This window comes from Acidovorax sp. GW821-FHT09A11, from assembly GCF_059418365.1.
This window is the reverse complement of sequence record NZ_JBWKPS010000010.1, coordinates 113,711-165,690: the sequence shown is the minus strand read 5'-3', so window position 1 is coordinate 165,690 and position 51,980 is coordinate 113,711. Positions and strand designations below refer to the sequence as shown.

49 protein-coding genes and 1 riboswitch (1 of these 50 cut by a window edge) are annotated in these 51,980 nt (G+C 69.0%); of the genes, 18 read left to right on the top strand and 31 right to left on the bottom strand.

The annotated features are described in order from the left end of the window. Window positions 1-976: extracellular catalytic domain type 1 short-chain-length polyhydroxyalkanoate depolymerase (locus AC07PV_RS21455; protein WP_494631265.1), on the top strand; the 976-nt coding region annotated here is incomplete at its 5' end. 129 nt (window positions 977-1,105) lie between these two features. Here AC07PV_RS21455 and AC07PV_RS21450 read toward each other — a convergent pair. From AC07PV_RS21450 to AC07PV_RS21435, 4 genes are all read right to left on the bottom strand, one after another. Next, complete coding sequence (locus tag AC07PV_RS21450; protein WP_218293687.1) at window positions 1,106-2,710, bottom strand: methyl-accepting chemotaxis protein; 1,605 nt, start codon at window positions 2,708-2,710, stop codon at window positions 1,106-1,108. Between the two features lie 217 nt (window positions 2,711-2,927). Beyond that, complete coding sequence (locus AC07PV_RS21445) at window positions 2,928-4,034, bottom strand: AI-2E family transporter (protein WP_255591842.1); 1,107 nt, start codon at window positions 4,032-4,034, stop codon at window positions 2,928-2,930. Window positions 4,035-4,074: 40 nt separating this feature from the next. Continuing rightward, window positions 4,075-5,118 carry a phosphoribosylformylglycinamidine cyclo-ligase gene (purM, locus tag AC07PV_RS21440; protein ID WP_218293688.1) on the bottom strand — a complete coding sequence of 348 codons (1,044 nt, stop codon included), beginning with the start codon at window positions 5,116-5,118 and terminating at the stop codon, window positions 4,075-4,077. A gap of 77 nt (window positions 5,119-5,195) precedes the next feature. After that, window positions 5,196-6,416, bottom strand: a complete 1,221-nt coding sequence (locus AC07PV_RS21435; protein ID WP_218341715.1) for an MFS transporter — start codon at window positions 6,414-6,416, stop codon at window positions 5,196-5,198. Between the two features lie 269 nt (window positions 6,417-6,685). On the opposite strand from AC07PV_RS21435, the gene hda reads away from it, so the two are divergent. From hda to folK, 4 genes are all read left to right on the top strand, one after another. After that, window positions 6,686-7,384: a DnaA regulatory inactivator Hda gene (gene hda / locus AC07PV_RS21430; protein ID WP_218293690.1), complete on the top strand. Its 699-nt coding sequence runs from the start codon at window positions 6,686-6,688 to the stop codon at window positions 7,382-7,384. Between the two features lie 38 nt (window positions 7,385-7,422). Continuing rightward, on the top strand, window positions 7,423-8,133 hold the full coding sequence (locus AC07PV_RS21425; protein WP_218341714.1) for a histidinol-phosphatase: 711 nt from the start codon (window positions 7,423-7,425) through the stop codon (window positions 8,131-8,133). Between the two features lie 42 nt (window positions 8,134-8,175). Continuing rightward, window positions 8,176-9,783 carry a polynucleotide adenylyltransferase PcnB gene (gene pcnB / locus AC07PV_RS21420; protein ID WP_218293692.1) on the top strand — a complete coding sequence of 536 codons (1,608 nt, stop codon included), beginning with the start codon at window positions 8,176-8,178 and terminating at the stop codon, window positions 9,781-9,783. 75 nt (window positions 9,784-9,858) lie between these two features. Continuing rightward, window positions 9,859-10,389, top strand: coding sequence for a 2-amino-4-hydroxy-6-hydroxymethyldihydropteridine diphosphokinase (gene folK, locus AC07PV_RS21415; protein ID WP_218341713.1), 531 nt, complete (start codon window positions 9,859-9,861; stop codon window positions 10,387-10,389). A 111-nt stretch (window positions 10,390-10,500) separates the two neighbouring features. Here the strand turns inward: folK and AC07PV_RS21410 are convergent, their stop codons facing one another. Next, window positions 10,501-11,139, bottom strand: a complete 639-nt coding sequence (locus AC07PV_RS21410) for a cysteine hydrolase family protein (protein ID WP_492254790.1) — start codon at window positions 11,137-11,139, stop codon at window positions 10,501-10,503. Between the two features lie 122 nt (window positions 11,140-11,261). Between AC07PV_RS21410 and AC07PV_RS21405 the strand changes: the two genes are divergently transcribed. Further along, window positions 11,262-12,263, top strand: a complete 1,002-nt coding sequence (locus AC07PV_RS21405) for a GlxA family transcriptional regulator (protein WP_494631263.1) — start codon at window positions 11,262-11,264, stop codon at window positions 12,261-12,263. A 130-nt stretch (window positions 12,264-12,393) separates the two neighbouring features. Here AC07PV_RS21405 and AC07PV_RS21400 read toward each other — a convergent pair whose 3' ends face one another. Then, window positions 12,394-13,215 (bottom strand): ankyrin repeat domain-containing protein, encoded by an 822-nt coding sequence (locus tag AC07PV_RS21400; RefSeq protein ID WP_492245808.1) that lies wholly within the window; start codon window positions 13,213-13,215, stop codon window positions 12,394-12,396. A 314-nt stretch (window positions 13,216-13,529) separates the two neighbouring features. On the opposite strand from AC07PV_RS21400, the gene AC07PV_RS21395 reads away from it, so the two are divergent. Further along, the gene (locus AC07PV_RS21395; RefSeq protein ID WP_494631261.1) at window positions 13,530-14,912 is read left to right on the top strand and encodes a hypothetical protein; all 1,383 of its coding nucleotides are present in this window, start codon (window positions 13,530-13,532) and stop codon (window positions 14,910-14,912) included. 40 nt (window positions 14,913-14,952) lie between these two features. Continuing rightward, window positions 14,953-16,098: a hypothetical protein gene (locus AC07PV_RS21390; RefSeq protein WP_494631260.1), complete on the top strand. Its 1,146-nt coding sequence runs from the start codon at window positions 14,953-14,955 to the stop codon at window positions 16,096-16,098. Window positions 16,099-16,229: 131 nt separating this feature from the next. On the opposite strand, the gene AC07PV_RS21385 is transcribed toward AC07PV_RS21390, so the two are convergent. From AC07PV_RS21385 to AC07PV_RS21370, 4 genes are all read right to left on the bottom strand, one after another. Then, on the bottom strand, window positions 16,230-17,207 hold the full coding sequence (locus AC07PV_RS21385) for a Bug family tripartite tricarboxylate transporter substrate binding protein (protein WP_218293696.1): 978 nt from the start codon (window positions 17,205-17,207) through the stop codon (window positions 16,230-16,232). Between the two features lie 58 nt (window positions 17,208-17,265). Next, window positions 17,266-17,949, bottom strand: a complete 684-nt coding sequence (locus tag AC07PV_RS21380; RefSeq protein ID WP_494631259.1) for a response regulator transcription factor — start codon at window positions 17,947-17,949, stop codon at window positions 17,266-17,268. Continuing rightward, window positions 17,946-20,066 carry an ATP-binding protein gene (locus tag AC07PV_RS21375; RefSeq protein ID WP_492255362.1) on the bottom strand — a complete coding sequence of 707 codons (2,121 nt, stop codon included), beginning with the start codon at window positions 20,064-20,066 and terminating at the stop codon, window positions 17,946-17,948. The genes AC07PV_RS21380 and AC07PV_RS21375 overlap by 4 nt, the downstream gene beginning before the upstream one ends. A gap of 121 nt (window positions 20,067-20,187) precedes the next feature. After that, a complete protein-coding gene (locus AC07PV_RS21370; RefSeq protein ID WP_494631257.1) occupies window positions 20,188-21,252 on the bottom strand; it encodes a CDP-6-deoxy-delta-3,4-glucoseen reductase in 1,065 nt (354 codons plus the stop codon). Between the two features lie 101 nt (window positions 21,253-21,353). On the opposite strand from AC07PV_RS21370, the gene AC07PV_RS21365 reads away from it, so the two are divergent. Further along, a complete protein-coding gene (locus AC07PV_RS21365) occupies window positions 21,354-22,313 on the top strand; it encodes an SDR family oxidoreductase (RefSeq protein WP_218293699.1) in 960 nt (319 codons plus the stop codon). 40 nt (window positions 22,314-22,353) lie between these two features. Here the strand turns inward: AC07PV_RS21365 and AC07PV_RS21360 are convergent, their stop codons facing one another. The 7 genes from AC07PV_RS21360 to AC07PV_RS21330 form a co-directional block, all read right to left on the bottom strand. Next, window positions 22,354-23,079, bottom strand: a complete 726-nt coding sequence (locus AC07PV_RS21360) for a DUF4124 domain-containing protein (RefSeq protein WP_492808623.1) — start codon at window positions 23,077-23,079, stop codon at window positions 22,354-22,356. A gap of 53 nt (window positions 23,080-23,132) precedes the next feature. Then, window positions 23,133-23,669 (bottom strand): hypothetical protein, encoded by a 537-nt coding sequence (locus AC07PV_RS21355; protein ID WP_255594515.1) that lies wholly within the window; start codon window positions 23,667-23,669, stop codon window positions 23,133-23,135. A gap of 326 nt (window positions 23,670-23,995) precedes the next feature. Continuing rightward, window positions 23,996-24,955: a chemotaxis protein gene (locus tag AC07PV_RS21350; RefSeq protein WP_218293700.1), complete on the bottom strand. Its 960-nt coding sequence runs from the start codon at window positions 24,953-24,955 to the stop codon at window positions 23,996-23,998. A gap of 156 nt (window positions 24,956-25,111) precedes the next feature. Continuing rightward, window positions 25,112-25,417, bottom strand: coding sequence for an antibiotic biosynthesis monooxygenase family protein (locus AC07PV_RS21345; RefSeq protein WP_218293702.1), 306 nt, complete (start codon window positions 25,415-25,417; stop codon window positions 25,112-25,114). Window positions 25,418-25,490: 73 nt separating this feature from the next. Next, window positions 25,491-26,357 carry a LysR family transcriptional regulator gene (locus AC07PV_RS21340; RefSeq protein ID WP_494631255.1) on the bottom strand — a complete coding sequence of 289 codons (867 nt, stop codon included), beginning with the start codon at window positions 26,355-26,357 and terminating at the stop codon, window positions 25,491-25,493. 26 nt (window positions 26,358-26,383) lie between these two features. Continuing rightward, a complete protein-coding gene (locus tag AC07PV_RS21335) occupies window positions 26,384-26,788 on the bottom strand; it encodes a nuclear transport factor 2-like protein (RefSeq protein WP_218341706.1) in 405 nt (134 codons plus the stop codon). 294 nt (window positions 26,789-27,082) lie between these two features. Then, window positions 27,083-27,985 (bottom strand): LysR family transcriptional regulator, encoded by a 903-nt coding sequence (locus AC07PV_RS21330; RefSeq protein ID WP_218293705.1) that lies wholly within the window; start codon window positions 27,983-27,985, stop codon window positions 27,083-27,085. Window positions 27,986-28,105: 120 nt separating this feature from the next. On the opposite strand from AC07PV_RS21330, the gene AC07PV_RS21325 reads away from it, so the two are divergent. Continuing rightward, entirely contained in the window at window positions 28,106-28,747 is a 642-nt protein-coding gene (locus AC07PV_RS21325; protein WP_494631254.1) for an NAD(P)-dependent oxidoreductase, read from the top strand. A gap of 334 nt (window positions 28,748-29,081) precedes the next feature. After that, window positions 29,082-29,621 (top strand): acyloxyacyl hydrolase, encoded by a 540-nt coding sequence (locus AC07PV_RS21320; protein WP_494631252.1) that lies wholly within the window; start codon window positions 29,082-29,084, stop codon window positions 29,619-29,621. 159 nt (window positions 29,622-29,780) lie between these two features. On the opposite strand, the gene AC07PV_RS21315 is transcribed toward AC07PV_RS21320, so the two are convergent. The 7 genes from AC07PV_RS21315 to AC07PV_RS21285 form a co-directional block, all read right to left on the bottom strand. Then, complete coding sequence (locus tag AC07PV_RS21315; RefSeq protein WP_494631251.1) at window positions 29,781-30,644, bottom strand: fumarylacetoacetate hydrolase family protein; 864 nt, start codon at window positions 30,642-30,644, stop codon at window positions 29,781-29,783. Window positions 30,645-30,703: 59 nt separating this feature from the next. Next, a complete protein-coding gene (locus tag AC07PV_RS21310; RefSeq protein WP_494631250.1) occupies window positions 30,704-31,459 on the bottom strand; it encodes an SDR family oxidoreductase in 756 nt (251 codons plus the stop codon). Between the two features lie 55 nt (window positions 31,460-31,514). Then, complete coding sequence (locus tag AC07PV_RS21305) at window positions 31,515-32,795, bottom strand: TRAP transporter large permease subunit (protein WP_494631249.1); 1,281 nt, start codon at window positions 32,793-32,795, stop codon at window positions 31,515-31,517. A gap of 44 nt (window positions 32,796-32,839) precedes the next feature. Next, window positions 32,840-33,439 (bottom strand): TRAP transporter small permease, encoded by a 600-nt coding sequence (locus tag AC07PV_RS21300; protein ID WP_494631248.1) that lies wholly within the window; start codon window positions 33,437-33,439, stop codon window positions 32,840-32,842. A gap of 49 nt (window positions 33,440-33,488) precedes the next feature. Then, window positions 33,489-34,712 carry a fumarylacetoacetate hydrolase family protein gene (locus AC07PV_RS21295; protein WP_494631247.1) on the bottom strand — a complete coding sequence of 408 codons (1,224 nt, stop codon included), beginning with the start codon at window positions 34,710-34,712 and terminating at the stop codon, window positions 33,489-33,491. A gap of 57 nt (window positions 34,713-34,769) precedes the next feature. Then, window positions 34,770-36,551, bottom strand: a complete 1,782-nt coding sequence (locus AC07PV_RS21290) for an IlvD/Edd family dehydratase (RefSeq protein ID WP_492254797.1) — start codon at window positions 36,549-36,551, stop codon at window positions 34,770-34,772. 148 nt (window positions 36,552-36,699) lie between these two features. Further along, window positions 36,700-37,707, bottom strand: coding sequence for a TRAP transporter substrate-binding protein (locus AC07PV_RS21285; RefSeq protein ID WP_218293717.1), 1,008 nt, complete (start codon window positions 37,705-37,707; stop codon window positions 36,700-36,702). Between the two features lie 214 nt (window positions 37,708-37,921). On the opposite strand from AC07PV_RS21285, the gene AC07PV_RS21280 reads away from it, so the two are divergent. The 3 genes from AC07PV_RS21280 to AC07PV_RS21270 all read left to right on the top strand — a co-directional run bounded on the left by AC07PV_RS21280 (window position 37,922) and on the right by AC07PV_RS21270 (window position 40,459). Continuing rightward, the gene (locus tag AC07PV_RS21280; protein ID WP_218294425.1) at window positions 37,922-38,854 is read left to right on the top strand and encodes a LysR family transcriptional regulator; all 933 of its coding nucleotides are present in this window, start codon (window positions 37,922-37,924) and stop codon (window positions 38,852-38,854) included. Window positions 38,855-38,976: 122 nt separating this feature from the next. Then, on the top strand, window positions 38,977-39,459 hold the full coding sequence (locus AC07PV_RS21275) for a hypothetical protein (RefSeq protein ID WP_492254798.1): 483 nt from the start codon (window positions 38,977-38,979) through the stop codon (window positions 39,457-39,459). 87 nt (window positions 39,460-39,546) lie between these two features. Continuing rightward, a riboswitch (FMN riboswitch) is annotated at window positions 39,547-39,727 on the top strand. Window positions 39,728-39,928: 201 nt separating this feature from the next. Continuing rightward, a complete protein-coding gene (locus AC07PV_RS21270; RefSeq protein ID WP_492254799.1) occupies window positions 39,929-40,459 on the top strand; it encodes a 6,7-dimethyl-8-ribityllumazine synthase in 531 nt (176 codons plus the stop codon). A gap of 159 nt (window positions 40,460-40,618) precedes the next feature. On the opposite strand, the gene AC07PV_RS21265 is transcribed toward AC07PV_RS21270, so the two are convergent. After that, the gene (locus tag AC07PV_RS21265) at window positions 40,619-42,196 is read right to left on the bottom strand and encodes a methyl-accepting chemotaxis protein (protein WP_218293721.1); all 1,578 of its coding nucleotides are present in this window, start codon (window positions 42,194-42,196) and stop codon (window positions 40,619-40,621) included. A 352-nt stretch (window positions 42,197-42,548) separates the two neighbouring features. Between AC07PV_RS21265 and AC07PV_RS21260 the strand changes: the two genes are divergently transcribed. Further along, window positions 42,549-44,216: an ankyrin repeat domain-containing protein gene (locus AC07PV_RS21260; protein WP_494631245.1), complete on the top strand. Its 1,668-nt coding sequence runs from the start codon at window positions 42,549-42,551 to the stop codon at window positions 44,214-44,216. A gap of 77 nt (window positions 44,217-44,293) precedes the next feature. On the opposite strand, the gene AC07PV_RS21255 is transcribed toward AC07PV_RS21260, so the two are convergent. Beyond that, complete coding sequence (locus AC07PV_RS21255) at window positions 44,294-45,562, bottom strand: CaiB/BaiF CoA transferase family protein (RefSeq protein ID WP_218341694.1); 1,269 nt, start codon at window positions 45,560-45,562, stop codon at window positions 44,294-44,296. Between the two features lie 177 nt (window positions 45,563-45,739). Continuing rightward, window positions 45,740-46,945, bottom strand: coding sequence for an acyl-CoA dehydrogenase (locus AC07PV_RS21250; RefSeq protein ID WP_492254801.1), 1,206 nt, complete (start codon window positions 46,943-46,945; stop codon window positions 45,740-45,742). 181 nt (window positions 46,946-47,126) lie between these two features. Here AC07PV_RS21250 and AC07PV_RS21245 point away from each other — a divergent pair, with 181 nt between their 5' ends. Together AC07PV_RS21245 and AC07PV_RS21240 are read left to right on the top strand one after the other, a co-directional pair. Next, the gene (locus AC07PV_RS21245; RefSeq protein WP_494631244.1) at window positions 47,127-48,059 is read left to right on the top strand and encodes a LysR family transcriptional regulator; all 933 of its coding nucleotides are present in this window, start codon (window positions 47,127-47,129) and stop codon (window positions 48,057-48,059) included. 174 nt (window positions 48,060-48,233) lie between these two features. Further along, window positions 48,234-48,455, top strand: a complete 222-nt coding sequence (locus AC07PV_RS21240; RefSeq protein WP_218293727.1) for a hypothetical protein — start codon at window positions 48,234-48,236, stop codon at window positions 48,453-48,455. Window positions 48,456-48,606: 151 nt separating this feature from the next. Here the strand turns inward: AC07PV_RS21240 and AC07PV_RS21235 are convergent, their stop codons facing one another. The 3 genes from AC07PV_RS21235 to AC07PV_RS21225 form a co-directional block, all read right to left on the bottom strand. After that, window positions 48,607-49,575 (bottom strand): tripartite tricarboxylate transporter substrate-binding protein, encoded by a 969-nt coding sequence (locus AC07PV_RS21235; protein WP_494631243.1) that lies wholly within the window; start codon window positions 49,573-49,575, stop codon window positions 48,607-48,609. A gap of 115 nt (window positions 49,576-49,690) precedes the next feature. Then, complete coding sequence (locus AC07PV_RS21230) at window positions 49,691-50,554, bottom strand: NAD(P)-dependent oxidoreductase (protein ID WP_494631241.1); 864 nt, start codon at window positions 50,552-50,554, stop codon at window positions 49,691-49,693. A gap of 14 nt (window positions 50,555-50,568) precedes the next feature. Then, a complete protein-coding gene (locus tag AC07PV_RS21225; protein WP_218293731.1) occupies window positions 50,569-50,967 on the bottom strand; it encodes a carboxymuconolactone decarboxylase family protein in 399 nt (132 codons plus the stop codon). Between the two features lie 186 nt (window positions 50,968-51,153). Here AC07PV_RS21225 and AC07PV_RS21220 point away from each other — a divergent pair, with 186 nt between their 5' ends. Continuing rightward, window positions 51,154-51,843: a GntR family transcriptional regulator gene (locus AC07PV_RS21220; RefSeq protein WP_369641823.1), complete on the top strand. Its 690-nt coding sequence runs from the start codon at window positions 51,154-51,156 to the stop codon at window positions 51,841-51,843. A 24-nt stretch (window positions 51,844-51,867) separates the two neighbouring features. On the opposite strand, the gene AC07PV_RS21215 is transcribed toward AC07PV_RS21220, so the two are convergent. Next, window positions 51,868-51,980, bottom strand: partial view of a GNAT family N-acetyltransferase gene (locus AC07PV_RS21215; RefSeq protein WP_494631240.1) — the 3' end only. The gene runs 175 nt beyond the window's last position; 113 of the gene's 288 nt are visible here — the last part of the coding sequence; its start codon lies beyond the right edge, outside the window — the gene reads right to left on this strand; it ends in the stop codon at window positions 51,868-51,870.

Here is a 51,980-nt window from a genome sequence, read left to right as displayed (position 1 = left end):
GGCTGGAGCGGCGGCACCCGGCGCGCGCGCGCCGCGCAGCGCCGCCGTGCGGGGCGAATGGCTGGCGGGGGTGGCGCCGGGGCCCGCGGGGGCGCGGTGTTACCACCTCTACATCCCGCCGGGGCTGGCGCCCAGGCCGGGTGAGCGTTTTCCGCTGCTGGTCATGCTGCACGGCTGCGGCCAGACGGGGCGCGATCTGGCCATCGCATCGCGCATGAACCGGCTGGCCGCGCGCGAGCGGTTTCTGGTGCTGTACCCCGAGCAGGAGCGCGTGGCCAACGCGCACGGCTGCTGGAACTGGTTCGAGCGCCGCAGCGGCAAGGCACAGGCCGAAGCCGCCACGCTGCTGGCCGCCGTGGACAAGGTCGCGCGCCGCCAGCCCGTGGACCTTGCCCGCGTGGCGGTGGCGGGCCTCTCGGCCGGCGCGAGCATGGCGGTGCTGATGGCCGCGCTGTATCCCCACCGGTTCTGCGCCGTGGCCATGCACTCGGGCGTGGCGCCGGGCACGGCCGAGTCCGCGGCCACCGCCATCGCGGCGATGCACGGGCGGCGCGAGGCGCAGCTGCCCGAGCCCCTGCTGCGGCGCGTGGCCAAGGCGCCGGCCATCGTGGCCGGTGGTGCGGCGCCCATCCCCGCGCTGCAGCCCGTGCTGCCTTCGCTGCTGGTGCTGCATGGGGACGCGGACGGCGTGGTGTCGGTGCGCAACGCCGCGGCCACGGCGGTGCTGTGGGCCCAGGCGCTGGGCGCGCGCGCCGGAGCGGTGCGCACCCTGCAGCGTGGCCAGCGGCACGCCATGCAGGTCACGGAATACAAGGCCCGGGGCCGCACGGTGGTGGCGCTGCGCGAGGTGGTGGGCCTGGCCCATGCGTGGAGCGGCGGCGCGGCCCACCAGCCGTACAGCGATCCGGCGGGGCCTGATGCCTCGGCCCTGGTCTGGGCCTTCGTGGCGCGGCAGTTCGATCGCAGGCGGGTTTGAATGAAATGGCGTCCGGGCGCTTGCTGGATAAGCGCTGAATGCTATTGATTATGTAGCAAAAGAGTCGCGCGGCGTGCCATGGCCGGGCGGTGCGCGAGAAGGACGCGCGCGCGGTGCGAAGCCCCGCCGTCAGCGCAGCTGGCGCGGCGCCGCGGCCGCGGGCAGGGAGGGCGCCGCGTGGCCGGCGCCATGCGCGCCGTTCAGGTGAAAGGCCGCGACCACCTGCTTGAGCTCGTGCGCCTGCTGCTGCAGCGCGGCGGCGGCGGCGGTGGCCTGCTCGACCAGCGCCGCGTTCTGCTGTGTGCCCTGGTCCATCTGCGCGATGGCCTCGTTGATCTGCTCGATGCCGTCGGTCTGCTCGCGGCTGGCCTGGCTGATCTCCTCGATCACGGCCGACACGCGCAGCACGCTGTCCACCACGTCCTGCATGGTGGCACCGGCCTCCTGGGCGAGCTGGGCGCCGGCTTTCACCTGCTCGGCGGAGTTCCCGATCAGGGCCTTGATTTCCTTGGCGGCTTCGGACGAGCGCTGCGCCAGGCTGCGCACCTCAGTGGCCACCACCGCGAAGCCCCGGCCCTGTTCCCCGGCGCGCGCCGCTTCCACGGCGGCATTGAGGGCCAGGATGTTGGTCTGGAACGCGATGCCTTCGATCACACCGGTGATGTCGGACACCTTGCGCGACGAGGCGTCGATGGACCCCATGGTCTGCACCACCTTCTCCACCACCGCGCCGCCCTTGCGCGCCACGTCGGAGGCGGACTGCGCCAGCACGCTGGCCTGGTGGGCGTTGTCGGCGTTCTGCTTGACGTTGGAGGTCATCTCCTCCATCGACGCCGCCGTCTGCTCGAGCGCGCTGGCCTGCGATTCGGTGCGCGCGGAGAGGTCCTGGTTGCCGGACGCGATCTGCTGCGAGGCGCTCGCGATGTGCTCGGTGCCGTCGCGCACGCGCTGCACGATGCGGTGCAGGCTGCCCTGCATGCCCTGCATGTCCAGCAGCAGGCTGGAGCGATCGCCCTCCCGGGTCTCCACCGACACCGACAGGTTGCCCTCGGAAATGCTGCGGGCGATGGTGCGCGCGTAGCCGGGCTCGCCGCCCAGCTGGCGCAGCAGGTTGCGCGAGATCAGCGTGCCCACCACCAGCAGCGCCGCGCCCAGCAGCAGCGCCACGGCACCAAAGCCCAGCGCGCGCTGCCAGATGGCGGAATTGACCGTGTCGATGTACACCCCCGAGCCGATGACCCAGCCCCAGGGCGCGAATCCCTTCACGTACGAGGTCTTCTCCACCGGCGTGTCGCTGCCGGCCTTGGGCCACAGGTAGGGCACGAAGCCCGCGCCGCCGGCCTGCACGGTGCGCACGAACTCGACGAACAGCTGTTTGCCGTTGGGGTCCTTGTTGGCGGTGAGGTCCTGGCCGTTCAGCTCGGGGCGGATGGGGTGCATCACCATGCGCGGGTGCATGTCGTTGATCCAGACATACTCGTTGCCGCTGTAGCGCAGCGCCTGGATGGCCGCCGCCGCGCGCTTGCGGGCCTCGTCATCGGGCATACCGCCCTTGGTGCTCAGGTCGTGGAAATGCGTGGCGATGCCGTGCGCCGCCTCCACGACCTGGCGCACGCCGGTCTGGCGTTCTTCCAGGATCAGCTGGCGCTCCGACACCAGGAACCATGCTGTCATCACCACGATGCCGAGGATCGCGCTCAGCACCAGAAGGGCCAGTTTTCTTGCGATGGTCATGGGAAGCCTTTACAACGGGAAGGTCTGGACGCGGTGGTCCTGCGGGCTGCACGGCACTGTCAGGCAGGGTACTGCCGCAGCCTTTGCGCAAGCCTTGGCGAAAACCCGCATGAGCAGGGCACGGCCGGCGAAAGAAGGCGGCCCAGGCGGGGCCCGGGGCGGGGATGGCGCCGGCGTTGTCCGGCCCCGGCACCCCCGGCGCGGGGGGGCGCGGCGTCTACACGAGCCGCGCCGCCACCAGTTCCTTCTTGAGGTAGGCGTAGAACAGCGGCGCCGCGACCAGCCCCGCGGGACCGAAGACGGCCTCGGCCACGAACATCACGCTGAGCAGCTCCCACACCCCCATCTGCGTGCGGCGGCCCACCACCTTGGCGTTGATGACGTATTCGGCCTTGTGGATGAGGATCAGAAAGCCCAGGCAGGCGGCAGCGGCCAGCGGCGATACCGACAGGCCCACGATGGTGATCACCACGTTGCACACCAGGTTGCCCACGATGGGCACGAGCCCGGCCACGAAGGTGAAGGTGATGAGCACGGTCGTGTAGGGCAGCGCCAGGCCCCACAGCGGCAGCACGAACAGCAGGAACAGCGCCGTGAGCAGCGTGTTGAATGCCGCGATCCAGAACTGCGCCGCCACGATCTGGCGGAACGCCTCGCCGAACAGCGTGATGCGCAGCTTCAGCTGCTGGGCCAGCGGCCCCCGCGCCAGGGCAGGCGGGCGCACGGCGGCCAGCGCGCCGATCAGCAGGCCCACATAGGCAAACAGCAGGCCGGCCAGCCAGGCGCGCCCCGCCATGGCCAGCGCACCCGCCTTGGCGCCCAGGTAGCCGGCGATGATGCGCTGGATTTCCGCCGCGCCTTCCGGCAGGTGGGCCGCGACGTCGGCGGGCAGCTTCAGGCGCAGTTCCAGCACGGTGCGCGCCATGTAGTCCAGCAGCTCGCGGTACTGCTGGGGCGCATCGACCAGGTAGCCCCGCGAATGGGTGAGCCCCGCCGCCAGCAGGGCCAGGGGCAGCAGCATGACCAGGCCGGCGGCCACGACCTGGGCCGCCCGCACGCTGCCGGCGGAGGGCGTGGCCTGGCGCTGCGCCCGGCCCAGGCCGTGGGCGAACCAGCGCGTGAGGGCGCGGGTGAGCAGGAAGCCCAGGCACACGCACAGCAGGCCCGGGAGCAGGCCGCGCCACATCACCAGCAGCAGCACGGCCGCCACCAGCAGGTAGCTGGCCACCACGATGCCCCGGGTCAGGGTGCGCGGCGGCAGCGTGGCGGGCGTGGGTTCTGGCGGCGCAGAGGAGAGGGGGGCCGAAGGGGGACGCTGCGCCATGCGCGGAAGCGGGCTGGGGTGGTGGGGCGAAGTCGATCGGTCAGGCCACGACCACGGCGGCGCCATCGCCGCGCGGCGCGATCGCACCGATGGTGTACACCTTCTCGCCCGCGGCGGCCAGCGTGGCGGCCGTGGCGGCGGCGTTGGCGGCGTCCACCACCACCACCATGCCGATGCCGTTGTTGAAGGTGCGGTTCATCTCGATGTCGTCGATGCCGGCGGTCTTCTGCAGCCAGGCGAACAGCTCGGTCTGGGGCCAACTGCCCTTGGTGAGATGGGCGGCCGTGCCGTCGGGCAGCACGCGCGGGATGTTCTCCAGCAGCCCGCCGCCGGTGATGTGGGCCAGGGCCTTGATGGGGTGGGCGGCCAGCGCGGCCAGCACGTTCTTCACGTACAGGCGCGTGGGTTCCATGATGGCCTGCTTGAAGGGCTTGCCGTCCAGCGTGGCGGGGGCGGTGGCCCCTGCGCGGTCGATGCACTTGCGCACCAGCGAGAAGCCGTTGGAATGCACGCCCGCCGAGGCCAGGCCCAGCACCACGTCGCCGGGGGCCACGTCCCTGCCGGTCAGGATCTTCGACTTTTCGACCGCACCGACCGCGAACCCGGCCAGGTCGTATTCGCCGGCGGGGTACATGCCCGGCATTTCGGCCGTTTCCCCGCCGATCAGGGCGCAGCCCGAAAGCTCGCAGCCCCGGGCGATGCCGCCGACCACGGCCGCGGCCGTGTCCACGTCGAGCTTGCCGCAGGCGAAGTAGTCGAGGAAGAACAGGGGCTCGGCGCCCTGCACCAGCACGTCGTTCACGCTCATGGCCACCAGATCGATGCCCACGGTGTCGTGCATGTTCCACTCGAACGCCAGCTTGAGCTTGGTGCCCACGCCGTCCGTGCCGGAGACCAGCACGGGCTCCTTGTAGCGCTTGGGCACCTCGAACAGGGCGCCAAAGCCGCCGATGCCCGCCAGCACGCCTTCGCGCATGGTCTTCTTGGCCAGCGGCTTGATGCGCTCGACCAGGGCGTCGCCCGCGTCGATGTCAACGCCGGCGTCTTTGTACGAAATGGGGGTGGAGGGGGCAGAAGAGCTCATGGGTGGTGTGGTGCAGATAGGCCCGCGCGGCGGGCTGGAATCCGGGGATTTTAAGGGGCATGCCCCGCCGTGCCTCCTCAGCCCTGTGCCGGCGGGGGCTTTGGGGTGGCGCGGCGGGCCGCGGCGGCCTGCAGCAAGACGCCCGCCAGCGCCAGGGCTGCAAAGCACATTCCGGCGCCGAAGGTGGCGCTGGCGCCCCACTGGTCCCACAGCAGGCCGGCCAGCGCGCTGGCCACCAGCAGGGCCAGGCCGCTGACCAGGTTGAACATGCCGAAGGCCGTGCCGCGCAGGTCGGCGGGGGCGGTATCGGCCACCATCGTGGCCAGCAGGCCCTGCGTCATGGCCATGTGCAGCCCCCACAGGGCGATGCCCAGCCAGGCGGCGATGCCCTGGCCGGTGAAGGCCAGCAGCGCATCGGCGGCGATCAGCACCACCAGCCCCCCGGCGAGCAGCGTGGTGTGCCGGGCCGTGTCGGAGAGCTTGCCGAGCGGGTACGCGCCCAGCGCGAAGACCACGTTCATCAGCACCAGCACCAGGGGTGTCAAGGCGAGGGGCAGGCCGCCTTGCTGCATGCGCAGCACCAGGAAGGCTTCGCTGAAGCGGGCCAGGGTGAACACCGCGCCCAGGGCCACCACCCCCCAGTAGGCGGGGCCCAGCCGCCGCAGGCTCTCGCGGCGGATGGGGTTGGCGCGGGCGGCGCCGGCGGGGCGCTCCGGCTCGCGCACGCCCACGACGAGCAGCACCACGCACAGCGCGGCCGGGAGCACCGCCACCCAGAAGACCGCACGGAAATCGTTGGCCCAGAGCAGCATCAGCCCCATGGCGAGCAGCGGGCCCAGAAAGGCGCCCACGGTGTCGAGCGACTGCCGCAGTCCGAAAGCCGCGCCGCGCATGCCGGGCGGGGCCAGGTCGGCCACCAGCGCATCGCGGGGCGCGCCCCGGATGCCCTTGCCCACGCGGTCCAGCAGCCGCGCCGCCACCACCAGGCCGACGGTGGTGGCCAGCGCGAACAGCGGCTTGGACAGGGCGCCGAGCCCGTAGCCCAGGATGGCCAGCGGCTTGCGCCGGCCCCACCAGTCGCTCAGGACGCCCGAGAACACCTTCAGGATGAGGGCCGTGGCCTCGGCCGCGCCCTCGATGAGGCCCACGGTGAGCATGCTGACCCCCAGCGCCGCGACCATGAAGACGGGCAGCAGGCTGTGGATCATTTCGGACGAAATGTCCATGAGCAGGCTCACCAGGCCCAGGGCCCAGATGCTGGCCGGCAGGCGCTTGGAGGGGGAGGGTGGAAGGGCCATGGGTGCTGACGAGGCAGAGCGTGGGGAAGCCGGCGGCCGAAGGGGGCCGGCGGCAGACTAAAATCGGCTCCATTGTCGTTGCCGGGCCTCTTCGCAAGGAGTTCCTGCCCTGGCAACGGGCCGTCGGCCACCACTTTCGCCGCACCCGCCGCAGTCACCTACGGCCGGGCGCTTCCAACTTCATCCGTGATGCTGCTGCTGATCCCTTCCTTGTCTGCCGCTCCCGCACTGAATGCCACGGGCCTGGCCATGCTGCCCGGGTGCCGCGCATGAAGCAGCTGGCGCTGGACATCGGCCTGGCCACCGGCCCCACCCTGGCCCGTTTTTTCGCGGGCCCCAACGAGGCGGCCCTGCAGCACCTGCGCCTGGCGGTGGGCGAGGGCAGCAGCCAGGCCACCCGCTCGCCGGTGCCCACCTACCTCTGGGGCGAGCCCGGCAGCGGCAAGACGCACCTGCTCACGGCCGTGCGCCACGCCCTGCGCGAGCAGGGTGCCAGCGTGGGCTGGCTCGACCCATCGGTGGCCGAGCCGCCGGATTTCGATGAGCGCTGGGCCGCCATCGTCATGGACGACGTGCACCTGTACAGCACCGCCCAGCAGGCCACGGCCTTCAACTGGTTCGTGAATGCCATCAGCCCGGCCAGCGGCAGCCAGCGCTGGGTGCTGGCCGCGGGCGACCTGCCGCCGGCCGACCTGCCCCTGCGCGACGACCTGCGCAGCCGCCTGGGCTGGGGCCATGTGTTCCAGCTGCAGCTGCTGGGCGAAGCCGAGCGCCGCTCCGTGCTGCGCCAGGAAGCCGACGCGCGCGGCGTGTTCCTGGGTGACGAGGTGATGGACTACATGCTCAACCGCTTCTCGCGCGACCTGGGCAGCCTCATGCAGCTCTTGGACCAGCTCGACGCGTTTGCCTTGCGCACCCAGCGCGCCATCACGATTCCCTTGCTCAAGACGATGCTGGAATCGGAATGACGCCGACCCATGCGCCCCCTTTTTATCTGTGAACCTGAATGACTTCTGAACCCCGCCGCCTGCGGCTTGCGCTGTTTGACCTGGACCACACGCTGCTGCCGCTCGACTCCGACTACGAGTGGGGCGAGTTCACCATCCGCATCGGCTGGAACGACCCCGTGGAGTTCGCGCGCCGCAACGACGAGTTCTACGCCCACTACCAGGCGGGCACGCTCGACGTGCACGACTACGTGCGCTTCGCGACCGAGGCCGTGCGCCTGCGCGGCCCCGAGGCGGCGGCGGCCGCGCACCTGCAGTTCATGCGGGACGTGATCGGCCCGGCCATCCAGCCCCAGGCGCTCAGCCTCATCCGCCAGCACCAGGCGGCTGGCGACGAGGTGCTGATCGTCACCGCCACCAATGAGTTCGTGACCACTCCCATCGCCCAGGCGCTGGGTGTGCAGCAGCTGCTGGCCGTGCAGCTGGCGCGCGACGCCAGCGGCTGGTACACCGGCGAGATCGACGGCATTCCCACCATGCGCGAAGGCAAGGTGCGGCGCATGGAACAATGGCTGGCCGAGCGGCAACTCGGCTGGGGCGATGTCGACAGCACGTTCTACAGCGATTCCATGAACGACGTGCCCCTGCTGGAGAAGGTGAACCACCCGGTGGCCACCAATCCCGACCCGCGCCTGCGGGCCCTGGCCCAGGAGCGCGGCTGGCGCATACTGGATCTGTTCACGGCCCCAGCCGGCCAGGATGCCGCCTGACACCTGCGCCCCGCGCCAGACCCCCCTGATTACTCCCTACCCATGATCAAGAAGTTCATCGACAAACTGCTGGGCAAATCGACGCCCGGCACCTCGGGCGGCAAGCCGCATTTCGGCAAGCGCGAAGAGGTGCCCGCCTCGGTGCACGGCATCAACCCCGAGCTGGTGGACCGCCGGGCCGCCGAGGTGGTGGCCACGCTCAAGCAGGCGGGCTTCGAGGCCTACATCGTGGGCGGCGCCGTGCGCGACCTGCTGCTGGGCCTGCGCCCCAAGGACTTCGACGTGGCCACCAACGCCACGCCCGAGCAGGTCAAGGGGCTGTTCCGCCGCGCCTTCATCATCGGCAAGCGCTTTCGCATCGTGCACGTGGTGCACGGACGGGGCCGCGAGCACGAGGTGATCGAGGTGTCCACCTTCCGCGCCTACCTCGACAACGCCGCCGCAGGCCAGGTGGCGGGCAACGAAAAGACCAGCAAGGCCCAGCTGTCGGGCATGCAGCATGCCGTGGACGCCAGCGGCCGCGTGCTGCGCGACAACGTCTGGGGCCCGCAGGACGAAGACGCCACGCGCCGCGACTTCACCGTGAACGCCATGTACTACGACCCGGTGAGCCAGATTGTGGTGGACTACCACAAGGGCCTGCAGGACGCCAAGAAGAAGACGCTGCGCATGATCGGCGATCCGGCCACGCGCTACCGCGAAGACCCGGTGCGCATCATCCGCGCCGTGCGCTTCGCGGCCAAGCTCAGCCCCCTGGGGTTCAGCATCGACGCCAAGTCGGCCGCGCCGCTGGTGCAGTCGCAGGCCCTGCTGGCCGAGGTGCCGCAAAGCCGCATGTTCGACGAAATGCTCAAGCTGCTGCAGACGGGGCACGCCATTGCCACCATCGAACAGCTGCGCAAGCTGGGCATGGCCAAGGGCATCTACCCGCTGCTGGACGTGGCCGTGGAGCGCGCCGACACGCCGTTTGTGAAGGCTGCCCTGGTGGACACCGACCGCCGCGTGAACGAAGGCAAGCCCGTGGCCCCGAGCTTCCTGCTGGCCTGCGTGCTGTGGGAAGACGTGCGCAATGGCTGGCAGGAGCGCCTGAACCAGCGCCAGCATCCGCTGCCCGCGCTGCAGGAGGCCATCGACGAGGTGTTCGACAAGCGCATCGGCGACGTGTCGGGCCGCGGCAAGCTGGCGGCCGACATGCGCGAGATCTGGGTCATGCAGCCGCGCTTTGAAAAGCGCGTGGGCAACACCCCGTTCGGCATGGTGATGCAGCCGCGCTTTCGCGCCGGGTTCGACTTCATGCGCCTGCGCGCCGATGTGGGCGAGGTGGAGGAGGCGCTGGCCGAATGGTGGCAGGACTTCCAGGCGGCCGACGACGAACGCCGTGACGACCTGATGGACCAGGCCAAGGAAGAGCAGAAAGCCCGCCAGAAAGCCCAGCCGGTGGTCAAGCGTGTGCCGCGCCAGGCCCCTGCAGCCGGGCCAAGGGCTGCGGGTGGGGCGGACGCGGAGGGGGATGGGGATGCCGCCCAGGGCGCGGCCGACTTTCCTTCCGAGGGCGGCGCTCCCAAGAAGCGCCGCCGCCGCCGCCGCAAGCCCGGCGGGGGCGACGGTGGGGCGGGCCCCGGCGGGTCCGGTTTCGCGGTGGATGCCTGACCCGCTGCGGTCCGATGCCGTGCGCCCCGGCACCGCGCAGGCCCTGGTGCCCATGAAGGGCCACCGGAAGAACCGATGACACCGATCCAGCCCACGGCCGCTCGCCCGCCACCCCTGGCAAGCACCGGCAGCACGGCCTACATCGGCCTGGGCGCGAACCTGGGCGACGCCCCTGCCGCGCTGCGCTCCGCCGTGCAGGCCATTGCCGCCTTGCCGGCCACCCGGGTCCTGCGGTGGTCGTCGCTGTACCGCAGCGCGCCCGTGGATGCCGCCGGCCCGGACTATCACAACGCCGTGGTGGCCGTGCAGACCGCGCTGTCACCCCACGGCTTGCTGGCCGCGCTTCAGGCCATCGAGGCCGCGGCCGGCCGCGAGCGCCCCTACCGCAACGCGCCCCGCACGCTGGACCTGGACATCCTGCTCTTTGGCGGGCAGGTGCTCGACACCCCCGCACTCACCGTGCCCCACCCGCGCCTGCGTGAGCGGGCCTTCGTGCTGCTGCCCCTGGCCGAGATAGCGCCAGAGCAGGTCCACCCCGCATGGCTGGCGGCGGTGCAGGACCAGCACATCGAGCGGCTGCCAGCCGCATGGTGCGAGGCCGTGTAGCCTTTCCGCTCCGCTTTCCGCAAAGCGGTAGCTGGCGTGGCACGGGCCCCGCGCCGCCACGTCCCGGATGTGAAGCGCACGCGTGGGCAGGCGCAGGGGCGCCTCAGGGGCTCACCCTTGCCTGGCGCGCTGGTTCGAGGCAAACACGTTGTCCTTGGGCAAGGCCTGGCCCGCCTGCACGGCCGCCACCCAGTCGCGGGTCGAAGCGGCGGCGGCAAAGTTGCTGTGGAACACCACGCTGAACACACGGTGGATTTCCTCGGCGCTGGCGCTGCCCGCCGCATTGGCATAGGGCAGGGCGCCGCTCGCGTCGCTCAGGAACTCCACGGCCAGCCCCCGGTGCGAGGCCTCGTAGATGGTGCTGGCATCGCAGTTGTGCGTCATGTAGCCCACCACGGTCAGGGTGTCGATGCCACGCCCGGCCAGCCACTCGGCCAGGCCGGTGTTCGTGAAGGCGCTCGCCATGCCTTTTTCGATGTGGTGGTCGGCAGGGCGGCGCGCCACTTCGGGGTGCAGTTGCCAGCGCTCGGTGGCCTTGTCGAACACCGGGGCACCCGATGGCGCGGTGTGCTGTACCACGACCACCGGCACACCGGCCGCGTGGGCGGCATCCATCGCGCGGGCGATGTTGGGCAGCGTGTCGGCCACGGGCGGGTACTCGATGGGCAGGTTGCCGCCCGCGAAATACTCGTTCTGCACGTCGATGACGATCAGGGCGCGGCGCGGAGCGGTGGTGGAAGAGGAGGTCATGGTCACAGTCCTTTGATGGGGTGAAAGAAATGGGTTGCGGGGAAGGAATGGAGTGATTGTTCGCGTGGCCGCCCGTCCTTGAAAGTGGCTTGATTGACACTCATCGATAGAATCAGGCCATCGTGCCCCATCCTGCCCAATCCTCCATCCGCCTGGTTTCCTCCTCTGCCCCGGACACCGTGGCGGTGGTGGCCTTCGACGGCATCAGCCCCTTCCACCTCTCGGTGCCCTGCCTCGTGTTTGGCGAGGACCGCACGGCCGAGGGCATCAACCGCTACAAATTGGTGGTGTGTGGCATGGCGCCGGGCCCGCTGCGCACCTCCGCCGGGTTCGGCATCGAGGTGGGCCATGGCCTCAAGGTGCTGCGGCGTGCACAGACCATCGTCGTGCCTTCCTGGCGCGACGATCTGGCGCCCGTGCCCCCGGCATTGCTGGCCGCGCTGCGGGCCGCGCACCGCCGGGGTGCGCGCATCGTGGGCCTGTGCCTGGGCGCTTTTGTGCTGGCCGAGGCGGGGCTGCTGGATGGCCGCACCGCCACCACGCACTGGGCGCTGGCGGCCCAGTTCGCCCAGCGCTATCCGCGCGTGCAGCTCAAGCCCGAGGTGCTGTACGTGGAGGACGGGCTGGTGCTCACCTCGGCCGGCACGGCGGCGGGCATCGACTGCTGCCTGCACCTGCTGCGCCAGCAGCACGGCGCCGAGGCCGCCAACCGTGCCGCGCGCCGCATGGTGGTGGCGCCCCACCGCCAGGGCGGCCAGTCGCAGTACATCCAGCAGCCCGTGGCGCCGTCGGTGCGGGGCGACCGGCTGGCGCCGCTGCTGCAGTGGCTGGGCGAGCACCTGCACGAAACCCACACCCTGGAGGCCCTGGCCGAGCGCGCGGTGATGAGCCCGCGTACCTTCACGCGCCGCTTTCGCCAGGTCACCGGCACGACGGTGGGCCAGTGGCTGCAGAACCAGCGCGTCGCGCTCGCGCAGCAGCTGCTGGAGGGTGGAGACCTGTCCGTCGAGGCCGTGGCCATCGAGGCCGGCTTCGGCTCGGCCGTATCGCTGCGGCAGCACTTCGCCGCCACGCTGGGCATTGCGCCGTCGGCGTACAGGCAGCAGTTCCGCAGCACTGGCTAGCGGCGGATGCTATCGACGGGATGGAGTCGGGCCGGGTTCAAAAGATCGCTCAGTTGCAGGTTCTTGCTGAGAAGGCGCGGCCCTCGGCGCCCCGCATTCGTTGCAAGGGGGTGGGCGACCCCGCCACCGCTCATGCGGAACACGCGGCCTGCGGCCAGGCACGCCCCGTCTCCAGCATGGTGACGATGCGGTCGACCTGGCCGCGCAGGTTCTTGTGCTTCTTCATCTTCTGTGCGTTCCGTGCCAGGTCCAGGAGGGACTGGCCGTGCGAGGCCGGTGTGGACGGGTCGGCGCCGCAGGCCAGCAGTGCACCCACGGCAAGGTCGCTGCAGGAGACGACGGCCATCCACAGCGGCGTGCGGAGCGGGTCGCCGGCTTCGGGGGCATGCACGTCGCGCGACAGGCGGATCAGCTCGGGCACATAGCGGTTGTTGCCCTGGCAGATGCGGTGCAGCACCCGGGAGCTGTCGTCCCAAGGTGCGTCCACGTCGAGCACGCCCGCGTCCAGGATGCGCTGGAACAGGGCGTCGGAGCGCGCATCCAGTTCGCGGTCATGCAGATCGGTGAGGCGCAGCACCGGCATGTGGTCCCGCGTGGCGGAGTGGCAGGCTGCACCCAGGTCCAGCGCGGCCATCACCGCCGCATGGCACCCGGGCCGCCACAGGGCGGCCAATGTCAGTGGTTCGACCGCTCCGTAGGTCTTCTGCGCCACGAGGGCGTTGTGGTACAGCGGCATGCCGCCCTTGGCCAGCAGGTGCACCATGTCCACGTCATTGCCTTCGATGGCCAGGACCATGGGGTAGGTGTCGTCGAAGTTTTCGCCCTGCCACAGGGCCCTGGCGTCGCCACCGTCTACCAGCCAGGTGCGTGCGGCGCCGTGGTCCTGGGCCAGCACTGCGGCCTGCAGCGCGCGTTGGGAGGTGAGCAGGGCCAGTCGTTCGTTTCTATTCATGGTGATGTGTGTGGCCCCTTCCAACAGGTTCATGGAAGGGCCAGGGTCGCGGCGTTGCAAGAGCCGCCATTTTGCAAGCGCAAGGCAGTTTGGCGGCTGACAACTTGTCCACCGCGAAAAGCCTGGAACGGGCGCATTTCTCCGTATATTTCCTGGGGCATGAGCCGACTGCAAAAGTGTCCCTTGCAGCCAGGACGGCACGAGGAGGAGTTTTTCTTGACGCGAATCTTGACGCGAACCCTGACGCGAAAGCCCCTGCGGAGCTGCTTGGAGGGAGAAGATTGCTTTGGTGGGCGTGCCCGGCACGGAAAACCATGTTGATCAACATCGTCGGCAACTTCACTTTCGAGCAGCGCGGCGATGCGATGCTCATCGGCACCGAAGAATCGGCGGCGCTGATCTGCAACGGCCACGCACGGCTGGTGCCCCCGGAGCCAACCTTCCTGCGCTTCAGCGCGCCGGGCGTCACGGCCCGCGTGCACTACGCCGACGGCCCGCCGACCATCGTGCGGCACGGCGACAAGGAATGGCACCTCCACGACGTGCTGCTGGGCGGCTCGGACGCGTATGGCGTGGCATCCCCGGGCAACGAGCGCATCTTCATCGTCCACGATTGGAGCGGCGATCGCCTGGCTTCGCTACCCAAACGGTTGGGCCCCAAGCACTTCGGCCGTGCCGCCATCGTGATGACCGACACCTACACATATCCCGAAAGCGAATACACGGAGATCTATCGCCCGGATGGCGAACTCCACGCCCGCTACACCTTGCAAAGGCACGGAGCGGGGCGACAGGAACTGGCGCACTTCACGGACGCACTGGCTTTTCTGCGCACGGGCAACACCCCCTCCACGTACCAACTCTTCGACCTGCGCAGCCTGCAGGCCCGCGGCCTCCTGCCCGTCGCGGGCGCGATCCTGGGGGTCTGCGCATTGCCGGATGGCAGCAACCTGTGGGTGGATGCCGAGGGCATGCACCGGCTGGCGCCGCAAGGCCAAGACCCGTCGCCGCAGACGCTCCATCGCTTCCCCGAGCCCCTGGACGTGGGGCAGGCCAAGCTGCTGCTGTGGCACGACACGCAACGCATCTATGCGGCGATCGACCATGACCGGGAGCGCCAGAGCCTGATCGCCCTGCCGCTCGACGGTGTCAACGCCACGGTGCAGGAGATGGAGTGGTCTGATACCTGGATCATCGCGTTCCAAGGCGGTTTCCTGGCGGGGCAGAACTATCTGCAGCTCAAGCGCAAGACGCTGCTGGCGGACAACGCGGTGGTGCTGTGGCAGCCCGGCGATGTGCTGAGCCCCGCTTTGCTCCAGACGGATGCGAGCCCGGTCGTCGAAGTCAGCCAGACGCGCTCCACCGTCAAGGGCAAACACGGTTACCGCCTGCGCATCCAGGATGCTTGCCCCAACCGTGCGATCCGCTGTGCCGCGCTGGAGCTGGGCCGGTTGTTGGGCGACACCTGCAAAGGCGCTTACCAACAGGGCGATGACGTGCCGGACCGCAAGTTCGACGGGTGCTTCACCATCGACATCGCCACTGCCAGCGCGCCCACTGCGTTCGAGCAGGCCTTCCTGCCGGCCTATCTGGCCTATTACCGCGACATCGGCGACCTCTCGCCGGAAGGCAGCAGGGCACGGCTGGCGCCGCTGGCAATCACCTGGGCCATTGACGAAACGCTATACAAAACGTAGCGCAAAGCGCTTTTCAGAGTTAGCAGAGAGACTGATTTTGATGACCAAAACGTCCCAAACCATTGCCGCCATCCTCAAAAAAGCTGGCATCGCCTTCCAGCCCCTGCCCAAGGACTGGGACGGCTCCCACCTGGGCCAGATCTTCCATCACATGGTTCCCGAGCGGATCTGCGAGCTGGACCCGAAGTGCATCGCCGAGGCGGCCGACTACGTGGGGGTGCTCCAGGAATTCGCACAGGCCACCCAGGGAGAGTTCGCCCCCGAAAGCGCGCGAGCCGAAGGGAGCGTCGGCGGCAAGATGGTGCTGGAGTTCCTGCATGCAGGGCAGGCCATCCGCTTCAAGTTCACGCAGGAAGGCCGCTGGGTGGCCGATGACTTTTACGAGCAACTGCGCAAGTTCTGCAAGAAGCACCTCAGCGGCAGTTACCTGAGCGTGGGCAGCGATCTGGCCACCGAGGTCTATTTACCGCACAAGGTGGTTGCGCAGATTCAGAAGAAGACGCGCACCTTTGATAGCGTCGAGGCGCTGGTGCAGTTCGTGGTGGAGGGCGCATCCCAGAGCGACCTGATCAAAGCAGGGGAGAGCCTGCCTTGGCAGTTGAAGGCGGGCTATACCTGCGACGGCGACAGCCTGCTGACCGCGCTGCTCAAGTCCGAGGCGGACACGGACAGATGCCTGAGTGCCTATGAGCTGCTCGAAGCTCCCGCACTGCCCAGTCGCCATGGCGAATCGCCCCTGGAACTGGCGCAGCGCCTGCGGGGGGTGGAGCTGAGACGCGAGTACGGCGGCGAGGCCAAAGCCACCCTGGGCTATGCCGAGATCCGCGAGAAGTGGAGCCAGCGGCTCTGGCACAGCTATCTCCCCGAATACATGCGCATCGCCGATGCGCTGGAGGCGGACCTGGCATCCATGCGCTTCTCTGAAGCAGGCAACTTGTACGGCATCGCCATGTGCCATGCGCCGCTGCTGGACTGCGGGTCGGAAGTCGCGCAAGTGCACTACTACGAATACAACGGCGCGTACACCCTGAATTTGCTCACCCAGGGACCTGGAGGCGGCGCCTTGCACCTGCAACTGCCCCTCGATCAGGTCGACACGGTGATCGACCTGCTGCGCAGGTATTGCCGCCGTACGTTGTGGACAACGCCCGGCCAGGATGGCGCGTGGCTTGCCGCTCAAGCATAGCCTGCGGCCCCTGGCGCAAGGATGGGGGCCGTCGGTGTGGGCGGTCCGTCTCCGTTGAATGAAATGCTATATTAATGATAGCAACAAGCGCTTTCTGGGAAAGCGCCAGAGGCCGATGGAGCTCGAAGTTCTCAATCCACCTTCGCGCCCGAGGCCTTCACCACCTGCTGGTACTTGGCGCGCTCGGCGGCCATGAAGCTGTCGAACTGCGCGGGCGTGGTGGCCACGGGTTCGGCGAGCAGGGCGCCGAAGCGGGTCTTGGTCTCCGGCGCGTTCAGGGCCGCCACGAAAGCCTTGTTCAGCTTGTCGATGATGGGCTTGGGCGTGGCCGCGGGCGCTACGAGGCCCCACCAGGTGTCGATGGAAAAGCCCTTGAACGTGGCCGACAGCGGCGGCACGCCGGGCAGCGAGGGCGATGCGTCCAGCGAGGTCACGGCCAGCGCCTTGAGCTTGCCCGCGCGGATGTTGGGCGCGGCGGCGGCCAGGTTGTCGATGTTGAAGTCCACCTCGCCCGCCAGCAGCGCCAGCTGCGCAGGGTTGGCGCCCCGGTAGGGAATGTGCAGCGCGAAGATGCCGGCGCGCTGCTTGAACATCTCGCCCGCCAGGTGGCCCGCGCTGCCGTTGCCGCCGCTGCCGTAGTTCAGCTTGGCGGGGTTGGCCTTGGCGTAGGCGATCAGGTCGGCCACGGTGTGGATCTTGAGCTGCTCGGCCTTGGCCGCGTTGATGACCAGTACGTTGGGCACGCGCACCATCTGCGTGATGCCCGCGAAGTCCTTGGCGGCGTCGTAGGGCATCTTGGAATAGAGCCACGGGTTGACCGCATGCGTGGCGGTGGCCGAGATGCCGATGGTCAGGCCGTCGGGCGCCGCCTTGGCGATGGCGTCGGCACCGATGTTGCCGCCCGCGCCGCCCTTGTTGTCGATGATCACCGTGCCCAGCGAGTCGCGCACGCGCTCGGCCAGGGCCCGGGCGGTCACGTCGATGGGGCCGCCGGCCGCATACGGCACGATCAGCCGGATGGGCTGGCCCGAGTCCTGCGCGAGCGCGGTGTGGGAGGAGAAAGCCGCTGCGATAGCGGCGCTGGCGAGGAGGATGTTTCTGCGGTTCATGGGTGCCATTGTGCAAAAAAATCGTAAGAAGGCTTACGAAAACCTTGAAGCGGGGTGTTCAGGGCGTGCGGGAGGGGTTTTCCGAAAGGCCCAGGTCCTCCACCAGCATGCCCAGCTCGTGCGACGAGCGGATGTCCAGTTTCAGGAAGATGGCCGAGCGGTGCGTGTCCACGGTGCGCGGGTCGATGGGGCGCCCGGGGTCGCGCTGGGCCAGCGCACGGGCCGCTTCCTTGCTGCTGATGCCGGTGGCCAGCAGGCGCGCCACCTCCTGCTGGCGCGGGCTCAGCGCGTTCCAGCGCTCCCGCAGCAGGGCGTGCCGCTGCGCGCGCGCGGCCACGCCGTGCGACAGGGTGGCCGCGCGGTGCACGGCGGCCAGCAGGGTGGCCTCGTCGCAGGGTTTTTCCAGCCAGTCCACCGCGCCTTGCTTGACGGCCGCCACGGCCGAGGCCAGCTCGCCGTGGGCGGAGAGGAACACGGTCTTGAGCACCGTGCCCCGCTGGCGCATGGCCTCGAAGACCTGCAGGCCGCTCATGCCGTCCATGCGCAGGTCGAGCAGCACGCAGCCGGGCCGGGCCAGGTCGGCGCCAGCCAGGAAATCCGGCCCGCTCGCGAACGACTGGGCCGCGTGGCCGCCGGCCAGCAGCAGCGCGGCGAGGGAATGGCGCACGCCTTCGTCGTCGTCCACGATGTAGACGCGCAGCGGGGCAGGGGTTGGGCCGGGGGCGGTGGGGTGATCGGTCATGGGGAGGCCACGGGCGGCGTTGCGTGCAGGGGAAGCCGGATTTCGAAGACCGCGCCGCCGCCCTCGCGGTTGCGCGCCAGCAGTTCGCCGCCCATGCTCTCGACGATGGAGCGGCAGATGTTCAGGCCCAGCCCCAGGCCGTCGGAGCGCGTGGTGAAGAACGGCTCGAACAGGCGCTCGGCGATCTCGGGGGGCAGACCCGGGCCCCGGTCCTGCACTTCGAGGCAGGCGTGCCCGGCATCTGCCCGGGTGCGCAGCAGCAGTTCGTGGTCCATCGGGGGCGTGGCGTGCACCTGCATGGCCTGCAGCGCGTTGAGGCCAAGGTTCAGGACCACCTGCTCCAGGAGCACGCGGTCGGCGCGCACCCGCAGCGGTTCGGGCGCGAGGTCCAGGCGCACCGCCACCCCATGCCGCCGTGCCTCGGCGCGCAGCAGCAGGCCCAGGGACTGGTCCACGGCGGCATTGAGGTCGCAGGGTTCGCGGGCCTCGGGATGCTGGCGCACCCAGCGGCGGATGCGCCCCACGATGTCGGCCGCGCGCAGCGCCTGAGTGGACAGCGCGGCGAGGCTTTCGTTGAGCAGTTCGGTCCGGCCCTGCGCGGCGAGCGCGCGCGCCGCGGCCGCGTAGTTGACCAGGGCCGCCAGCGGCTGGTTGAGCTCGTGCGCGAGGGTGGAGGCCATCTCGCCCACGGTGATCACGCGCTGCACGCGCTGCAGTTGCGCCTCGCGCTGCTGCTGCTGTTCCTCGGCGCGCTTCTGGGCAGTGATGTCCACCACCGAGCTCATCCAGCCGATGTGCCGGCCATCACCGTCGATGAGCCGCGCCGTGTAGAACATGGTGTAGACGTCCGAGCCGTTGCGGTGCCGCAGCCGGTTCTCGTTGCCCTGGGGCGTGGCCTTGCCCGCCAGCGAGGTGTCGCTGTCGTTCCAGTGGCGGTCGAGGTCGTCGGGATGCCAGTAGGGGTAGGGGGGCAAGCAGCCGATGAGTTCGGAGGCGGCGTAGCCCACCATGTCGCACATGGCGGCGTTCACGTACACGATGCGGCCCTGCAGGTCGCGCGCACGCATGCCGACGAGCAGGGAGTCTTCCATGGACTGGCGAAAGGCCTGCGCCTGCTGCAGCGCGTGGGTGCGCTCGTGCACGCGCTGTTCGAGTTCGATGCGGGCCTGGCGGTTCTCCTGCAGGCGCCGCTCGCGCAGCTGCCAGTAGAGCGCGCCCAGCACCAGCAGGCCCGACGCGAGGCTGGCCAGCGCCCAGGCCTGCTGGCGCGCCAGGGCCACCACCTTGCTGTCGGCCGTGAGGGTGAGGGTCCAGCCCAGGTCGGGCAGGTGTTCCGCGAAGGCGAGATAGTGCTTGCCGCTGCCGGGCAGCCGAAGCTCGGCACCCGGCTGGTCCGGGCGCTGCAGGAGCTTCCAGGGCACCGGCGCGGGCTGCCATTGCGCGCCGTACTGCTCATCGTGTTGCACCTGCCGCACGGCCTCGGCGGGCAGGGGCTTGCTGGTCTTGTAGAGCCAGGACGACACGGAGCCCAGAAACAGAATGCCGCGCTCATCCGTGACGAACACCGGGTCGAGCAGTTGCGCCCAGGTGTCCACGATGGGCTGCATGCGCACCTTCACGGCCACCACGCCGATCACCTTGCCATCGCGCTGCACGGGGGCCGAGGCGAACAGCCCGGGCTCGCCCGTGGTCTTGCCCACGCCGTAGAAGCGCCCCGCCTGCCCGTGCAGTGCGTCGCGGAAGTAGGGACGGTTGCTGTAGTTCTGGTCGACGAAGCTGCTGGGCGTGTCCCAGTTGCTGGAGGCCAGCGTGAGGCCCTTGTCGTCCATGAGGTACAGCGTGTCGGAGCCGGCGTGCGCATTGACGGCCTGGAGGTACGCGTTGGCCGCCTCCCGCACGCTCTCCGATGCGGGATGGCGCAGCAGGTCCGCGACCAGGGGTTGCTGCGCCGCCGTGAAGGGCAGGTAGCTGTAGCGCGTGGCCACGCCGCGCAGGGCCAGGGCCTGGACCTCGCTGGAGCGGCGCAGGTTGTCCCATTGGGTTTCCAGCTCGTTGCGGGTGGCCCATTCGCCGGCGCCCAGGATCAGCAGCACGGCCAGGCCGAACACGGCGGCCATGGGGCCGGCTCCGCGCAGCCCATCGCGCAGGCGTCCCAGGGGCCTGGGGGGAGGCAACGGTGCTGTCACGGGTGTGGCTGTGGCCGGTGGTGGCGCGGGCGGCAAACCCACACCCTCCCGCTCATCCGCCGTGCTTGTCCGCCTCGGAGGTGAAGGAGTCCGCATAGAACTCTTCCGCTGGCAGGCCCCGCTGCGCGCTGTAGGCCACGCGGGCGGAATCGACCACGATGGGGGCGCCGCAGGCGTACACCTGGTGGCCCGACAGATCGGCGTGGTCGTCCATCACGGCCTGGTGCACAAACCCGGTGCGACCGGTCCAGCCGTCCTCCGGCAAGGCGTCGGAGACGACGGGCACGTAGGTCAGGTGGGGCATGTCGGCCGCCCGGGCCAGCACCCAGTCGTGCATGTACAGGTCGCCGGGGCGGCGGCCGCCCCAGTAGAGCACCGTGGGGCGCGTGATGGCCTTGAACTGCATGTGCTCGATGAGCGCCTTGATGGGGGCAAAGCCCGTGCCCGAGGCCAGCAGCACGATGGGCTTGTCCGAGTCCTCGCGCAGGAAGAAACTGCCGAACGGGCCTTCCACGCGCAGGATCTCCTTTTCCTTCATCGCGCCGAACACGTGGTCGGTGAACTTGCCGCCCGCCATGTGGCGGATGTGCAGCTCCACGCCGGGTGCGTCGGCCTGCGTGTGAGGTGCATTGGCCATCGAATACGCCCGGCGTGCTCCGTCGCGCAGGATGAATTCGATGTACTGGCCCGCGTGGTACCGGAAGGTGTCCGCCGCCGGCAGCTGCAGTCGCACCCGCATCACGTCGTGCGATTTCTTTTCGAGGGTGGCCACCCGCACGGGCATCTTCTTGACGGGGTAGGCGCTTTCATCGGTGACCTGGCGCGATTCGAGCACCACGTCCGTCAGGGGCTGGGCGCAGCAGGTCAGCACGAGGCCGGCGGCCTCTTCGTCGGCCGTGAGCGCCTTGGACTGGTGCTCGCCATGGTGCACGGTGCCGCTGAGCTTCCTGCACTTGCACGAACCGCAGGCGCCGTCCTTGCAGCCATAGGGCAGGCCGACGCCGCTGCGGATGGCGGCGGCCAGGATGGCCTCGCCAGCGTTGGCCCGGAAAGCGCGGCCGCTGGGCTGCACGGTGATCTGGAATGCTGCGGTGCTCACAGCCTCGGCGCTGGTCATCTTGTGGGTATCCTCGGGACGTAGATCTTCAAGAACCGGTTGGTGCCGCCGTGGGCCCCTGCCAGGAGATGCCGGCTGGTTCTTTACAAACGGACCCGATTTTGCCTTCAAACCAAAACCCCCTTGGCGCCCTGCCGGCGCGCTTTCGCCGCGAACGCCTGCTGATCGTGGGGTGTGGTGACGTGGGCCAGCGCGTGGCGCGCCAGCTCCAGGGCGGCCCGGGCGCCGGGCGCGTCCAGGTGCTGGCGCTCACCTCCAGCCCCGAGCGCAAGCCGGCGCTGCGCGCCCTGGGCATCCGCCCCCTGTGCGGAAACCTGGACGATGTGGCCACGCTGCGCCGCCTGTCGGGCCTGGCCACGCGCGTGCTGCACCTGGCCCCGCCACCCGGCGAAGGCGCCGGAGGGGATGGCTGGTGGCGCGATCCGCGCACGGTGGCCCTGGCGCGCGCGCTGCGCCTGCGCAGCCTGCCCGCCTCCCTCGTCTACGCCTCCACGAGCGGCGTGTATGGCGACTGCCAGGGGGCGATGGTGTCCGAGACACGGCCCGTGGCCCCCGCCACGCCGCGCGCGCAGCGGCGCGTGAATGCCGAGCGGGCGGTGCGGCACCTGGGCCGCGGGGGGGTGCGGGCCACCGTGCTTCGCATTCCGGGCATCTACGCCCCCGACCGGGACGGTGGCACGCCCGAAGCGCGCCTGCGCCGAGGCACGCCGGTGCTGGAGCGCGAGGACGATGTGTTCACCAACCACATCCACGCCGACGACCTGGCGCGCATCTGCCTGGCCGCGCTGTGGCGGGCGCGGCCGCAACGCGTCTACAACGTGAGCGATGCCACGGAACTGAGGATGGGCGACTACTTCGACCTGGCGGCCGACCTGTACGGCCTGCCGCGTCCCCCGCGCGTGCGCCGCAGTGCCGCGCATGAGCAGCTGTCGCTGATGCTGCTGAGCTTCATGAGCGAATCGCGGCGGCTGGACAACCAGCGCATGCTGCGGGAGCTGGGTGTGAAGCTGCGCTACCCGACCGTGGCCGAGGGGTTGCGGGCGGCGCGCCCGTCGCCTTAGGGCGAGCGCGTTCGCCGGGGCCTTTGCCCGTCCGCCGGGTTCAGCAGGGCGCCTGGCCTCCGTTGGAGCGGCACACACCGCCGGGACCGGGGAACCGCCCGGGACCGGCGCGGGGATAGGTATTGCCCTGGTTGTCGGTGCAGCGAAAGTCACCGCATTGCGTCAGGCGAGGTGGAGGTTGCGGTGTGCCTGTCTGCGGGAAGGGGTCAGGAAAAAGGGGACGATGCCGAGATGGCGGCACGACCACCACCCGGGGCTGGTGGGCACGCGCTTTTTCGACTTCCGCATACCCTTGTGGACCCAGGCAGTCCAGGTCCACTTGCCGCTGCGCGGCCTCCAGGCGCAACTCCTGTTCATAGGTCGAGCGGGCCAGGCCCGCAGCCACCATATCCAGGTTGCGCCGCGAACGCGCGCATTCGGGGGATCGGGCGTAGTCCTGGGGCTGGGGCGTGGCCGCCGCGGCCTGTGCGGCGCGGGCACGGTCGCGTTCGGCGTTGCGGCGGGCATCGGTTTCCGCCGCGGTGGCCTCTGCCTGCAGCCGCTGTTGCTTGCGCTCCAGTGCTTGCGTTGCCAGCTCCCGTTCCTGCTGGATCTCCTCGGGGGTTTTCCGCGCTTCAACCTCGCGCGCGGTGGCACCACCGGTGCATGCGCCGTCGGTATAGGTCACCTGTCCCGTGCGGGCATCGGTGCAGCGAACCACCTGGGCGCTGGCGCCCGTGGCAAGCACGGCGGCACCCAGGCAGAGAATGAAGAGGCAGGGGCGGATCGTCACGGTCGGCTGCCAGGCAGGGGGAACGACGGCGCGGGACGGCGCCGCGTTCAGGGTTTTTCGGGGCTGTTCGACTGCTGGCGTGAACGCCAGTCGAGCGGGTGCGGCGTGTAGCTGTCTGGCGCCATGCGGCCAGGGCGGGCTTCACGGTTGCGGCGGTCTTCCGCGGCGCGGCGGTCGCGTTCCGCCTGGTCTCGCAAGGCCTGCTCCCGGTCCCGGTTGCGGCGATCGGCCTCGCGCGCCTGCTGGTCGCGGCGGTCGCGTTCACGCTCCCGGGCTACGCGGTCGCGCTCGGCCCGTTCTCTGTCACGCTCGCGCTCGCGCCAGTCGTTGCGGTTGCGGTCGCGTTCCCAGCGGTCGTCGCGATCACGTCCGCCGTAGTAGATGACGGAGGGCGGGGCCGAATACGCAGGGTAGACGGGGGGTGGGCTGGAGTACACCGACGGGGTGTTGTAGATGTACCCCGGCTGCTCGTAGACCCTGTACGGCGTCGGTTCGTAATAGGGGTCGCCCGGCACGGTGGCGCAACCCGTCACCACGGCGCCCAGGACCGTGGCAGAAATGATGCGGGCGAGTGTGTATGTCATGCTGTTCAGACCCCCTACAGGGCGTGGGCGTTCCGCGCTGTACGTAAAGCCCCCGAAAAGCACCCCGGCGGGGTGTTACAAGTTTCGGAGTGGCGTTTTCAATGCCTCCCACTGTAGCGCCCGGGGGGCCCATTTGGTTGACCTGCATGCCGATGCAACGGGTAGGACGAAATCCCATGCCGTACCGGGCTGGTGCCTTGGCGCACCGGCTTCTGAAATCAAAATTGATAGCGAAAGCGCGTGGCTGGCAATGCGCGAGCCGCCCTTTTTATGCGCGGCGTGTACGCCGTGGCGAAGGGCGCGCGGGAAGCTGGCCTGCTTCCCGTTTATTTGGGCAGCACCCGGCGGATGGTTTCCGCCAGATCTTCCGCCACGAACTTGGCGACATAGCCGTCGGCGCCGACGCTGCGCACGTGGTCTTCGTTGGCCGAGCCGGACAGCGAGGAGTGGATGACCACCGGCAGCCCGTGGAAGCGCGCATCCTGCTTGATGTTGCGCGTGAGGGTGAAACCGTCCATTTCCGGCATTTCGAGGTCGGTCAGCACCATGGCCACGCGGTCCAGCACGCTCTTGCCCTCGGCTTCGGCGCTCCTGGCGATGGCGTTGAGCCGGTCCCAGGCTTCCTTGCCGGATTTCACCATTTCATAGGGCGCATGCAGCACCTTGAGTTCCTGCTCGATGAGCGAGCGCGCCACGAACGAATCGTCGGCCGCCAGGATGATGGTGCCGGGCTTGAGCTTGAGCTTGGCGCCGACCTTCTCTTCGGTGACCTCGTGGCCGTCCGAAGGCGACACCATCTGGAGGATGGCTTCCACGTCCAGCACCTGGGCCAGGCGGGATTCGTCGGTGTTGCCATCCAGGCGGGCAATGCTGGTCACCAGCTTGCCGGCGGCGCCGCTGGTTTCGGCGGAAAGCACCTGCTTCCAGTCCAGCCGCACGATGTCTTCCACCGACTCCACCGCAAAAGCCTGCGTGGTGCGCGCGTATTCGGTCACCAGCATGATGTTCAGTCCCGTCTGGGGCTTGCAGCCCACGATGGAAGGCAGGTCCAGCACCGGAATCACCTGGCCGCGCAGGTTCACGACCCCCAGCGAATGCGGCGTGGTGCCCGCGATCGGCGTGATGCTGGGCATGGCCACGATCTCGCGGATCTTGAACACGTTGATGCCGAACAGTTCGGATTTGCCCAGGGCACTGTCGGTGCCCAGACGAAACAGCAGCAGCTCGAACTTGTTGGTGCTGGTGAGGTTGGTCCGCTCGTCGATGTCCTGCTGCACTGCTTTCATGATGGGTCCTTCGCGCAGAAAAGAAGAAGAAACGCGCGTTTACAAATTCTAGGATCAGAACGGCATGTGCAGTGCGCTAAATGTTCAGGCAATACCCGAATAGTGCGCTGCAGCATCCAGGCGTCGCGGCGCCGTCACGCGCGCTGGCGGCGCGGGTCATGCCGAGGGCGGCAGCGCCACCGGGGTGAAATGCACCACCGTGGGGAACGGGTCGTAGAAATGGTGCAGCAGCCGTTTCCATTCCTGGTAGGGCGCCGACTGGCGAAAGCCGATTTCGTGGTCCTCGAGCGTGGCCCAGCGCACCAGCAATGCGTAGTCCTGCGGGCGTTCCACGCAATGGACCAGTTCGTGCGACAGGTAGCCGGGCATGGAGGCGATGATCCGCTGCGCCTGGGCAAAGGCTTGCTCGAACGCGGCATTCTGGCCGGCGCGGACGGTGAGGTGGGCGATTTCAAGGACCATGGTGGCAGGTGTGGGCTGGGGACAACCCCCTTTGTACCGCACCTTGCCTGCCGTGCCAGCGGCGGGCCCCACCTCAGGCCGCGCTGCTGCGGGAGAGGTCCGGTGGCGTCTTGAGGCTGGAGGCGAGGCGGCCCAGCAGCGCGAGCAGGGGCGCGTCCGATGCGTCGCAGGCCAGGCCCAGATGGCGCGAGAAAGCCAGCGGACCGTCCAGGGGCCGCACGACCGAATGGCGTGCGTGGGCCGCGTAGGACTGCGGCACGACGGCCACGCCCAGGCCGCTGTCCACCATGTGCAGCAACAGCTCTTCGCGCGCGGCGCTGGCCTGCACCTCCAGCGCGATCCCGCGCTCGGCCAGCAGGCGGATGAACGACTGGTGCAAGGGGCAGTACGGCCATTCGATGAGCGGAACGCCCTGCAGGTCGGCCAGGCCGAATTTCTTCTTGAAACGCAGCGGGTGCTGTTCGGGCAGGAGCATCACATAGGGCTCGCGCCACAAGGACATGAAGGTGTCGCCAGACGGCTTGCAATGCTCGGCCACCAGGCGCAGGCGCGCTTCCTGCGCGCTGGCCGTGAGCCGCACCAGGGCGTTGGGCATGAGCTCGCCAATCTGCGCGAACAGCGGCGCGGCCGGGCCCACCATCAGGTTGTCCTGCAGGAACACGCCCAGCGTTTCGCGCGGCGCATCGCGGAAGTCGCGCACCATGGCGCTCGACTGCGCCAGCAGGCTGCAGGCGCGCGGGTACAGGCGGTGGGCGGCGGGCGTGGGCGCCAGGCCCTGGCGGCTGCGCTCGAACAGCACGGTGTCGAGCGCATCCTCCAGCCCCTTGATGGCCATGCTGATCGAGGGCTGCGCCACGAAGCAGCGGCGCGCGGCCGTGGTCACGGAGCGTTCTTCGTAGGCCGCCACGAAGTAGCCCAGGGCGCGCAGGTCAAACAGCATGGTGCGGGGGCCACGGAGGGCCGCGGTCAGGTCGGGGTGATGGTGGTGACGGTTTCGCGGAAGTAGTCGAGCTGGCCGTTGCGCGAGTGGCTCACGATCCAGGTCAGCGATTCCACTTCGCGCTGTTGTACCGCATAAAAGAAGCGCTGGTGGAATTTCGTGATCACCCAGTCGTCGCCCAGGGGCTGGCTGTGGGTGTGCACGATCTTCGTGCCCTGCGGAAAGACCTCGGTGCCCAGGCGCTGCACCACGGCCAGCACGTCGGCCTTGTGGCGGGCGACCTGCCAGCTGGTGTCCGCCTCGTCGCGGTAGTGGTCGATGCGGAAATCCACGTCGTCGGCGATGCTGTCCAGCAATGTGGGCACGTCGCCCTTTTCAAACGCGGCCAGTACGCGGTCGATGGGGAAGTGGGTGGTGGGGTTGGTCGTCATGTGCGTTCTCCGGTCGGGTTGAAGAAAGGTCGTGGAAGCAGGTACCGGAAGGCGACTGTAGGCAGCCCGCGCGGCACGCACAACGATGGAATTTGTGGAGCGATGCGATAAAAAAATGATGGATGGAAGGATGCCGGGCGCTGCGTTCACGCCACTGCCATCCGCCACCGTGCTGCGCGCGGTCCAGGGCCGGTGAAACCAGCGCGGCCAGGCCGCCGCGTCTTCTTTTTCTTTTCCCTTCTCCCACGCCACAGGACAGGGAACGGGTCCAAAGGCGGCCCCGAGAGCCGCCCCTCAATCCGTGACGCCCGGCACCTGGCTCAGATAGCCGTGCAGCGCCGCGATGGCCTGGCGCACCTTGGCGGGCTGTGCGTCGCGCTGGGGCGTGACGGCCCAGATGTCGAGCGTGCCGAAGGACCAGTCGGGCAGCAGCCGCACCAGCTGCCCGGTCTGCAAGGCCTCGTGTGCGTCCATGCTGCCCACGAGCGCAAGGCCCAGGCCGGCCTCGCACATCTGCTGGATCGACAACTGGTTGTTGCTGGCGATGCGCGGCTCCACCCGCAGCGCGCGCGGTTCGCCCGTGGGGCTGCGCAGATCGATCAGCAGGCCGCCGCTCTCGCGCGCAAAGCCCAGCCAGCTGTGCGACAGCAGGGCGTCGGGGTCCTGCGGCACGCCATGGTTGGCCACCCACCCGGGCGAGGCGCACAGGTACCACCGCATCCCGCCCAGGCGCCGGGCAGCCCAGCTGGAGTCGGCCAGCCGCCCGTAGCGCACCGCCAGGTCGATGCGGGCGTTGATCAGGTCGATGGGCGAATCGTCCACCAGCAGCCTCAGGCGCAAGGCAGGGTGGGCGGCCAGCAGCTCACCCAGCGCGGGCGCGATGTGCCGGGCAAAGCCCACGGTGGCCGAAAGGCGCAGCTCGCCGCTGGGCGCATCGCGCGACGCCGCCAGCTCGGCACGTGCCTGCTCGGCCGCGGCCCACATGGCGGCGCAGCGCGCGTGGTAGCGCTGGCCCGCCTCGGTGAGGGCCAGCTTGCGGGTGGAGCGGTGCAGCAGCGTCACGCCGCCGTCGCTCTCCAGCCTGCGCACCTGCTGGCTCACGGCCGAGGTGCTCATGCCAAGTGCGCGGGCCGCGCCGCTCATCGAGCCGTGCTGCACCACGGCGGCGAACACGGCCATGCGTTTGAGGTCTTCCATCGGTGAATTTGCTTGATCGTGAAGCTGGTCTTCAAAGTGAAGGCATTTTTAGCCCTCTAGTGCGGTCTTTGACAAGCCCATATTCTCACCCTATCGCAACTTTGAACCGAGGAACTCCCCATGAGAATCGCCCTGATTGGTGCCACCGGCTTCGTCGGCTCGGCCGTGCTCGATGAACTGCTGCAGCGCGGCCACCGCGTGACCGTGCTGGCCCGCAACCCCGGCAAGCTGCCCGCGCGTGAAGGCCTGACCGTCGTCGCCGCCGACGCGCAGGATGCCGCCCAGGTCGCCAAGGCCGCCGCCGGCCACGATGCGGTGGTGAGCGCCTACAACCCCGGCTGGACCGTGCCGGACATCCATGGCCAATTCCTCAAGGGCACCCGCGCCATCATCGACGGCACCAAGCAGGCGGGTGTGCGGCGCCTGCTCGTGGTGGGCGGCGCCGGCAGCCTGTTCGTGGCGCCCGGCGTGCAACTGGTGGACACGCCCCAGTTCCCGGCGGAATGGAAGCAGGGGGCCCTGGCCGCGCGCGAGGCACTCCACTGGATCCGCACCGAAAGCACTCTGGACTGGACCTTCCTCTCGCCTCCCATCCTGCTGGCTCCCGGCGAACGCACGGGCCAGTACCGCCTGGGCACGGAAGCCCCGCTGATGAACGGCGACCAGCCCGGCGGCATCAGCGTGGCCGATCTGGCCGTGGCCATTGCCGATGAGCTGGAAACGCCGCGGCACCTGCAGCAGCGGTTCACGGTGGCGCACTGAGCCTGGGCATCCCGGCCGACGGCATCTCAGCCGGTTCGCCTACAGGCGCATGGGGCCGCAGCACCTGCAGGCGGCGGGATTGATGTGTAGATTGGTGGTGCCGGCGACGCCTGCAAGCGCAGGCAGGCCGGCCGGCCACGCTGCTGCCCTTGCCGCCCACCCGGGTGCGGCGCCAGAGCAGGGCGTGTTATCCCGCCCCACTGCTGCCTGTCGGAGTACCTTCGTGCATTCGATCTCTACCGCCTTGCCACCCGTCCCCGCCCCCGCAGCATGCGGCGGGGCGCAACGTCCTCCCTCTCCCGTTCCCTGGCCGCGTACCCTGGCGCTGCTGGGAGTGTTGGGGGCACTCGCCACGGCGGCGGGTGCCCAGGATGCGGCGCTGCAGACCGCCCCCGAACCCCGGCGCATGTTCATCGACGGCGCACGCGCCGCGAGCGATGTGGGCCTGGTGTCGGTGGGGGTGCAGCTGCCATGGGAATGGCGCCGTTCCTTCCTGGGCGGCGAATTGACGGGGCACTGGGACGCCCACATCGCCCACTGGCGCGTCCCTGCGGGCTCGGCGGCGTCCGATCGCAGGCACTGGACGCAGCTGGCCCTGGTGCCCACGCTGCGGCTGCGCTTCGATGGCGGGCGTTCGGCGTGGTTCATGGAAGGCGGCATCGGCGTTTCGGTGCTGGACGGGCACTACGCGATGCGGCACAAGGCCTTCAGCACACGCTTCAATTTCACCGACCACCAGGGGATCGGCTTCAACTTTGGCGCGCGCCGCCAGCATGAGCTGATGTTGATGATGCGCCATGTCTCCAACGGCGGCATCCGCAAGCCCAATCCCGGAGAAGATTTTGTCCAGGTGCGCTATGGACTGGCATTTTGAGCCGGTGCCCTGGTGCAGGCGGTGTCGATGCTCCTCAATTCATAGCTGCCAGGGCTTGGGTGGCGGGCGCAGGAGGCTGTTTTCGTCTCAAGGCCCCGGGGCGGTGGCGCGTGGGCCCCTGTCGGCAGCCGTGCGTGCTCCGCGCCGGGGCGCGTCCCGTCAGCCGTCGATCAGCTTCGGGTCCCACGCAAACACGGTCTGCTCCTGCTCGCCCAGCTTCTCGATGCCCAGGCGCATCACGTCGCCGGGCTTGAGGAACTGCGCCTGGGGCTTCTTGCCCATGCCCACGCCCGGCGGGGTGCCGGTGGTGATCAGGTCGCCGGGCTCCAGCGTCATGAAGCGGCTCAGGTAGCTGACCAGCTGCGCCACCGTGAAGATCATCGTGCGGGTGCTGCCGGTCTGCTGGCGTTCGCCGTTCACGTCCAGCCACATCGACAGATTCTGCGGGTCGCCCACCTCGTCGGCGCTCACCAGCCAGGGGCCGATGGGGCCGAAGGTGTCGCAGCCCTTGCCCTTGTCCCAGGTGCCGCCGCGCTCGAGCTGGTATTCGCGCTCGGAGATGTCGTTGATGGTGCAGTAGCCGGCCACGTGCTGCAGCGCGTCCGCCTCGCTCACATAGCGCGCGCGGGTGCCGATCACCACGCCCAGCTCCACCTCCCAGTCGGATTTGACCGAACCCTGCGGCAGCACCACGGGGTGGTTGCAGCCCACGGCGCAGTCCACCGTCTTGGTGAAGACGATGGGCTCCTTCGGGATGGCCATGCCGGCTTCGGCCGCGTGGTCGGCGTAGTTCAGGCCGATGGCGATGAACTTGCGCATGCCCGTCCACGGCACCGCCAGGCGGCCCTGGGGCACGACGGGCAGGGTGGCGGCATCGATGGCGGCCAGCGCGGCCAGGCCAGAGGGTGACAGGATGGCGGGGCTGATGTCGGGCAGCACGCCGCTCAGGTCGCGCACCGTGCCGTCGGTGTGCAGGAGTGCAGGTTTTTCCTGGCCCTTGGGGCCGTGGCGAAGCAGCTTCATGGTTCGTAGTGGTGAGGGGTTGGATGGTGGGTGGCGCGAAACGCAGAGCGTAGATGAAATCAGTTGGACCAGCCGCCGTCGATGACCTGGGCGGTGCCCGTGGTGAACGATGACTCGTCGCTCGCCAGGTACACCGCCAGCGCGGCGATCTCCTCGGCCCGGCCCAGGCGGCCCATGGGTTGGCGCTCGACAAAGCCCGCCTCCACGGCGGCCAGGCTCTGGCCCGTGGCCGCGGCCTGCGCGGTGATCCGCTCCTGCAGCGACGGCGACATCACGGTGCCCGGGCAGATGGCATTGCAGCGGATGCCCTGGGCCACGAAGTCGGCGGCCACCGACTTGGTCAGGCCCACGACCGCCGCCTTGGTGGTGCCGTAGACGAACCGCCGGGGCGCCCCTTTGATACTGCCCGCCACCGAGGCGACGTTGATGATGGACCCGGGGCCGCGCGCCAGCATGCCGGGCAGGAAAGCCCGGATGGTGCGAAATTGCGCGCGCACGTTCAGATCGAACGCGAAGTCCCACTCGTCGTCCGTGCAGTCGAGCACACTGCCCGCGTGTACAAAGCCCGCGCCGTTGAACAGCACGTCCACCGGCCCCACGGCCGCTGCGGCATCGCGCACGGCCTGGGCCTGGGTCACGTCCAGCACACGGGTCTCGCAGCCGGTGTCGCGCCGCAGGTCGGCCAGCAAGGCGGCGTTGATGTCGGTGGCGATCACCCGCGCGCCCTGGGCCGCGAAGGCGACCGCCGTGGCGCGGCCGATGCCCTGGCCGGCGGCGGTGAGAAAGGCGGTCTTGCCTGCAAGTCGGAGTGTCATGGAATGCGGGGCGTGAAGAGTGGGTGGGAGTGCTGTACGGCAGGGATGGGCGCCGTCAGCCCGTGAACCAGCGCAGCGGCGCCAGCACCGTCTGCGGAAAGATCACCATGATGAACATCACCGCGAACTCCGCCGCCATGAAGGGCAGCACGCCGCGCGTGACCTCGTCCATCTTCATGCGCCCCACGCCGGCCACCACGTTCAGGATGGTGCCCACCGGCGGCGTGACCAGGCCGATGGAATTGTTGATGATGAACAGCACGCCGAAGTACACCGGGTCGATGCCCGCGGCCTTGATCACGGGCATCAGCACGGGGGTCAGGATCAGGATGGTGGGCGTCATGTCCATGGCGGTGCCCACCAGCATCACCAGCACCATGATCGCGATCAGCAGCAGCGTCTGGTTGCCCATGAAGGGTTTGAGCAGCTCCACCATCTGCGCAGGCAGGTTGGCCACGGTGATGAGCCACGACGACACCATGGCCGCCGCCACGAGGAACATCACCACCGCCGTGGTCTTGGCCGCGGTGGTGAAGATGGGCAGCAGCGCGCGCAGCGGCAGCTCGCGGTAGATCACGCTGGCCACGAACAGCGAATACACCGCCGCGACCACCGCGGCCTCGGTCGGCGTGAACACGCCCATGCGCAGGCCCACCAGGATGAACACCGGCAAGGTCAGCGCCCACACCGACTCCCGCGCGGTGCGCCAGACTTCGGCTGCAGTCTTCTTCTCCGGCATGGCCAGCACCTCCTTGCGGCCCACCCACCACCAGGTCACGGCCAGGCCCACGCCGATCATGATGCCCGGCACGATGCCTGCGATGAACAGCTTGCTGATCGACACGTTGGCCGCCACGCCGAAGATCACGAAACCGATGCTCGGCGGAATGATGGGCCCGATGACGCCCGACGCCGCGATCAGCCCGCCGGACACCTCTTTCTTGTGCCCGGCCTTGATCATCATCGGCAGCAGCAGCGCCGTGAGCGCCGCCGCATCGGCCACGGCCGAGCCCGACAGCGAAGACAGCAGGCAGGCGGCCAGGATCACCACATAGCCCAGGCCGCCCTTCACATGCCCCACCAGCGCCAGCGCGAAGTTCACGATGCGCTGCGACAGCCCGCCCACGTTCATGATCTCGCCGGCCAGCATGAAGAAGGGCACGGCCAGCAGCGGAAAGCTGTCGGCGCCGTTGATGAAGTTCTGCGCCAGGATCTGCGCGTCGAACAAATCGAGCTGCCACATCAGCCCCACGCCCGCCGCCAGCAGCGCATACGCGATAGGGATGCCCAGGGCCATGGCGCCGATCAGGCCGCCCAGAAAAATCAGCACGGTCATGTGTTGTCTCCGTTATTTTTGGTGTGCCATCTGTGCGTGCTTGCTTACTGGCCGCGCTGCTTCGGCACCTGGCCCAATGCGGGCGCTTGCGCGTCTTCGCGCGCCAGTTCGGCCTGCAGTGCTTCGAGCTCGGCCTGCTCCTCGGATTCCTTGACCATCACCAGCTCGTCTTCGCGGGCCTGGCCGGTCAGCACGCGCAGCAGCTGCAGCGCCAGCAAAAAGCCCGCGCACACCGAGAACACCACGCCGGACGCATAGAAGATGCCCATCGATGCGCCGGTGACCGGGGCCTCGACATCCCAGTTGATCTTCATCTGCTGCCAGCTGCCGTCGAAGAACAGCCAGGTGATGTAGAGCATCAGCACATGGCCGGCCACCATGCAGACCTTCTTGCCGCGCACCGACAGGCGCGACACCAGCATGTCGGTGCCCAGGTGCGCGTTCTCCTTGATGGCCGCCACCGCGCCCAGGAAGGTGATCCACACGAAGAGCCAGCGAGACAGCTCCTCGCTGACGGCGATGCCGGAGTTGAAGACGTAGCGCAGCACCACGTTGCCGAACACCAGCACCACCATGGCGGCCAGCGCCAGCGCGATGAGAAGGTTGATGGCCCGAACGTAGTGGTTGATGAAGGTATTGAGCATGGTGAATGTCTCCGTGGGTGGCTGTGCCGGTGTTGTGTTTTTTATGGACTCAGAGCGCCGCGTCCTGCAGCAGCCCGCGCGCGGCCAGGTTGGCGATGAAGGCGCGCAGCCCGAAGCGCCAGGGCGGTGCGGTCTCGCTGTGCGTCACGGTGTTGTGCAGCGCGCCCAGCCAGGCGCTCTGGATGGTGACCACGTCGCCCAGCTTGTGGGTGAAGCCGCTGCCGGGCTGGTCGCGGTCTTCGATGGGCGCGAACAGCGTGCCCAAAAACAGCATGAAGCCGTCCGGGTACTGGTGCGCGGCCAGCGTCTGGGCCACCAGGTCGGTGGGGTCGCGGCTGATGCTGGCCATGGTGTTGATGCCGCGCAGCGTGAAGCCGTCGGTGCCCGCCACGCGCAGGTGAACGGTCTCGGTGCGCACATCGTCCAGCCCGAATCTGGCGTCGAACAGCCGGATGAAGGGGCCGATGGCGCAGGACGCGTTGTTGTCCTTCGCCTTGCCCAGCAGCAGCGCGCTGCGGCCCTCGATGTCGCGCAGGTTGACGTCGTTGCCCAGCGTGGCGCCCACGATGGCGCCGCGGCTGTTGACGGCCAGCACCACCTCGGGCTCGGGGTTGTTCCAGGCCGAATCGGCGCGGATGCCGATCTCCTCGCCCGTGCCCACCGATGCGAGCACCGGCGCCTTGGTGAAGACCTCGGCGTCGGGGCCGATACCCACTTCAAGGTACTGCGACCACAGGCCCTTGTCCTGCAGCAGTGCCTTCAAGGCCATCGCCTGCTCGGAACCGGGACGGATGTCGGCCAGGCTCTCGCCGATGAGCCCCACCACCTGGCTGCGCAGGCCCTGGGCCCGGGCCGCGTCGCCGCGCGCCTGCTCTTCGATCACGCGCTCGATCAGGCTGGCCGCGAAGGTCACGCCAGCCGCCTTGACCACCTGCAGGTCGCAGGGGGCCAGCAGCCAGGGGCGGGACGTGTCGCGCACGCCATGCTGGCCGGTTTGGCTGTTGGCCAGCAGTTCGTCCACGCTGCACAGGTACTGGCCCTCGGCGGCTCGCACTGCCTCGGCGGGCGCGGGCGTGTCCAGCAGCGTGCTCATGGTGGGGTAGTGCCGGCTCAGGTCGAACACGCCACCGGTGCGCAGGGCTACCACCGCCGGGCCGGGCACGGCGCCGTGCACCCAGGCGCGGCCGACCAGGGTGCCGGCCAGGCCGTCGTCGGGAAGAATGTGGGCGCGCGCCGCCCCACCGGCCGCTGTGGCCGCTGTCGTTTCACTCATGGGAGTTCCTTGGAAAAGGGTTCTGAATCGGTGCCGCGCCCGCCCAGGCGCAGCGTCTCAATGGTTGTGGCGCGGCGTGTGTTCGGAAATCCGCCGGTAGTCCAGCGCAAAGTCGAGCGTCGCGCCATCCACCAGCTGGCCGGTCTTCTCTCGGTACAGCGCTTCCCAGGGCGACTGGCTCCTGGGGATGGGCGGCGCCGGCAGTTCGCGGCGGCGGCGCTCGATCTCCTCGGGGGCCACCAGCGCGTCGCACCGGCCGGCGTTCAGGTCGATGCGGACCATGTCGCCGCTGTGCAGCCAGGACAGGCCCCCGCCCACCGCGCTTTCGGGGGAGACATTCAAAATCGACGGGCTGTCGGCCGTGCCCGACTGGCGCCCGTCGCCCAGCGTGGGCAGGGTGTTGATGCCACGGCGGATCAGCGCGTCGGGCGGCTGCATGTTGATCACCTCGGCCGAGCCGGGCCAGCCGATGGGGCCCGCGCCGCGCATCACCAGGATGCAGCCTTCGTCGATGCCGAGCGACGGGTCGTTGATGCGCGCGTGGTAGTCGTCCGCGCCTTCGAACACCACGGCGCGCGCTTCGAAGATGCCTTCCGCGCCCGGTTGGCTCAGGTAGCGCTGGCGGAAGGACTCGGAGATCACCGATGTCTTCAGGATGCCGAAGTCGAACAGGTTGCCATGCAGCACCAGGAAGCCGGCTTTCTCCATCAGCGGTGCGTCGAAGGGGAAGATCACCTCGCGGTCGCGCGTCTCGCGGCCCTGCAGGTTGTCGGCCAGGGCCTTGCCGGTGACGCTCAAGGCATCGGCATGCAGGCGGCCCGCCTGCTGCAGCTCCCACATCAGCGCGGGCACGCCCCCGGCGCGGAAGAACCGCTCGCCCAGGTATTTGCCGGCGGGCTGCATGTTCAGCAGCAGGGGGAGGTCGTAGGCATGCTGCGTCCAGTCCTCGGGGCGCAGGTCCACGCCCGCGTGGCGCGCCATGGCCATGATGTGCACCTGCGCGTTGCTGCTGCCCCCGGCCACGCTGACCACGGCCAGCGCGTTGAGAAAACTCTCGCGGGTGAGGATGCGCGAGGGGCGCAGGTCCTCGTACGCCATCTCCACGATGCGCCGCCCGGTCTCGTACGCCATCTGCCCGCGTTCGCGGTAGGGCGCCGGAATGGCGGCGCAGCCCGGCAGCGAGAGGCCCAGCGCCTCGGCCACCGCGTTCATGGTCGATGCGGTGCCCATGGTGTTGCAGTGGCCGGCCGACGGCGCGCTGCTGCAGGCGCGCTGCAGGAATTCTTCCTCGTCGATGTCGCCCGCGGCCAGCTGGCGGCGGCTGCGCCAGATCACGGTGCCCGAGCCCACCAGTTCTCCATCGTGCCAGCCGTCCAGCATGGGGCCGCCCGAGAGCACGATGGCCGGGATGTCCACCGTGGACGCCGCCATGATGCCGGCCGGGGTCGTCTTGTCGCAGCCGGTGGTCAGCACCACCGCGTCGATGGGGTAGCCGTACAGGATCTCCACCAGCCCCAGGTACGCCAGGTTGCGGTCCAGCGCGGCGGTGGGGCGGCGGCAGTTCTCGAAGATGGGGTGCACCGGAAACTCCATCGGGATGCCCCCGGCGTCGCGGATGCCCTCGCGCACGCGCCGCGCCAGGTCCACATGGATGCGGTTGCAGGGGGACAGGTCGCTGCCGGTCTGCGCGATGCCGATGATGGGGCGGCCCGAGCGCAGCTCCTCGGGCGTGAGCCCGTAGTTCATGAAGCGTTCGAGGTAGAGCGCGGTCATGTCCGAGCGTGCGGGGTCGGCAAACCACTCGCGGGAGCGGAAGGGGCGGCGGGGTGTTTTGGTCATGGATCGCGATGTGTCAGCAGGCGGGAAGGGCGCTGCAACAGGGGTTGGCATGTTTGACTCGAACCACAAACCGTTCGGGCTGAGCCCGTCGAAGCCTCGCGCGGCGCTTCGGCCGCGCTCGGTGAACGGTTGTGGCGGAGCAGAAAAGTTACTTGCCGCCCCGCACCTTGGCAAGTTCGGCGTTCATCTCGCCGGTGGTTTCCTCGCCGAATTCCTTGGCGTACTTGGCCAGCACCGGCTGCAGCTTGGTGCGCATCTTGGCCTGCTCGGCCGGGGCCAGTTCGGTCACCTGCATGCCCACTTTCTTGAGCTCGCCCAGCGCCTTGTCGCTGAACGCGCGGATGGTCTTGCGCTCGAACAGGGTGGCTTCGCGCGCGGCGTCCTGCACGATCTTCTGCTCCTGCGCCGACAGGCCGTCCCAGGTCTTCTTGGACATGAGCAGCACCCAGGCGCTGTACATGTGGCGCGACAGCACCAGGTGCTTTTGCACTTCATAGAACTTGCTCGACAGGATGGTGGCGGGCGGGTTCTCCTGCCCGTCCACCGCGGCCTGTTCCATGGCCGAGTACAGCTCGGTGAAGGGCATGGGCGTGGCGTTGGCACCCAGGGCGTTGAATGTATCCAGGAACAGGGGGCTCTGGATCACGCGCAGCTTCAGGCCCGCCAGGTCTTCCGCCTTGGTGATGGCGCGGCGCGAGTTGGTCACGTGGCGAAAGCCGTTCTCCCAGAAGCCCAGGCCCACCAGGCCCTTTTCGGGCAGCTTGGCCAGCAGCTTCTGGCCGAACGGGCCGTCGAGCACCGCGTCGGCCTCCTGCTCGTTGTTGAAAGTGAGCGGCAGGTTCAGCACGCCGAAGGGCTTGATCAGCGCCATCAGCGTGGAGCTGTCGGGCACCGTCATCTCCAGCGTGCCGCCGCGCAGTGCCGAGGTCATGCTCACGTCGTTGCCCAGGGAGCCGCTGGCGTACAGCTTGGCCACCAGCTTGCCGCCGCTTTTGGCAGAGAGCTGCTCGGCAAAGTGCTTGACGGCCTGCGCCTGGGGGTGGTCGTCGTTCAGGCCGATGCCGACCTTGAACACGTGGTCCTTGATCTGCGCCGACACAGGTGCGGCCACGGCGGCCAGGATCGTGGCCGCCAGGGCCAGGGCTTTGAATTGCATGGTGTTGTCTCCGGATATGGAATGGCTGGGGCACGGTGGGGCACGGCCAAAAAACGGTCCACCGGCGCCATCGGGTCTCTGCTGGACCCTCCCGACGCAGGCGAGAGATTAGGTTTCGCAGGGCGCGGGGTCCACTCACTTTTTTGCTAGCATCCATTCCAAATGCTGATGAGTTGCCGTGACCTCCACCCCTGTGTCGGGTAAACCCTTGTCGATGGCGCAGGCCTGCGCGCGGCTGCGCTTTCGGCACCTGCAGTTCCTGGACATCCTGGGCCAGACGCGCAACCTGCGCCTGACGGCCGAGCAGATGCACATCACGCAGCCGGCGGCCACCAAGATCCTGATGGACATCGAGGACATCCTGGAGGCGCGGCTCTTCGAGCGCCTGTCGCGCGGCATGCGGCCCAACGAACTGGGCCTGTTCACGCTGCGCTACGCCGCCAGCGCGCTCGCCGGCCACCGCAAGTTCGTCGATGAGTTCAATGCGCTCAAGGAGGGCGGCCACGGCCACCTGGCGATCGGCGCCATCACGGGATCGGCCGCGCACGTGCTGACGGCGTCGGTGGCCGAGATCCAGCGCCTGCGCCCGCTGCTGGTGCTCAAGGTGCTGGAGCAAAGCAGCGACCAGCTGATCGTGTGGCTGGCCGAGCGCAAGATCGACCTGATGATCGGCCGCTTCACCGACGACGCGCACCGCACGCAATTCCACTACGAACGCCTGTCCAGCGAGCCGCTGCTGGTGGTGGGCGGCCTGCACCACCCCCTGCGCGGCGCGCGCGACCTGGACATGGCCGAGCTGTCGCACTGGCCGTGGATCCTGTACCCCGCGTCCACCGCGGTGCGCAAGGTGTCGGACGACATCTTCGGGCGGAGCGGCCTGGCACTCGGCTCGGGCGTGGTGGAGACCCCGTCGTTCCTGTTCGCGCTGGAGATGATGCAGGCCACCGACATGCTGTCGCTGCAGCCCCAGGCGCTGGTGGAGCGCTACATCGCCAAGGGCCTGCTGGCCCGCATCCCCGTGGACTTGCCGGACCGCATGCCCGACTACGGCCTCATCACCCGGCTGGGGGAGCCGCCCACGCCCGCCATGCAGGCCTTCACCGACGTGCTGCGCGAGGTGGCGAACCCGGTGACCGATGCGCCGTGACGGGGGGGCTGGCGCCGGTCGCCATCAATAACCAGCGGTTATTGAAAATGCATGCTCCCGCCTCCGTGCCGGGGCCGTTATGCTCTGCGCCCTTTCCCTGAATCTTCTGCGACCCTTTCCCCATGCAAGACACCCCCGACACGCCCGACACCATCCAGGAGCCTCGCCGTTGGAGCGACGGCCAATGGACCGCGCAGGTCATCAAGAACGAAGACGACGACGGCTGGGCCGTGTCCATGACGCTGCGGGGCGAGGCCGAGCCCGCGCTGGTGGGGCCCTGGACCATGGGACGCGACAAGAAGAACCCCAAGCCGCTCGATGTCTCGGCCTTCCACACCCTGGTCAAGACCGCCAGCGAGGTGCTGCGCCGCCACGAGCAGCAGTTGCATGCACAGCTCCACAAGAACGTCGCGGTCACGGTCAATGGCCAGCGCCTGCGCGTGCAACTGGCCATCGTGCCCGACGAAGAGGGCGCCACGGCCACCCTGAGCGCCCAGGATGAACTGGGCGAGGAACTGGCGCGCGTGCCCGTGCCGCCCACGTTCAAGCTCACGCCCGCCAGTGCCACCGCCTGGGCCGAAGCCGGGTTCGAACGGCCCCGCTGACGGTGCAGGCAATCGCCTGGGCGACGGCCCGCCCCGCGGGTAACCCCTAGAATCGCGCCGCTGGCCTCCACAGCTTGTGGGGGCCGGCAGCGTTCTCAGGGCGGGGCGGAATTCCCCACCGGCGGTATCTGCGGGTGGCTGTTGCTACAGCCGCACCGCAGCAGCCCGCGAGCGCCCGGGCCGCGCCAGGCATGGCGGCGGCCCGGGGTCAGCAGATCTGGTGCGATGCCAGAGCCGACGGTCACAGTCCGGATGAAAGAGATCGCGAAGCCATGGCCGCCCATCGGGATGGGTGCCCGTGTGCAGTGGTACGGGTGTTCGCTGGTGCGGGCGGGCGGGCGCGGTTTGCCGTGCGCGCCGCCGTGCGGCTGCCCGGGCCCGGCGCGCGGGTGCCTGCTTGCCGTTGTGGTGTGCCCTGTTCGCGCGCGCCCTGATTCTGGTAATCCTTTTCTTTGCTACGAGAAAATCCATGAATCAGTCCTTCCATTCCCACCATGCCGCCGCTGCCAATGCCGAACAAGGCCGTGCAGACTCCGCGCGCCGCAGCGAACGCGTTGCGGTCATCTGCGCCGGCTGGCACCGGGACATCGTCCACCAGGCCCGCGACGCCGCCGTGGCGGAGTTCGCCCGCAACGGCCTGGCTGCGAGCCAGATCGAGCAGTTCGAGGTGCCTGGCGCCTTCGAGATCCCGCTGCTGGCCAAGCGCCTGGCGCAAAGCGGCCGCTACGACGCCATCGTGGCCTGTGCGCTGGTGGTCAACGGCGGCATCTACCGCCACGAGTTCGTGACCACCGCCGTCATCGACGGCCTGATGCGCGTGCAGCTGGACACCGAGGTGCCCGTGATGTCCGCCGTGCTCACGCCGCGCGACTTCCACGAGCATGAAGACCATCTGAAGTTCTTCCGCGAGCATTTCGTGAAGAAGGGCACGGAGGTGGCCGACGCGTGCCTGCGCGCCATGGCGCAGTTCAAGGCGCTGGAAGCGGCGCACGGCGACTGACCGGCCGCAGAGGGTGGCCTGGCGCGCTGGCGGGGCCGCGCGCCATGGCACAGGAACAGGCTCATGGTGCTATTAAAAACATAGCTGTTTGCGCTGGATGGTTGGGCGTTAGAGGTCGTTTTGATTCAATTTTCTTCGCCGCCCGGACCGCCCGTCCTGTCAGGCCGCCGCCAGCCGGGGCACGCGCGCCCCCGCCGCCGGGTGTTCGCCGGGCGACAGGCGGAACACCGAGACCGCGTCCACCAGCTGCTGCGCCTGTACCTTCAGGCTGTCGGCCGCCGCCGCGCTTTGCTCCACCAGCGCCGCGTTCTGCTGCGTGGCCTGGTCCATCTGCATCACGGCCTCGCCCACCTGGGCCACGCCCGCGCTCTGCTCGCTGCTGGCGGCGCTGATCTCGCCCACGATGTCGGTCACGCGGCGGATCGAGGCCACCACTTCCGTCATCGTGGCGCCGGCCCTGTCGACCAGGGCCGTGCCCTGTTCGACCCGCTCCACGCTCGCGTGGATCAGGCTCCTGATCTCCTTGGCGGCCTCGGCGCTGCGCCCGGCCAGGCTGCGCACCTCGCTGGCCACCACCGCGAAGCCCCGGCCCTGCTCGCCCGCGCGGGCGGCTTCGACCGCAGCGTTCAGCGCCAGGATGTTGGTCTGGAAGGCAATGCCGTCGATCACGCTGATGATGTCGGCGATCTTCTTGCTGCTGTCGTTGATGCCCTTCATGGTGGTCACCACCTCGGCCACCACGTCGCCGCCCTGCACGGCCACGGTGGACGCATTGACGGCCAGCTGGTTGGCCTGGCGCGCGTTGTCGGCATTGGCCTGCACGGTGGAGCTGAGCTCTTCCATCGACGCCGAGGTTTCCTCCAGCGCGCTGGCCTGCTGCTCGGTGCGCGCCGAGAGGTCGTTGTTGCCCAGCGCGATCTCGGTGCTCGCGGCGGCCACGTTGTCGGCGTTGTGGCGCACGTGGCTCACCACGCTCGACAGGCTCAGCTGCATGCCGTGCAGCGCATTGAGCAGCAGCGCGATCTCGTCCTTGCCGCGCACGGGCTGCGCCACGGTCAGGTCGCCGCTGGCCACGGCCTGCGACACCCGCACCGCGTTGTCCAGCGGGTTCACCACGGTGCGGCTGAAGGCAATGGCGCCGGCGATGCCGAGCGCGCACACCACCAGCATCACGGCCAGGCTGATGGTGGTCGCGCGCTGCGCGGTGGCGGCGGCGTGTTCGGCCACTTCGCTGCTGGCCCGGGCGATCAGTTCGCCCGCCTGGTCGATCAGTTGCGAGGGCTCGCGGTCCATGCCCTGCACCGCCTTGTCGCCGGCCTCGGCATCGTGCCCGGACGCCTTGAAGGCCTCGAAGCCCTTGCGGTAGGCGGCGCCCATGCGTTCGTGCGCCTGGGCGAACTGCGCCACGCGGTCGCGGCCCTCGCCCGGCGGCAGGCCGGCCAGCAGTTTCTTCGCCTGCACGCCGATGGCCTGCTCCTGCTTTTCAAACGCTGCCCAGTAGCGCGTGAGCTGGGCCGGGTCCTTGCCGCGCAGCAGTACGTTCTTCCACTCCTGCACCTGCACCTTGAAGTCATTGAGCATGGAGGAGGCCAATCGCTCGTGCTCGAAGCTTTGCGCCACGGTGGTCTGGTAGGTGCCCAGGGCCTGGTTCAGGCGGCTGATGCCGAACAGCGCCGCCGCGAACAGCAGCAGCAACGCCACGGTAAAGGCCAGGGGGAGTTTGAGGCTGAGCTTCATGGCGGACTCCTGAGGTTCCACGGAACGGCGCCACGGCATGTACCCATGGCGCGAAAATGAAAGCTGCAAAGTCTCTGCGGGCCTGCCATCGGGCGTGGCGGCGGGGAGACTCCCGCTGCCATTATGGCGACGGATGTAATTTTTTGTACACGGAATTCGCGCCATGCCGCAAGGGGTGCGCCGCACGGCGGTAAGATGCCTCCCCGCGGTGCAAGCCGCGCCCGGGCCCGCGGGAAGGGTTGAACCCACTTGCCGACTCCAGGAGCACGTTCGTGCTCCTTGCAGAGCTGACTTTTCATCCTTTGTGCTGCCGGATTTGCGGGCCGTCGGCGATCCATGCACGGAGGTTCTCGTGAAACGCATTCCCCCACGGCCCGACCTGGGCCATCTCAAGAAACAAGCCAAGGACCTGCTCGCTGGCTACCGCAGCGGCGAGCCCGAGGCGCTGGCGCGCTTTCGCGCCGCGCTGCCGGCGGCTGCGGGCCAGGGCGATGCCGCCATCGCCGCCCTGGGCCTTCGGCTGCACGACGCGCAGTCCTGCCTGGCGCGCGAGCATGGCTTTGCGTCCTGGGCCGACTTCCAGGGCTTTGTGCTGGCGCGGCGCGCGCTGGTGGACGACCCGGTGCGCGCCACCCTGCAATGGCTGCGCCTGGTCTATGCGGGCGACATCGCGGGCGGCAACCACAGCGCCCGGCCGGGGCTGGCCGAGCGCCTGTGGGCCGATGGCGCCATCCCCCGGGACGAAGACCCGTGGCTGGCCTGCGCCGTGGGCGATGAGGCCCGGCTGCGCGAGGCCATCGCGCAAGACCCGGGCTGGGTGCACCGCCCTGGCGGGCCCTTGCAGCTGCCGCCGCTGGTGGCCGTGGCGCATTCGAGCCTGGCGCGGCTGCAGGCCTTTGCCGACCGCCTGCAGGCCTGCGTGGCGCTGCTGCTGGAGGCCGGGGCCGATGCGAACCAGTGCGTGGCCAACCGCTGGCCGCCCGCCTCGCTGGCCGAGCCTGATGCATCGCACCCGCTGTCTGCGCTGTATGGCGCGGCCGGGCAGAACCAGCACGCGGGCATGGCGCGCCTGCTGCTGGACGCGGGCGCGGACCCCAACGATGGCGAATCGCTGTACCACGCGCTCGGAAGCCTGGACTGCACGCGGCTGCTGCTGGAGGCGGGCGCGCGGGTGCCGGGCACGAACGCGCTGTGCCGCGTGCTCGACATGGACGACCTGCCCGCGCTGCAACTGCTGCTGGCGCATGGTGCGGACGCCAACGAGCAGCCTGCCGATGGCGCGGCGCCGGGCGGTGCGGCGCCGCTGCTCTGGGCCATCCGGCGGCGGCGGTCGCTGGCCCATGTGCAGGCCCTGGTGGCGGCGGGCGCCGACCCGGCTGCCTGTGCCGCCGATGGCACGCCCGCGCACATCCAGGCGCTGCGCTACGGACTGCCCGGGGTGGCGGCCTTTCTGCGCGCGGCGGTGGGCGAGGGCGACGTGCCTGTCGACGAGCGCTTCGTGGCCGCGTGTGCCCAGGCCGACGAGGCGCAAGCACGCACGCTGCTGGCCGCACGGCCCGGGCAGGTGGACGCGCTGTCGCTGCCCCAGCAGCGCCTGCTGCCCGAGCTGGCCGCCCAGGCGGACTGCGGCCATGCCGTGCGGCTCATGGTGCGCCTGGGCTGGCCCATCGACACCACAGGGGGCGACTGGGACGGTACGGCGCTGCACCTGGCTATCTTTCGGGGCGACGCGGCGCTCACCCGCTTCCTGCTGGAGCACGGCGCGCGCTGGCAGGCCCGGCATGGCTTTGAGGACAACGCCTGCGGCGCGTTGTCGTGGGGCTCCATCAACACGCCCGAGCCCGATGGCGACTGGGCGGGCTGCGCGCAGGCGCTGCTGGACCATGGATTGCCACCCGCCGCGCCGGACCCCCAGGGCTCCGAGGCCGTGTGGCTGGACGGCCGCCCCATGCGGTTTTCTGACGAGGTGGCGGACTGCCTGCTGGGCGCCGCCGCGCCGCTGCCGCAAGCCCCGAAGTAGCGTGGCCGCGAAAAGACCAACGCCCCGCGGCGGGATGTCGCGGGGCGTTGCGCAAGAGCGGGTAAATCAGTGAGCGGCTACACCACGCCCGAGGCCCGCAGCGCCGCGATGCGCGCCGCGTCCAGCCCCATTTCGGCGAGCACCTCGTCCGTGTGCTGGCCCAGTGCCGGCGGCGCGTTGCGCAGCACGGGCGGCGTGGCCGACAGGCGCAGCGGGCTGGCCACGCCGGTGATCTGCCGCACGTTGTCGGTGGCGGCCTCGCCGTCCTTCCAGCGCGGCAGCGTCACGGCCAAGCCGCGCGCCTGCACCTGCGCGTCGTCGAAGGCCTGGGCGATGGTGTTGATGGGGCCGCAGGGCACGGCCTTGTCTTCCAGCAGCGTGATCCAGTCGGCCGTGGTGCGCGTGCGCGTCACGGCCTCCATCGCAGGGATCAGGTCGGTGCGGTGCTGCACGCGCAGGGTGTTGGTGGCGTAGCGCGGGTCGGTCGCCCACTGGGGCTGGTTGGCGGCGGCGCAAAAGCGCTGGAACTGCCCGTCGTTGCCGATGGCCAGCAGCATGTTGCCGTCCTGGGTCGGAAAATCCTGGTAGGGCGCGAGGCTGGGGTGGCTGTTGCCCATGCGGCCGGGCGCCTTGCCGGTGGCGAGGAAGCCCGAGGCCTGGTTGGCCAGAACGGCCATGCCCACGTCGAGCAGGGCCATGTCGATGTGCTGGCCCTGGCCCGTGCCAGTGGCCGCGTTGTCGCGCACATGCAGCGCGGCCAGGATGGCGTTGCTGGCGTACAGGCCGGTGAACAGGTCGATCACCGCCACGCCCACGCGCATCGGGCCGCCGCCGGGCTGGCTGTCGGCCTGGCCGGTGATGCTCATCAGGCCCGTCATGGCCTGCACCATCAGGTCGTAGCCCGCGCGCTCGGCGTAGGGCCCGTCTTGGCCGAAGCCGGTAACGGAGCAGTAGATGAGGCGCGGGTTCAGCGCGCGCAGGCTCTCGTGGTCCAGGCCGTATTGCTTCAGGCCGCCGACCTTGAAGTTCTCCACCACGATGTCCGCCTCTTGTGCCATTTGCTTGATGAGCGCCTGGCCCTCGGGCGAGGCCATGTCGATGGTCACCGAGCGCTTGTTGCGGTTGCAGGCGGTGTAGTAGCTGGCCTGGTTCGTGTCGTTGCCCTCGGCGTCCTTCAGGAAGGGTGGGCCCCACTGGCGCGTGTCGTCGCCCACGCCGGGGCGCTCCACCTTCACCACGTCCGCCCCCAGGTCGGCCAGCACCTGCGTGCACCAGGGGCCCGCGAGCACGCGGGAGAGGTCGAGCACCTTGATGCCTGCGAGGGCGCCTGCGTTGGATGTGGTCATGGTAGTGATTGCTATAACTTGAATAGCTGCTTGCGCTTGTTCAGTAAGCGCTAGAGGCCAAAATCGTATTGAATGGGCGTGGGAGGCGCGGCGGGCGTGTCTCCAGGCCACCGGCGTCGTCCCCCTTCCCCGCGAAGCCGAGAAAAGGGGGAAGGCGCGCGGCGCCTCAGGGGGGTGTCAGCTGAACGCCGCGATGCCGGTCTGCGCACGGCCCAGGATCAGCGCGTGCACGTCGTGCGTGCCTTCATACGTGTTCACCACTTCCAGGTTCACCAGGTGGCGGGCCACGCCGAACTCGTCGCTGATGCCGTTGCCGCCCATCATGTCGCGCGCCAGGCGGGCAATGTCCAGGGCCTTGCCGCAGCTGTTGCGCTTGATGATGGACGTGCCTTCCACGCTGGCGGTGCCCGCGTCCTTCATGCGACCGAACTGCAGGCAGGCCTGCAGGCCGATGGCGATCTCGGTCTGCATGTCGGCCAGCTTCTTCTGGATGAGCTGGTTGGCGGCCAGGGGGCGGCCGAACTGCTTGCGGTCCAGTGTGTACTGGCGGGCGGTGTGCCAGCAGAACTCGGCCGCGCCCAGCGCGCCCCAGGCGATGCCGTAGCGCGCGCTGTTCAGGCAGGTGAAGGGGCCCTTCAGGCCCTGCACTTCAGGAAACGCGTTCTCTTCCGGCACGAACACGTCGTCCATCACGATCTCGCCGGTGATGGAGGCGCGCAGGCCCACCTTGCCGTGGATGGCGGGGGCCGTGAGGCCCTTCATGCCCTTTTCCAGCACGAAGCCGCGGATGGGGCCCACAACATCCTTGCCATCGCCGCCTTTGATGACTTCCTTGGCCCAGACCACGAACACGTCGGCCACGGGGCTGTTGGTGATCCACATCTTGCTGCCCTTGAGCTTGTAGCCGCCATCGACCTTGTAGGCGCGCGTGGCCATGCTGCCGGGGTCGGAGCCATGGTCGGGCTCGGTCAGGCCGAAGCAGCCGATCCACTCGCCGCTGGCGAGCTTGGGCAGGTACTTCTGCTTTTGCGCTTCGGTGCCGAACTCATGGATGGGCACCATCACCAGCGACGACTGCACGCTGGCCATCGAGCGGTAGCCCGAATCCACGCGCTCCACCTCGCGGGCGATCAGGCCATAGGCCACGTACGACAGGCCGGGGCCGCCGTACTGCTCGGGGATGGTGGGGCCCAGGAGGCCCACTTCGCCCATCTCGCGAAAGATGCTCACGTCCATCTTCTCGTGGCGGAAGGCATCCAGCACGCGCGGGGCCAGCTTGTCCTGGCAGTAGGCGGCGGCCGCGTCGCGGATGGCGCGCTCGTCGTCGGTCAGTTGCTGGCTCAGGAGGAAAGGGTCATCCCATTGAAAGGCGGCGTGGGCCATGTGCGTGTCTCCAGGTGGAAAAAAAGAGTGGCAACAAAGGTGTTCTGGGGCAGATCGTAGGCCTCGTGCCAGCGCGCCGCAAGCGAGTTCTTTTCATCCAGATATGCATAACTGGAATGTATGAAATACTTTGAGCTAGAGATCATCTACTTAGCCGGACCCTTAAAAGTTCATTTTCATCATGCGCCGCAATATCCCATCGACCCAGGCACTGGCCTGTTTTGAAGTCGCCGCCCGGCACGAGAGCTACACCCGCGCCGCGCAGGAACTCTCGCTCACGCAAAGCGCCGTCTCGCGCCAGATCCAGGCGCTGGAGGAGTTTCTGGGCGTGCAGCTGTTTCGCCGCACGCGCCACGGTGTGGTGCTCACGCCCGCCGGCGCGCACTACGGCCGCCAGGTGGCGCGCTGGCTGCAGGGCCTGGAGCGCGACACGCTCGACGTGATGGCCCACCAGGGCGAGGGCGGCACGCTGTCGCTGGCGGCGGTGCCCACGTTCGCCACGCGCTGGCTCATTCCGCGCCTGCCGCAGCTGGCCCAGCTGCACCCCGACATCGTGGTGCACATCGAGACGCAGACGCGCCCTTTTCTGTTCGCCGACACCACCTTTGACGCGGCCCTGTACGCCGGCACCCCGGAGCAGGTGGCCAACTGGCCCGGTGTGCAGGCGCAATTGCTGATGCACGAGGATGTGCTGCCCGTGTGTTGTCCGCGCCTGCTCGAATCCGCCGCGCCGCGCGCGCGCGGGCGCGCCCACCAGCCCGTGGCCGCCGATGCGCTGGCCCGGCTGCCCCTGCTGCAGCAGAGCACGCGCCCCTACGGCTGGCGCCAGTGGTTCGACGCCATGGGGGTGGACGCACCCCATGCGCTGGACGGGCCGCGCTACGAGCTGTTCTCCATGCTCGCCGTGGCGGCCACGCATGGGCTGGGTGTGGCGCTGATTCCGCCCTTGCTGATCGAGGCCGAGCTGGCCAGCGGCGAACTGGTGGTGGCCTGCGCGCGGCCCCTGCGGGGGGAGCGGGGCTACTACCTCGTCAGCCCCGCGCAGGCGCAGCCGCCCGTGCTGGCGGTGTTCTCGAAATGGCTTCAAGACACTGCGCGGGCTGCGGCAGCGTAGGGCGCTTGCCGGCTTGCGCCCCGCGGCGGACAGGGCTACGCTGGTGGCACTCGCTGCAGGCGGCGGGAAGAAGATGGACGGAACGTATGTGGTGTGCAAGGGTCACACCCAGCGGGCGGCCCGGCGGGCCGTACCAGGCACCTCATACCTTTACTATTTCATCAAGGAGCCGTTATGTCATTGAACGCAACCTACCATGCCCCCCATTTCGAGCCCACGGTGGACGAACTCGCCACGCTGAAGCACCTGGAGATGGAGAACATCAGCGTGGTTTCAGCGCTGAAGGAGCATATGTCCGGACGGTTGTACGAACACGGCTTCATCACCAAGAATGCGTCGGGCCAGCTGACCATCACCGACACCGGCCGCCACCTGGTGCGCAGGCAGAACAACTGAGCCGATTTTCCCGGGTAGCGTTCCCGGCGGCCTGGGCCTGCCGGTGGTGGCCGGGCCCGGCCAAGGCGTGGCGCGGGGCCGCGTTCGCCAGCCCAACCGCCCTCATCGGCCCGTGCGGCCGCCCTGCGCGGGGGCTTTGGCGGCTGCGCGCCTACTCTGCCTTGGCGCCGGCCGCCTTGATGACGGGATCCCAGCGCCTGATCTCGGCAGCCGTCTGCTGGCGCAGCGCCTCGGGCTTGAGCCGGTCGCCCTGCGGGATGATGACCCCCATGTCGGTGAAGCGCTTGACCAGGCCGGCATCGGCCAGGGCCCCGCGCACCGCCTTGTTCAGGCGTTCGACGACGGCGGGCGGTGTGCCCTTGGGCGCGTACACGCCGTGCCATACGGCCAGCTCGAAGCCCGGCAGCCCGGACTCGGCAAAGGTCGGCACCTCCGGCATCGTCGGGATGCGCTCCCTGGTCGCCATGGCGTAGGCCTTGAGGGCGCCGGACTGCAGGTGCGGCCCGGTGGCCACGGGCTGGTCGCAGATCAGGTCCACGTTGCCCGCCACCAGGTCCTGCAGCGCCGGGCCGGTGCCGCGGTAGGGCACCATCGTCACGGTGGTGCCGGCCGTCTGGTTGAACAGCATCGCGCACAGGTGCGATGTGGCGCCGACGCCCGCGTGCGAGAACTTCACCTCGCCCGGCCTGGCCTTCATGTGCTGGATCAGCTCGGCCACGGTCGCGGGCGCGAAATTCTTGTAGCGCACCAGGATCATGGGCACCTCGCCGGCCAGGGCGATGGGCTCCAGGTCCTTGTTCACGTCGAAGGCCAGCTTGCTGTACAGCGCCGGGGCCGTGGCGATGCCCATGTTGTGCAGCAGGACGGTGTGCCCGTCATTGAGCGCGCGCACCACCTTGGCGGTGCCGATGGTGCCGCCGGCTCCGCCCGCGCTGTCCACGATCACCGGCTGGCCCAGGTCGCGCGCCATGGCCTCGGCCAGCACGCGGGCCAGCACGTCGGTGGAGCCCCCGGCCGCATAGGGCACCACGATGGTCACGGGCTTGGTGGGAAAGGCGGCCACCGCCGTCGAGGCCAGGGCCAGCGCGGCCGCGAGCAGGGTCTTTGTCTGGTTGCGCATTGTCTTGTCTCCGGAAAGGGTGAGAGCAGCCAAGGCCCGGCCTGCCAGGCGGTGGCACTTGCTTGTTTGTTTGCTGGCTTGCGGCGGGCGCCCTGCCGGGTGCCCGGGGGGACGGTCAGGGCTTGCCGACGAACCGGTACAGCTCGGTGTGGTCGGCCCTGGGGCCCAGCGCGGCGCTGGCATCGGCCGTTATGGCGTACACCTTCTGGGCCAGGTCCATCGGCACCTGCAGGGAGCGGCCCAGTCCGGCCGCGATGCCCACGTCCTTGGCCTGCAGCGCCAGCGAGAAGCCCGAGTTGAAAGCCTGGTTCAGCATGAACTGGTGGGCCTTGTTTTCGGTCGTGTTGTTCTTGCCGGTCGATGCGTTGATCACATCCACGATGGTGGCCGCATCGATGCCGAAGGCCGCGCCCACGTGGATGGCCTCGGCCGTGGCGATCAGCGCGGCGGCGGACACGTAGTTGTTCAGCGCCTTGAGCGCGTGGCCCGCGCCCACGGGGCCCACGTAGCTGATGGCCTTGCCCATCACTTCGAGCACCGGCCGTTGCCGGGCGAAATCTTCGGGGTCGCCGCCCACCATGATGGCCAGCGTGCCATTGACGGCCTTCTTCACGCCGCCGGAGACGGGTGCGTCGATCAGCGCGATCCCCCTGCCGTGCAGCGAGGCTGCGAGGGCGCGCGTGCGGATCGGGTCGGCGGAGCTCATCTCGACGACGCAGGCCCCGGCCCGCAGGTGGGGTGCCAGGTCGGCCACCACCGCGTCCACGATGTCGGAATTGGGCAGCATGGTGATGACCACGTCGCACCCTGCGTACGCGGCGTTGTCGGTGGCCACCACGGTGCCGGCATGCGACGCGGCGAACTGCGCCTCGGCTTCAGGATGGGCGTCCTTCACCACGAGCGGGTGGCCTGCGGCGTGCAGCAGGTGGGCCATGGGCTGGCCCATCATGCCCAGGCCGATGAATGCGATGCGGCTCATCGTCGCGCCCCTGCTCAGAGGTCCATCTCTTTGAACACTTCCGAGGCCACGCGGAACGAGTCGATAGCCGCCGGCACGCCGCAGTAGATGGCCGTCTGCAGGAAGACTTCCTTCACCTCGTCCTTGGTCAGGCCGTTGTGGATGGCGCCGCGCACGTGCAGCTTGAGCTCGTGCGGGCGGTTGAGCGCCGTGATCATCGCCAGGTTGAGGAAAGAGCGGGTCTTGCGGTCGAGGCCCGGGCGGTTCCACACATCGCCCCAGCAGTACTGGGTGACGAGTTCCTGCATGTCGATGTTGAAATCGGTCGCGTTCTTGATCGAGGCATCGACGTACTCTGCGCCCAGCACCTCGCGGCGGGTGGACAGGCCCTGGTCGAAGAGGGCGGGGTTCTTGGGGGCGTAGGGGCGGGTCATGGAAGGCTCCTGGGGTGGAAAGGGATCAATAGAGAGAGAGGGGGGAGAAGGCCGGCAACGCGGCGTTGCAATGGATGAACTTTATTAGGATTGTCAGACAATCATACATATGGAAAATGTGAATTGACGAATGGTTCATATGTTTGTATGACAATCAGCGTGTATGAAAACCATTAGGATGGCGCCATGAACCAGATGCTGCTGCGAGTCCCCCGCGAAGAGACCTCCCTGCGCCAGCGTGCTACCCAGACGCTGCGCCAGGCCATCCTCGACGGCCACTTCACGCCGGGACAAAAGTTGTCGGAGCGCGAGCTCTGCGAAAGCCTGGACGTGAGCCGATCCTGCGTGCGCGAGTCGCTGCAGCACCTGCAGGCCGAGGGGCTGATCACCATCATTCCGCACCGGGGCCCCGAGGTCACCACCATTTCACCCAAGGAGGTGCGCGACATCTACGAAGTGCGCGCGCACCTCGAAAGCCTGGCGGGCCGGGGCTTTGCGCTCAATGCCTCCAAGGACCAGGTGCGGGCGCTGCGCGCCAAGCTCACCGAGCTGTCACAGCCCGAGATCACGCAGGACCGCGCCTTGATGCTCAACGTCAAGAACCAGTTCTACGACATCCTCATCGCGGGCTGCGGCAACCTGGTGGCCGGGCAACTGCTGCAGCAGCTCAACAACCGCGTGACGGTGCTGCGCCGCATCTCCATGGCCCAGCCTGGGCGGTTTCCGCACACGCTGGTGGAGCTCGACGCCATCGTGGCGGCCATTGAGCAGGGCGACGGGGAGACGGCGGCGCGCCTGTGCGAGGAGCATGTGCGCAAGGCGGCCGCCAACGTGCTGCAGAGCATGCAGCCGGCGGCGGCGAAACTGCAGGCCTGACTGCGTGCGGGCCTTGCAGGGTGATCAGCGTTCAGGCGGCGACACAGGCCAGGCTGGAGGCTTTGCCACCAGTGCTTGCTTGCCCCGGCGATCAAACCCCACGTGCTCGTAAAACCGCAAAGTTGCTTCGTCTTTTC

What these genes read in the sequence shown, in the direction of transcription:
- AC07PV_RS21275 (WP_492254798.1), top strand. Translation starts at nt 38,977, where the DNA reads ATGCAAGACACCCCCGACACGCCCGACACCATCCAGGAGCCTCGCCGT.
- AC07PV_RS21305 (WP_494631249.1), bottom strand. Translation starts at nt 32,795, where the DNA reads ATGACCGTGCTGATTTTTCTGGGCGGCCTGATCGGCGCCATGGCCCTG.
- AC07PV_RS21390 (WP_494631260.1), top strand. Translation starts at nt 14,953, where the DNA reads ATGACCAAAACGTCCCAAACCATTGCCGCCATCCTCAAAAAAGCTGGC.
- AC07PV_RS21400 (WP_492245808.1), bottom strand. Translation starts at nt 13,215, where the DNA reads ATGAATAGAAACGAACGACTGGCCCTGCTCACCTCCCAACGCGCGCTG.
- AC07PV_RS21225 (WP_218293731.1), bottom strand. Translation starts at nt 50,967, where the DNA reads ATGACCCGCCCCTACGCCCCCAAGAACCCCGCCCTCTTCGACCAGGGC.
- AC07PV_RS21345 (WP_218293702.1), bottom strand. Translation starts at nt 25,417, where the DNA reads ATGGTCCTTGAAATCGCCCACCTCACCGTCCGCGCCGGCCAGAATGCC.
- AC07PV_RS21375 (WP_492255362.1), bottom strand. Translation starts at nt 20,066, where the DNA reads ATGGCCGCCGTGTTCGGCCTGGCCGTGCTGCTGATCCTGGGCGCCGGC.
- pcnB (WP_218293692.1), top strand. Translation starts at nt 8,176, where the DNA reads ATGATCAAGAAGTTCATCGACAAACTGCTGGGCAAATCGACGCCCGGC.
- AC07PV_RS21350 (WP_218293700.1), bottom strand. Translation starts at nt 24,955, where the DNA reads ATGAAAGCAGTGCAGCAGGACATCGACGAGCGGACCAACCTCACCAGC.
- AC07PV_RS21295 (WP_494631247.1), bottom strand. Translation starts at nt 34,712, where the DNA reads ATGAGTGAAACGACAGCGGCCACAGCGGCCGGTGGGGCGGCGCGCGCC.
- AC07PV_RS21290 (WP_492254797.1), bottom strand. Translation starts at nt 36,551, where the DNA reads ATGACCAAAACACCCCGCCGCCCCTTCCGCTCCCGCGAGTGGTTTGCC.
- AC07PV_RS21220 (WP_369641823.1), top strand. Translation starts at nt 51,154, where the DNA reads ATGAACCAGATGCTGCTGCGAGTCCCCCGCGAAGAGACCTCCCTGCGC.
- AC07PV_RS21425 (WP_218341714.1), top strand. Translation starts at nt 7,423, where the DNA reads ATGACTTCTGAACCCCGCCGCCTGCGGCTTGCGCTGTTTGACCTGGAC.
- AC07PV_RS21280 (WP_218294425.1), top strand. Translation starts at nt 37,922, where the DNA reads ATGGCGCAGGCCTGCGCGCGGCTGCGCTTTCGGCACCTGCAGTTCCTG.
- AC07PV_RS21325 (WP_494631254.1), top strand. Translation starts at nt 28,106, where the DNA reads ATGAGAATCGCCCTGATTGGTGCCACCGGCTTCGTCGGCTCGGCCGTG.
- AC07PV_RS21395 (WP_494631261.1), top strand. Translation starts at nt 13,530, where the DNA reads ATGTTGATCAACATCGTCGGCAACTTCACTTTCGAGCAGCGCGGCGAT.
- AC07PV_RS21270 (WP_492254799.1), top strand. Translation starts at nt 39,929, where the DNA reads ATGAATCAGTCCTTCCATTCCCACCATGCCGCCGCTGCCAATGCCGAA.
- hda (WP_218293690.1), top strand. Translation starts at nt 6,686, where the DNA reads ATGAAGCAGCTGGCGCTGGACATCGGCCTGGCCACCGGCCCCACCCTG.
- AC07PV_RS21315 (WP_494631251.1), bottom strand. Translation starts at nt 30,644, where the DNA reads ATGAAGCTGCTTCGCCACGGCCCCAAGGGCCAGGAAAAACCTGCACTC.
- AC07PV_RS21410 (WP_492254790.1), bottom strand. Translation starts at nt 11,139, where the DNA reads ATGACCTCCTCTTCCACCACCGCTCCGCGCCGCGCCCTGATCGTCATC.
- AC07PV_RS21355 (WP_255594515.1), bottom strand. Translation starts at nt 23,669, where the DNA reads ATGACATACACACTCGCCCGCATCATTTCTGCCACGGTCCTGGGCGCC.
- AC07PV_RS21250 (WP_492254801.1), bottom strand. Translation starts at nt 46,945, where the DNA reads ATGGCCCACGCCGCCTTTCAATGGGATGACCCTTTCCTCCTGAGCCAG.
- folK (WP_218341713.1), top strand. Translation starts at nt 9,859, where the DNA reads ATGACACCGATCCAGCCCACGGCCGCTCGCCCGCCACCCCTGGCAAGC.
- AC07PV_RS21335 (WP_218341706.1), bottom strand. Translation starts at nt 26,788, where the DNA reads ATGACGACCAACCCCACCACCCACTTCCCCATCGACCGCGTACTGGCC.
- AC07PV_RS21285 (WP_218293717.1), bottom strand. Translation starts at nt 37,707, where the DNA reads ATGCAATTCAAAGCCCTGGCCCTGGCGGCCACGATCCTGGCCGCCGTG.
- AC07PV_RS21240 (WP_218293727.1), top strand. Translation starts at nt 48,234, where the DNA reads ATGTCATTGAACGCAACCTACCATGCCCCCCATTTCGAGCCCACGGTG.
- AC07PV_RS21230 (WP_494631241.1), bottom strand. Translation starts at nt 50,554, where the DNA reads ATGAGCCGCATCGCATTCATCGGCCTGGGCATGATGGGCCAGCCCATG.
- AC07PV_RS21245 (WP_494631244.1), top strand. Translation starts at nt 47,127, where the DNA reads ATGCGCCGCAATATCCCATCGACCCAGGCACTGGCCTGTTTTGAAGTC.
- AC07PV_RS21310 (WP_494631250.1), bottom strand. Translation starts at nt 31,459, where the DNA reads ATGACACTCCGACTTGCAGGCAAGACCGCCTTTCTCACCGCCGCCGGC.
- AC07PV_RS21340 (WP_494631255.1), bottom strand. Translation starts at nt 26,357, where the DNA reads ATGCTGTTTGACCTGCGCGCCCTGGGCTACTTCGTGGCGGCCTACGAA.
- AC07PV_RS21330 (WP_218293705.1), bottom strand. Translation starts at nt 27,985, where the DNA reads ATGGAAGACCTCAAACGCATGGCCGTGTTCGCCGCCGTGGTGCAGCAC.
- purM (WP_218293688.1), bottom strand. Translation starts at nt 5,118, where the DNA reads ATGAGCTCTTCTGCCCCCTCCACCCCCATTTCGTACAAAGACGCCGGC.
- AC07PV_RS21370 (WP_494631257.1), bottom strand. Translation starts at nt 21,252, where the DNA reads ATGACCAGCGCCGAGGCTGTGAGCACCGCAGCATTCCAGATCACCGTG.
- AC07PV_RS21300 (WP_494631248.1), bottom strand. Translation starts at nt 33,439, where the DNA reads ATGCTCAATACCTTCATCAACCACTACGTTCGGGCCATCAACCTTCTC.
- AC07PV_RS21385 (WP_218293696.1), bottom strand. Translation starts at nt 17,207, where the DNA reads ATGAACCGCAGAAACATCCTCCTCGCCAGCGCCGCTATCGCAGCGGCT.
- AC07PV_RS21450 (WP_218293687.1), bottom strand. Translation starts at nt 2,710, where the DNA reads ATGACCATCGCAAGAAAACTGGCCCTTCTGGTGCTGAGCGCGATCCTC.
- AC07PV_RS21435 (WP_218341715.1), bottom strand. Translation starts at nt 6,416, where the DNA reads ATGGCCCTTCCACCCTCCCCCTCCAAGCGCCTGCCGGCCAGCATCTGG.
- AC07PV_RS21255 (WP_218341694.1), bottom strand. Translation starts at nt 45,562, where the DNA reads ATGACCACATCCAACGCAGGCGCCCTCGCAGGCATCAAGGTGCTCGAC.
- AC07PV_RS21235 (WP_494631243.1), bottom strand. Translation starts at nt 49,575, where the DNA reads ATGCGCAACCAGACAAAGACCCTGCTCGCGGCCGCGCTGGCCCTGGCC.
- AC07PV_RS21380 (WP_494631259.1), bottom strand. Translation starts at nt 17,949, where the DNA reads ATGACCGATCACCCCACCGCCCCCGGCCCAACCCCTGCCCCGCTGCGC.
- AC07PV_RS21445 (WP_255591842.1), bottom strand. Translation starts at nt 4,034, where the DNA reads ATGGCGCAGCGTCCCCCTTCGGCCCCCCTCTCCTCTGCGCCGCCAGAA.
- AC07PV_RS21265 (WP_218293721.1), bottom strand. Translation starts at nt 42,196, where the DNA reads ATGAAGCTCAGCCTCAAACTCCCCCTGGCCTTTACCGTGGCGTTGCTG.